Annotated in this window: 45 protein-coding genes; 41 read left to right on the plus strand and 4 right to left on the minus strand. The window is 35.8% G+C overall.

Features of this window, described 5'->3' with window-relative positions:
• Nucleotides 1-423: 423 nt before the first annotated feature.
• Both H7K77_RS12995 and H7K77_RS13000 read left to right on the plus strand, forming a co-directional pair.
• The gene (locus H7K77_RS12995) at nucleotides 424-1,383 is read left to right on the plus strand and encodes an aromatic acid exporter family protein (RefSeq protein WP_186578281.1); all 960 of its coding nucleotides are present in this window, start codon (nucleotides 424-426) and stop codon (nucleotides 1,381-1,383) included.
• Nucleotides 1,384-1,448: 65 nt separating this feature from the next.
• On the plus strand, nucleotides 1,449-1,955 hold the full coding sequence (locus H7K77_RS13000; RefSeq protein WP_186578282.1) for a L,D-transpeptidase: 507 nt from the start codon (nucleotides 1,449-1,451) through the stop codon (nucleotides 1,953-1,955).
• A 93-nt stretch (nucleotides 1,956-2,048) separates the two neighbouring features.
• On the opposite strand, the gene prli42 is transcribed toward H7K77_RS13000, so the two are convergent.
• Nucleotides 2,049-2,189, minus strand: a complete 141-nt coding sequence (gene prli42, locus H7K77_RS13005) for a stressosome-associated protein Prli42 (RefSeq protein WP_186578283.1) — start codon at nucleotides 2,187-2,189, stop codon at nucleotides 2,049-2,051.
• 185 nt (nucleotides 2,190-2,374) lie between these two features.
• Between prli42 and H7K77_RS13010 the strand changes: the two genes are divergently transcribed.
• Together H7K77_RS13010 and H7K77_RS13015 are read left to right on the plus strand one after the other, a co-directional pair.
• Nucleotides 2,375-3,493 carry a M20/M25/M40 family metallo-hydrolase gene (locus H7K77_RS13010; RefSeq protein ID WP_186578284.1) on the plus strand — a complete coding sequence of 373 codons (1,119 nt, stop codon included), beginning with the start codon at nucleotides 2,375-2,377 and terminating at the stop codon, nucleotides 3,491-3,493.
• A 159-nt stretch (nucleotides 3,494-3,652) separates the two neighbouring features.
• Nucleotides 3,653-4,900 (plus strand): DNA polymerase IV, encoded by a 1,248-nt coding sequence (locus H7K77_RS13015; RefSeq protein ID WP_186578285.1) that lies wholly within the window; start codon nucleotides 3,653-3,655, stop codon nucleotides 4,898-4,900.
• A gap of 28 nt (nucleotides 4,901-4,928) precedes the next feature.
• Here H7K77_RS13015 and rnz read toward each other — a convergent pair whose 3' ends face one another.
• Nucleotides 4,929-5,855 (minus strand): ribonuclease Z, encoded by a 927-nt coding sequence (gene rnz / locus H7K77_RS13020; protein WP_186578286.1) that lies wholly within the window; start codon nucleotides 5,853-5,855, stop codon nucleotides 4,929-4,931.
• Between the two features lie 89 nt (nucleotides 5,856-5,944).
• Nucleotides 5,945-6,700 (minus strand): glycerophosphodiester phosphodiesterase, encoded by a 756-nt coding sequence (locus H7K77_RS13025; RefSeq protein ID WP_186578287.1) that lies wholly within the window; start codon nucleotides 6,698-6,700, stop codon nucleotides 5,945-5,947.
• 82 nt (nucleotides 6,701-6,782) lie between these two features.
• Here H7K77_RS13025 and H7K77_RS13030 point away from each other — a divergent pair, with 82 nt between their 5' ends.
• The 4 genes from H7K77_RS13030 to H7K77_RS13045 all read left to right on the plus strand — a co-directional run bounded on the left by H7K77_RS13030 (nucleotide 6,783) and on the right by H7K77_RS13045 (nucleotide 9,859).
• Complete coding sequence (locus H7K77_RS13030) at nucleotides 6,783-8,399, plus strand: M20/M25/M40 family metallo-hydrolase (protein ID WP_186578288.1); 1,617 nt, start codon at nucleotides 6,783-6,785, stop codon at nucleotides 8,397-8,399.
• A gap of 30 nt (nucleotides 8,400-8,429) precedes the next feature.
• Complete coding sequence (locus H7K77_RS13035) at nucleotides 8,430-9,221, plus strand: SDR family NAD(P)-dependent oxidoreductase (RefSeq protein WP_186578289.1); 792 nt, start codon at nucleotides 8,430-8,432, stop codon at nucleotides 9,219-9,221.
• 78 nt (nucleotides 9,222-9,299) lie between these two features.
• A complete protein-coding gene (locus tag H7K77_RS13040) occupies nucleotides 9,300-9,632 on the plus strand; it encodes an iron-sulfur cluster biosynthesis family protein (protein WP_186578290.1) in 333 nt (110 codons plus the stop codon).
• Entirely contained in the window at nucleotides 9,629-9,859 is a 231-nt protein-coding gene (locus tag H7K77_RS13045; protein ID WP_186578291.1) for a YqkE family protein, read from the plus strand. Before H7K77_RS13040 ends, H7K77_RS13045 begins: the two co-directional genes overlap by 4 nt.
• Nucleotides 9,860-9,934: 75 nt before the next feature.
• Here the strand turns inward: H7K77_RS13045 and H7K77_RS13050 are convergent, their stop codons facing one another.
• Nucleotides 9,935-10,855: an aldo/keto reductase gene (locus H7K77_RS13050; protein ID WP_186578292.1), complete on the minus strand. Its 921-nt coding sequence runs from the start codon at nucleotides 10,853-10,855 to the stop codon at nucleotides 9,935-9,937.
• Between the two features lie 141 nt (nucleotides 10,856-10,996).
• On the opposite strand from H7K77_RS13050, the gene H7K77_RS13055 reads away from it, so the two are divergent.
• From H7K77_RS13055 to H7K77_RS13215, 33 genes are all read left to right on the plus strand, one after another.
• The gene (locus H7K77_RS13055) at nucleotides 10,997-11,542 is read left to right on the plus strand and encodes an NUDIX hydrolase (protein WP_186578293.1); all 546 of its coding nucleotides are present in this window, start codon (nucleotides 10,997-10,999) and stop codon (nucleotides 11,540-11,542) included.
• A gap of 2 nt (nucleotides 11,543-11,544) precedes the next feature.
• Nucleotides 11,545-12,714, plus strand: a complete 1,170-nt coding sequence (locus H7K77_RS13060; RefSeq protein ID WP_186578294.1) for an endonuclease Q family protein — start codon at nucleotides 11,545-11,547, stop codon at nucleotides 12,712-12,714.
• 435 nt (nucleotides 12,715-13,149) lie between these two features.
• Entirely contained in the window at nucleotides 13,150-13,788 is a 639-nt protein-coding gene (spoIIM, locus tag H7K77_RS13065; RefSeq protein ID WP_186578295.1) for a stage II sporulation protein M, read from the plus strand.
• A 108-nt stretch (nucleotides 13,789-13,896) separates the two neighbouring features.
• On the plus strand, nucleotides 13,897-14,367 hold the full coding sequence (gene fur, locus H7K77_RS13070) for a ferric iron uptake transcriptional regulator (RefSeq protein WP_186578296.1): 471 nt from the start codon (nucleotides 13,897-13,899) through the stop codon (nucleotides 14,365-14,367).
• A gap of 232 nt (nucleotides 14,368-14,599) precedes the next feature.
• Nucleotides 14,600-14,818 (plus strand): YqzK family protein, encoded by a 219-nt coding sequence (locus tag H7K77_RS13075; RefSeq protein ID WP_186578297.1) that lies wholly within the window; start codon nucleotides 14,600-14,602, stop codon nucleotides 14,816-14,818.
• A gap of 4 nt (nucleotides 14,819-14,822) precedes the next feature.
• Nucleotides 14,823-15,710, plus strand: coding sequence for a site-specific tyrosine recombinase XerD (xerD, locus tag H7K77_RS13080; RefSeq protein ID WP_186578298.1), 888 nt, complete (start codon nucleotides 14,823-14,825; stop codon nucleotides 15,708-15,710).
• 146 nt (nucleotides 15,711-15,856) lie between these two features.
• Entirely contained in the window at nucleotides 15,857-17,032 is a 1,176-nt protein-coding gene (gene deoB, locus H7K77_RS13085) for a phosphopentomutase (RefSeq protein WP_186578299.1), read from the plus strand.
• Between the two features lie 11 nt (nucleotides 17,033-17,043).
• Nucleotides 17,044-17,874 (plus strand): purine-nucleoside phosphorylase, encoded by an 831-nt coding sequence (locus H7K77_RS13090; protein WP_186578300.1) that lies wholly within the window; start codon nucleotides 17,044-17,046, stop codon nucleotides 17,872-17,874.
• A 27-nt stretch (nucleotides 17,875-17,901) separates the two neighbouring features.
• Nucleotides 17,902-19,203 carry a pyrimidine-nucleoside phosphorylase gene (locus tag H7K77_RS13095; protein WP_186578301.1) on the plus strand — a complete coding sequence of 434 codons (1,302 nt, stop codon included), beginning with the start codon at nucleotides 17,902-17,904 and terminating at the stop codon, nucleotides 19,201-19,203.
• Between the two features lie 104 nt (nucleotides 19,204-19,307).
• Nucleotides 19,308-20,519 (plus strand): D-alanyl-D-alanine carboxypeptidase family protein, encoded by a 1,212-nt coding sequence (locus H7K77_RS13100; protein ID WP_186578302.1) that lies wholly within the window; start codon nucleotides 19,308-19,310, stop codon nucleotides 20,517-20,519.
• A gap of 106 nt (nucleotides 20,520-20,625) precedes the next feature.
• Nucleotides 20,626-20,979 (plus strand): anti-sigma F factor antagonist, encoded by a 354-nt coding sequence (gene spoIIAA / locus H7K77_RS13105; protein ID WP_186578303.1) that lies wholly within the window; start codon nucleotides 20,626-20,628, stop codon nucleotides 20,977-20,979.
• Nucleotides 20,976-21,416, plus strand: a complete 441-nt coding sequence (gene spoIIAB / locus H7K77_RS13110) for an anti-sigma F factor (protein WP_186578304.1) — start codon at nucleotides 20,976-20,978, stop codon at nucleotides 21,414-21,416. The genes spoIIAA and spoIIAB overlap by 4 nt, the downstream gene beginning before the upstream one ends.
• Before the next feature lie 10 nt (nucleotides 21,417-21,426).
• A complete protein-coding gene (gene sigF / locus H7K77_RS13115) occupies nucleotides 21,427-22,182 on the plus strand; it encodes an RNA polymerase sporulation sigma factor SigF (protein WP_186578305.1) in 756 nt (251 codons plus the stop codon).
• A gap of 156 nt (nucleotides 22,183-22,338) precedes the next feature.
• On the plus strand, nucleotides 22,339-22,959 hold the full coding sequence (locus H7K77_RS13120; RefSeq protein WP_186578306.1) for a stage V sporulation protein AA: 621 nt from the start codon (nucleotides 22,339-22,341) through the stop codon (nucleotides 22,957-22,959).
• Nucleotides 22,943-23,365 carry a stage V sporulation protein AB gene (locus tag H7K77_RS13125; protein WP_186578307.1) on the plus strand — a complete coding sequence of 141 codons (423 nt, stop codon included), beginning with the start codon at nucleotides 22,943-22,945 and terminating at the stop codon, nucleotides 23,363-23,365. Before H7K77_RS13120 ends, H7K77_RS13125 begins: the two co-directional genes overlap by 17 nt.
• 72 nt (nucleotides 23,366-23,437) lie before the next feature.
• Nucleotides 23,438-24,004, plus strand: a complete 567-nt coding sequence (locus tag H7K77_RS13130) for a stage V sporulation protein AE (RefSeq protein WP_186578308.1) — start codon at nucleotides 23,438-23,440, stop codon at nucleotides 24,002-24,004.
• Nucleotides 24,005-24,060: 56 nt separating this feature from the next.
• On the plus strand, nucleotides 24,061-25,470 hold the full coding sequence (locus tag H7K77_RS13135; protein ID WP_186578323.1) for a spore germination protein: 1,410 nt from the start codon (nucleotides 24,061-24,063) through the stop codon (nucleotides 25,468-25,470).
• Nucleotides 25,471-25,658: 188 nt separating this feature from the next.
• Nucleotides 25,659-26,957 (plus strand): diaminopimelate decarboxylase, encoded by a 1,299-nt coding sequence (gene lysA, locus H7K77_RS13140; RefSeq protein WP_186578309.1) that lies wholly within the window; start codon nucleotides 25,659-25,661, stop codon nucleotides 26,955-26,957.
• A gap of 22 nt (nucleotides 26,958-26,979) precedes the next feature.
• Nucleotides 26,980-27,414, plus strand: a complete 435-nt coding sequence (locus tag H7K77_RS13145; RefSeq protein ID WP_186578310.1) for a peptidylprolyl isomerase — start codon at nucleotides 26,980-26,982, stop codon at nucleotides 27,412-27,414.
• Between the two features lie 92 nt (nucleotides 27,415-27,506).
• Nucleotides 27,507-27,962: a site-2 protease family protein gene (locus H7K77_RS13150; RefSeq protein ID WP_222599361.1), complete on the plus strand. Its 456-nt coding sequence runs from the start codon at nucleotides 27,507-27,509 to the stop codon at nucleotides 27,960-27,962.
• A 308-nt stretch (nucleotides 27,963-28,270) separates the two neighbouring features.
• Nucleotides 28,271-28,618 (plus strand): GNAT family N-acetyltransferase, encoded by a 348-nt coding sequence (locus H7K77_RS13155; RefSeq protein ID WP_186578312.1) that lies wholly within the window; start codon nucleotides 28,271-28,273, stop codon nucleotides 28,616-28,618.
• 292 nt (nucleotides 28,619-28,910) lie between these two features.
• Entirely contained in the window at nucleotides 28,911-29,666 is a 756-nt protein-coding gene (locus H7K77_RS13160; protein WP_186578313.1) for a segregation/condensation protein A, read from the plus strand.
• A gap of 29 nt (nucleotides 29,667-29,695) precedes the next feature.
• Nucleotides 29,696-30,280 (plus strand): SMC-Scp complex subunit ScpB, encoded by a 585-nt coding sequence (scpB, locus tag H7K77_RS13165; protein WP_186578314.1) that lies wholly within the window; start codon nucleotides 29,696-29,698, stop codon nucleotides 30,278-30,280.
• Between the two features lie 104 nt (nucleotides 30,281-30,384).
• A complete protein-coding gene (locus H7K77_RS13170) occupies nucleotides 30,385-31,236 on the plus strand; it encodes a superoxide dismutase (RefSeq protein ID WP_186578315.1) in 852 nt (283 codons plus the stop codon).
• Nucleotides 31,237-31,388: 152 nt separating this feature from the next.
• Complete coding sequence (locus H7K77_RS13175) at nucleotides 31,389-32,486, plus strand: D-alanyl-D-alanine carboxypeptidase family protein (RefSeq protein WP_186578324.1); 1,098 nt, start codon at nucleotides 31,389-31,391, stop codon at nucleotides 32,484-32,486.
• On the plus strand, nucleotides 32,487-33,077 hold the full coding sequence (locus H7K77_RS13180; RefSeq protein WP_186578316.1) for a nucleoside recognition domain-containing protein: 591 nt from the start codon (nucleotides 32,487-32,489) through the stop codon (nucleotides 33,075-33,077). It abuts the gene before it with no gap.
• Nucleotides 33,074-33,607: a spore maturation protein gene (locus H7K77_RS13185; RefSeq protein WP_186578317.1), complete on the plus strand. Its 534-nt coding sequence runs from the start codon at nucleotides 33,074-33,076 to the stop codon at nucleotides 33,605-33,607. Before H7K77_RS13180 ends, H7K77_RS13185 begins: the two co-directional genes overlap by 4 nt.
• A 120-nt stretch (nucleotides 33,608-33,727) precedes the next feature.
• The gene (locus H7K77_RS13190; protein ID WP_186578318.1) at nucleotides 33,728-34,468 is read left to right on the plus strand and encodes a pseudouridine synthase; all 741 of its coding nucleotides are present in this window, start codon (nucleotides 33,728-33,730) and stop codon (nucleotides 34,466-34,468) included.
• A gap of 56 nt (nucleotides 34,469-34,524) precedes the next feature.
• The gene (resA, locus tag H7K77_RS13195; RefSeq protein WP_186578319.1) at nucleotides 34,525-35,094 is read left to right on the plus strand and encodes a thiol-disulfide oxidoreductase ResA; all 570 of its coding nucleotides are present in this window, start codon (nucleotides 34,525-34,527) and stop codon (nucleotides 35,092-35,094) included.
• A 25-nt stretch (nucleotides 35,095-35,119) separates the two neighbouring features.
• Nucleotides 35,120-36,748, plus strand: a complete 1,629-nt coding sequence (resB, locus tag H7K77_RS13200; protein WP_186578320.1) for a cytochrome c biogenesis protein ResB — start codon at nucleotides 35,120-35,122, stop codon at nucleotides 36,746-36,748.
• A gap of 33 nt (nucleotides 36,749-36,781) precedes the next feature.
• Nucleotides 36,782-37,963, plus strand: coding sequence for a c-type cytochrome biogenesis protein CcsB (gene ccsB, locus H7K77_RS13205; RefSeq protein ID WP_186578325.1), 1,182 nt, complete (start codon nucleotides 36,782-36,784; stop codon nucleotides 37,961-37,963).
• 40 nt (nucleotides 37,964-38,003) lie between these two features.
• Nucleotides 38,004-38,720: a response regulator transcription factor gene (locus tag H7K77_RS13210; RefSeq protein ID WP_186578321.1), complete on the plus strand. Its 717-nt coding sequence runs from the start codon at nucleotides 38,004-38,006 to the stop codon at nucleotides 38,718-38,720.
• Nucleotides 38,720-40,489: an ATP-binding protein gene (locus H7K77_RS13215; RefSeq protein ID WP_186578322.1), complete on the plus strand. Its 1,770-nt coding sequence runs from the start codon at nucleotides 38,720-38,722 to the stop codon at nucleotides 40,487-40,489. Before H7K77_RS13210 ends, H7K77_RS13215 begins: the two co-directional genes overlap by 1 nt.
• Nucleotides 40,490-41,071 lie beyond the last annotated feature (582 nt).

Below are 41,071 nucleotides of genomic sequence, written 5' to 3' on the forward strand. Positions count from 1 at the left end.
TTACAGAGCTCCTTACGTCGCGAAATAAGAAAAACTAAAAGAATTCGCTTCGTTAGAGGGCTCCTTACGTCGTGAAAATAGAAAAACCAAAAGAAATCGCTTCGTTAGAGGGTAGCTAACGTCGCGAAATTAGAGGAACTATAAGAATTCGCTTTGTTAGAGGGCTCCTTACGTCGTGAAAATAGAAAAACCAAAAGAATTCGCTTCGTTAGAGGGCTCCTTACGTCGCGAAATAAGAAAAACCAAAAAAATTCACTTCGTTAGAGGGCAGCTAACGTCGCGAAGTTAGAAAAACCAAAAGAATTCGCTTCGTTATATCGCCTATCTTATTTCTAACTGGAGAGTCTATAGGAAATGTGTCAGATACAATAATTGTTATAAAGGAGCTAAATTAATACCACTTGGATGATAGGAGTTCTCTTCATGAAAATAGGGTATCGTACACTTAAAACGGCAATTGGCACACCACTTGCTATTTGGATAGCAGAACTAATGCAGCTAGATAATTATGTCTCAGCGGGCATTATTACACTTCTTTGTATTCAGCCAACAAGAAAGAGTTCTTTTTTGACGTCATGGCATCGATTTGGTGCCTGTGTTTTATCAATGTTGTTTGCATTCATAATTTTTGAATTAATCGGTTACCATCCGTTGGCTATTGGAATCTTGTTACTATTATTTATCCCGACAACAATTCCGTTACAGTTATCACCTGGAATCGTTACAAGCTCTGTCATCCTATTACATTTGTACAGTTCAAAAAACATTACTCTGTCTTTAATATTAAATGAGTTTTTTATAATCACCATAGGAATTGGTGTGGCCTTAGTGTTAAATTTATATATGCCAAGCTTAGATACGAATTTAAAAAGGATGCAAGAGAAGGTAGAAGATAATTTCCGTATCATTCTACAGGAGATTGGTTCATACCTTCGAAATGGCAACCAAGCCTGGAATGGCAAGGAAATTACAGAAACGGAGACTTTGCTTAAAGATGCCGAAAGATTGGTGCTACGAGATATTGAAAATCATCTATTACGGGGAAAACATTCTTTTCGGGATTATTTTGCGATGCGTTCTAGACAATTTGAATTACTAAGAAGAATGATTCCCTTAGCAAGCCAAATGACAGTTCTTTATGAACAGTCCTATCGAATTGCTGATTTCTTAGAAGAATTAGCAGAAGCAGTCCATCCAGGGAATACAGCGATGACTCACCTTCAAACTCTTAGAAAATTAAGGAGAGAATTTGAGCAGAGTGAACTACCTAAAACGAGAATTGAGTTTGAATCTAGGGCAAACTTGTTCAGATTATTACATGAAATTGAACAATATTTAGTGCTAAAAAAGAACAGTACGCCAAGACAGAAATTACGAGCATGATAGGAAAGAATGGGCACTCTTTTATTGGGTACACTACTAGAAAAGGATGAAATGAGGTGTGTTTAATGAAAAGTGCGCTTCTTTCTTTAATGGTGATTTTATCACCTTTATGGCCGTTAGGAGAAAACCCTACACCAAACGCTCCATTTATCATAGTCAATAAACAAGTAAACCAATTAGCTTATGTTGACGATAACCAAATCCAGAAGATATACGATGTTGCTACTGGAGCTACGAATGAATTGACCCCGAACGGTTTGCATACCGTAACTGTTAAGGCAGTTGAACCTTATTATCGTAAGAAAAATATTCCTGGTGGTTCACCAGATAACCCATTAGGTACAAGATGGATAGGTTTTAATGCTGAGAATACAGATGGAAGAATATACGGTTTGCATGGAACAAATAATCCTAGTTCTATCGGAAAGAATGCATCTGCTGGATGTGTAAGAATGGAGAATAAGGATGTGGAAGAACTTTTTTCCAACATTCCTATGGGAACTAAAATATATATAACGGATGAGGATAAAGACTTTCAATCGATTGCAAGTGAATGGAACGCAATTAGATGAGAAAGAGGGACTGCTAATAAGAACGCAGTCCCTCTTTCTCATCACTAATCCCCACCCTGAAGGATCCTGGTGGGGTGAACGGTCAAGTTTCAATTAAATAAAAGCAGCTAGTCCATATGTGAAAGTAGATAAGGCCATTGCAATGATCATAATGTACACTATTATTTTAATTCGTTTTTCTCGTTTTGACTTTTTACGTTTTGGTTGTTGTTGAACGCTAGTTTTCGCAGCCATTATTTTGCCCCCTTTAAGCAAGTTGCTATTATTATTTTACCTTGAAATATTAATTTGGACAAGACATGTTTCCTTTCTATTAATTGGATAATTCATAGCTAGTTCAATTAGAAGTTAAAAGATTGACATTATTAATCGGTTTCGCTAACGTTTAATAGAAAGTGTACATATAGGGAGGACCTAAAATGGTTAATGAAAAAAGGCTTATTGATGAATTTTTAGAATTAGTGCAAATTGATTCAGAAACAAAAGAAGAGGCAGCTATATCTGCAGTGTTGAAGAAAAAGTTTACAGATTTAGGACTTGATGTAGTCGAAGATGATAGTAAAGAAAAGACAGGGCATGGTGCAAGTAATCTAGTTTGTACATTAAAAGGAAACAAAGAAGGTGTAGATCCTATCTATTTCACCTCTCATATGGATACTGTAGTTCCAGGTAAAAATATTAAACCTACTATAAAAGATGGTTATATTGTAACAGATGGTACTACAATTCTTGGTGCAGATGATAAAGCAGGCTTGGCAGGTATGTTCGAAGCGATTAGGGTTATGAAAGAAACAAATGTGGAACATGGGGATATTCAATTCATTATTACTGCAGGGGAAGAGTCTGGTCTTGTAGGAGCAAAAGAGCTAGATATGAGCCTCGTTAAAGCTAAATTTGGATATGCATTGGATAGTGACGGAAGTGTGGGTAATATAATTGTAGCTGCTCCTACTCAAGCAAAAGTCAATGCTATTGTGAAAGGAAAAACCGCTCATGCCGGTGTTGCTCCTGAGAAAGGTGTCTCAGCAATTACGATTGCAGCCAAATCTATTGCTAAAATGCCTCTTGGTAGAATTGATGAGGAAACTACAGCTAATATAGGTCGTTTTCAAGGTGGTCAACAAACTAATATAGTTTGTGATTATGTTGAAATTCTTGCTGAAGCGCGCTCATTAATCCCTGAGAAAATGGAAGCACAAGTGCAAAAAATGAAAGAAGCATTTGAAGATACAGCGAAACAAATGGGTGGCAGTGTAGATGTTGAAATAAAAGTGATGTACCCTGGTTTTAAACACCAAGAAGGGGACCATGTCGTTGAAATTGCCAAAAAAGCTGCTAAGCGAATTGGTAGGGAAAGTGAACTTTTACAAAGCGGTGGTGGTAGCGACGCTAATGTAATTGCTGGACATGGCATACCAACAGTTAATCTTGCTGTAGGTTATGAAGATATCCATACAACTAATGAAAAAATGCCAATAACCGAATTAGTAAAAGTAGCTGAGTTAATAACAGCAATTGCCAAAGAAGTAGCAAGCTAAAAGAGTTAATTAGCCAATCCAGTCAGGGTTGGCTAATTTAACGAGCTGAATTCCTAGTTCGGCTTATAAACTATTCACTTCAGTTTAAACTCTTTGTACATGCCTCCTTCTATGCTATAATTATTTTTCGGAACAGTTGTTCTCTAAAGGGAGATAAATATGTCGAAATGGTATCCGAAACAAGGAAGAGTTATCTTACATGTTGATATGAATAGCTTTTATGCATCTGTTGAAATGGCTTACGATCCTAAACTTAAAGGTAAACCATTAGCTATTGCAGGCAACCCGGAGGAAAGACGAGGAATTATTGTAACAAGTAGTTATGAAGCTAGAGAAAAAGGTGTCAAAACAACTATGCCTTTATGGGAAGCTAGGAAGCTTTGTCCAGACCTTGTCGTAATGAGACCTAATTTTGAACGCTATCGATCAGCATCTAAGTCAATGTTTAAAATATTGTCAGATATAACCCCTTTTGTTCAACCAGTTTCTATTGATGAGGGGTACATGGATATTACAGATTGTGAATCTTTAGGATCCCCAATCTTTATTGCAGAAACTATCCAGAAGAGGATAAAGTCTGAGTTAGATTTACCTTGTAGTATCGGGATTGCACCAAACAAATTCTTAGCTAAAATGGCTTCTGATATGAAAAAGCCAATGGGTATTACTATTTTGCGTAAACGAGACCTGGATGAAAAGTTATGGCCTTTACCAGTAGGAGAAATGTATGGAATCGGTAAAAAAACAGCAGATAAGTTAAACAATTTAAAGATCTTTACCATTAAAGACCTAGTAGAAGCAGATTCGTACCAGTTAAAACGAGTTTTAGGAATTAATGGAGAACGTCTTCAAAATCGTGCCAACGGGATTGATCCAAGTCCGGTTGACCCAGATGCTATATATGATTTTAAAAGTATTGGTAGTTCAGAAACGTTACCTCATGATACAACCGATGAATCAGAAATTAAAAAATTAATGAGGCATTTGGTACGAAATGTAACAAGAAGGTTGAAGAGGAAACAAGCGGTAGGTCGAAATATTCAAGTGATGATCAGATTTCATAACAGAAAGACAATAACTAGGAGTATAAAACTTCCCGATTACATAGAGGAGGAAGAGGATATTTTCTCTGTTAGTTACGACCTATTTAATCAAAACTGGAATGGGGAAGCAATTAGGTTATTGGGGGTTACTGTCCAAGATATCGCAGAAAAGAAGGATGTAGCCCAACAACTTGATTTGTTTACCTACGAAAAAGATGCTAGTAAAGAAAAATTATATGAAGCAATCGATAAGTTGACTGACAAGTACGGAGAGAATCCTTTTAAAACTTTTAAGTATGAAGATGACCAAGAGCAACCTCGAACTAGTTTTCAGAAAGACTTTTTAGATGATTATAAACAATAAGAAAAACTGATTTTAATGATATATAAAATCAGTTTTTTGCTTGGATTTCTATCTCAAAAAAGTCATGAGCAATGCTCGTATTTTCAAACGTTTCTTGTGCTTCTTGTCTTAGATGGTCATTGCTATCGTCCTGATATCTAGAGGAGATATGGGTCAAAATGAGTTTTTTAACTTGCCCATCCTTAGCCAGTAGTGCAGCCTGCTTCGTTGTAGAATGAAAATAGTTATAAGCTAATTCTTCCTGAGACTGTTCAAATGTAGATTCATGAACTAACACATCCGAGTCTCTTACAAATTCGTCTAGAGTAGGAACATATCGCGTATCCCCCAAAATCGTTACAATTCTTCCGGGTTTTTCAGGCCCGATGAAATCTTTTCTATACAAAATTTCCCCGTTTTCTAATTGAACTTGATCCATTTCTTTTATTTGTTTATAAATAGGTCCAGGATGTACCCCAATGTCTTTTAATTTATTAGGTTGTAACTGCCCTGGTAAATCTTTTTCCACAATCCGGTAACCATAACTAATAATCCCATGATCTAATTTAGCACAGGAAACGACAAATTGTTCGTCTTCATAGGTAATTCCATCTGACACTTCTACGAAATTAAGGGGATATGCGAGCCTAGTTCCACTGATTTGCAAGCTAGTTTCTACGAATTCTCTAATCCCTTTAGGGCCATATATAGTTAATGCTGATTCCCCGTTTTGGAATGATCGACTGCTAAGGAAACCAGGGAGACCATAAATGTGATCCCCGTGTAAATGTGTGATGAAAATTTTATCTATTTTTCTTGGTCGTATATTAGTCCGGAGAATTTGGTGTTGGGTCGCTTCCCCGCAATCAAATAGCCAAACAGAACCGTTTTCTTGTTGCATTTCTAACGCGATAGAAGATACGTTTCGTTCTTTACTAGGTACACCTGCCCCAGTCCCTAGGAAAATTAATCTCATTACGTAAACCTCCTGTTACATACCGTGGAGTGTATTGCATTATAATAGTAAATTAATTAATGCAGGACTTCATCCATAAATTATTGGCATTAATTACTATCCTTATTAGCTTTTGTTTCAAATTGTTTTCGTGTATCAATGGCAACATGCGGTACATCAGTGAAAATAGCATGACAACCTAGTTTAAAGCAACGCATAATTTGAGTTGGTCTGTTCACTGTATATGTTGCTACATACATATTGTTACTGTGCGCATTTCTGACTATGGAACGATTTAACAGACGATAGCGGATATGCAGACCAGTAGCCCCTAAATTTTTTGAATAACCAACAAGATCTTTAATTTTACTTGAGGTTAAAAAAGCGGTTGTCAAATCTTTGTCTATACCTTCCAGTCTTTTAACACTTTCCGCATTAAAAGTGGAAATAACTGTTCTTGTAAGAACGTCGTATTTTTTAAGAAGGTCATATACTATTTTTTCTAAGTTTTTATAGTCGATAACATTATTTTTCAATTCAATATTAATTTTAAGATTTTTATCTTTAATCCAACTTAGGAACTGATCAAGTGATATGATAGTAGTACCTGCATAGTGTTCGGAAAACCATGATCCTGCATCTAACTTTTGTAATTCTTCCAATGTATAATCCTGAACAAAGCCTGTTCCGTCTGTAGTTCGTCTTACATTTTCATCATGGATTAAGACAGGAACGTGGTCTTTCGTCAGTTGTACATCTGTCTCAATTCCATCTGCACCCATTTGATAAGCCAAATCGAATGCAGGCATTGTATTTTCTGGAGCTAGTTTACTAGCACCTCGATGCGCGAAAATAATCGTTTTCAAAAGCATCACCTTTTCACTAAGAGTTTTCTTAATGATTGTGGTACATTTTAACAAAAAAGTCAATTTGAAAGGGAGTTTTGATTTGGAACAATGGAAATCTAGACAACAATTGACTGATTTATTATGTTCATTAGTTCGTTACCCTAGTATTACAGGTAGTGAAGCTGAACTTGAGTTCCCTCAGTTTGTTCATTCCCTATTAAGCGATTACCCATATTTTCAAAAGCATTCAGAAAATTTACAATTACACCCCCTGAGTGATGGTAGACAGCTATTAACGGCATTAGTTAAGCAAGAGGATGTTAGTGATACTGTCTTATTACTAAGTCATTTTGATGTCGTAGGAGTAGATGACTATGGGTCACTGAAAAATTTAGCCTTTCACCCAAGAGAATTAACGGAAGAAATGATGAAAAGGAATAAGGATTTACCGTCACTAGTCCAAAAAGATATGGACTCATCTTCTTGGTTATTCGGCCGAGGTGTTATGGACATGAAGGCAGGGTTAGCTATTCATTTATCCATGATAGAAAAAGCAATAAATGGTGAGTTTACGGGTAATCTCCTTTTGGTAACAGTACCAGATGAAGAAGTTAACTCTTTAGGAATGTTAACTGCATTACCGATCATTAAACAGTATAAACAGGAGAAAAACTTAAATTACCTGGTTTGTATCAATGGGGAACCAATGTTTAGTAGGTATCCTGGTGATTCAAATTATTACTTATATTCTGGCTCAATCGGAAAAGTTCTACCGGGTTTCTTCTGTTATGGTAAAGAAACCCATGTTGGAGAACCGTTTGCAGGATTAAATGCAAACATGATGATCAGTTATCTCTCCAGAGAATTAGAATTAAATGAAAACTTTATTGAGGAAAATGGTGATGAAGTGACTCCACCACCAGTAAGTTTAATGCAACGTGATTTAAAGGAAGAATACTCTGTACAAACACCGACAACTGCTGTTGCCATGTATAATGTACTTTATCTAAAGCAATCTATCTCCGAAATAAATGATAAATTAATAAATGCTGCTAATAATGCTCGAAATGCTATCATAGAGCACTTTAATAATAAAGTAGATAACTATTCGAAATATGACCATGATTTTATAAAGCCGACTATTAGTATTAAGGTGTTTCTGTATGAGGAGCTATATGACATAGCAATAAAACGTTACGGGAAAAAGGAAATGGAAAGAAGACAAAATTTATTAATTAGTCAACGTCAGCAAGGTGACCGTGATTTCTCAACACTTCTCGTTCAAGATCTTGCATCTTTATGTAAAGATCTTGGTCCAATGATTGTTATCTTTTATAGTCCGCCTTTTTATCCAGCTGTATCGTCACATGGTAATTCTTTCGTTCGTAGGCTTGTTCATCAGGTTCAGCAACTATCATTAGATAAATTTAAGGTTAAACTAAAAGAATTAGAGTATTTTCCTGGATTATCTGATTTAAGTTTTATAGGACCCTCTAATGCAAAGGGAAATTTAATGCCACTGGTGAACAATTTACCTTTACAACATAATGGTTATCAGATCCCGGAAGAAATACTTGAAGACATTTCGATGCCAATTATTAATATGGGACCTTTGGGGAAAGACCCTCACCAATGGACAGAAAGGTTAGAATTAGAATATAGTTTTGAACAATTACCTTTATTATTAACGGAAACAATAAAAGCAGCATTTAAATAGTAGTATTGGTACTAAAGGACAGGTGAGACTATGACTAAATTACGAAATAAAAACATCATTATTACAGGTGCTTCTTCTGGAATAGGGGAAGAAATCGCGCTACAAGTTGCAGAGCAAGGTGGTAATCCTATATTAGTAGCCCGTTCCGTAGATAAACTGAAACGAATGAAAATGGAGCTGGAATCAACTTATTCGGTTAAATGCTCGTTTTATCAGGCTGATTTGACTGATTTATCTGAGTGGAGAAGAACGTTACATCAAATAATGGAGGATATTGCCCAAGTTGATGCCTTAATTAATAATGCAGGTTTCGGGATATTTAATAAAGTAGGGGAAACAAATTGGGAAGATATAGAGCGAATGTTTCAACTAAATGTGTATGCACTTATAATGGGTACCCATGAAATTCTTCCGTATTTTATTAATAGACGAGAAGGTCACATCATAAATATAGGCTCCCAAGCAGGGAAAATTGCTACCCCTAAATCATCAGTTTATAGTGCAACAAAGCATGCAGTAATCGGTTTTTCAAATGCATTGAGACTAGAAGTAGAAGATCAAGGTGTGTTTGTGACTACTGTTAATCTAGGCCCTGTCCGTACTAATTTTTTTGACATGGCAGACCCTTCTGGTAATTATCAGAAAGCGATTGGACGGTACATGCTTGATCCAGAAAAAGTTGCTCGCAACATAACGAAAGCATTATTTACAAATAAAAGGGAGATTAATATGCCAGGATGGATGGAAATGGGGAGTAAATTTTACAACTTGTTTCCAAAATTAACAGAACGGATGTTAAAGAGCCAGTTTAATAAAAAATGAGTTTCAATCTCTGTACTATTGAAAAGACTTGTGATATTTTTTTAATGAGAATTACTATAAATAAAGGGGGACCTTCTAGTGAACTTACAGGTTACTTCTGCAGCCACTAAGAAAATACAAGAATTAAACCAATCGGGAGCTCGTTTCCTATGGTTATATTATGATACAGTAGATTGCGGGTGTGGAGTAAATGGTTTACCAACCATCCGCCTAGTAAAAGAAACGAATCATACCTTTATGAAAGTGGAAAATGATCCGTTTGAGGTCATTGTTCATAAACAACAAGCAACATTTTTTGCAGAGCAAATGAAGTTGGATTTTAATGGAAACAGTTTTCGATTATCAAGTCCTTCAGGTATTCTAAATCCAATCATACCTGAAGGCGACTTATTAAAAGGTGACGTTGCATGAAAAAAGATAAGCGCAATGAGGGTCTTGGGAATACATTAAAGGATAGACTCAATGGTGATTTGGTTTCAAAACTTGCATCTAAAAAACAAACCTTACAAAAACAACAAGAAGAAGTTGAAGAAAGACAACGGCAGGAAAGAATCGAAGAACGGAGAAGAAAAGAAAAAAATAAAAGCTTTGAAGAGTTACTAGCAGAAAGTAACATGGATTGGAAAAAATTCAAATAAAGTTTTAGGAAATAACCACCAAAAAGAACACCGCACACTAATAACGGTGTTCTTTTTGGTAAGGTAGCATCATCATTATCGATGATTCATGTATTGGAGTGGTTTGGTTATTTGCTGTAACTCTTTAGCTTGGTCAATCGTTAATCTTTCAGCCTGAAGAGAAGTTATGTTATTTTCAAGCTGACTGATACTGCTTGCTCCAAAAACAGCACTTGCTAATGCTGGGTGGTGTAGTACGTACTGTAATGCAATACCAGTAATAGAATGTTTAGTATTCTTAGAGAATGTCTGAAGTTTATTTGTAATCTCTTCTAATTCAGCCTGGGAGTATTCTAAATATCCAGATGCCCCCTTATGTAACACTGCTTCTTTACTATTGTCTGATAACATCCCCTTTGCAACAGGCCCTCTTGCTACAACACTAATTTCGTTTTTTGCTAATAAATCTAGAATCTCTTCCTCGGGTCTACGGTCTAGTAAACTGTATTGCATCATAACACTAACAATATTGGAGCGCTTCACATATTCCTTAATGACATTCGGGCGGATAGAAGAGATACCATAATAACGAATCAAACCCTCTTTCTGTAATTCCTCAAAGGCCTCAATGGTTTCATCAATGGGGTCAACAATTGTACCGCCATGCAATTGATAAAGGTCGATATAATCAGTTTGAAGCCTCTTTAAACTCTCTTTTACCTGTTGTTTAATGTAGCTCTTAGACGGATCCCAAAACCAACTACCATCCTCATTTAAATGGTTTCCAACTTTTGTCGCTAAAATAATTTGATCTCTTTTAGATTTTATTGCCTTTCCTACGATTTCTTCATTTTTACCTTGGTCATAAAGATCAGCGGTATCTAAATAATTTATTCCTCGATCTATAGCTTCATCAACAATGTAAGTAGCTTTCTTTTCATCTGTACCAAGAGACATGCAGCCTAGAGCTAGCTCTGATACAAAAAGATCTGATTTACCTAATTTATTTTGTTTCATAAAAAAACCACCTTTCCATATACTCATGTCCTATTTTAAAATCAATGAATGTCAAATACAACGAAAGTGAATGCTAGGTTATGTTAAAATAATCGTTATACATAAATTCTTTGTCAATAAATCAAAGAGGAGATTAGATAAATGACCAATTTTGAAGAAAAAACAATCCAGTCCAAACAAATCTTTAAGGGAAGGGTAATAAATGTACAAGTTGATGAAGTGACATTGCCTAACGGGAAAACTTCTAACCGTGAATTAGTCAAACACCCCGGTGCAGTTGCGGTTATTGCTGTCACAAAAGAAAACAAAATTATCTTTGTAGAGCAATATAGAAAACCACTAGAAAAGAGTATAGTTGAGATTCCTGCCGGTAAGCTAGAGTTAGGGGAGGAACCTATTGTTACGGCAAAGAGAGAATTAGAGGAAGAGACAGGGTACACGACGAATGAGCTAGAATTAGTTTCGTCATTTTATACTTCGCCAGGCTTTGCTGACGAAATTCTCTATATCTTTTTTACGGATAAATTAGAGTTGTTAACAGAAACGAAGGATCTAGATGAAGATGAATTTGTAGAATTAATGGAGCTTAGTTTAGAAGATGCGCTAGAACTTATTAAACAACAAAAGATACATGACGCAAAAACGATATTTGCTATTCAATATCTTCAATTAAAAGGAATGAAGTAATCGTGACACTAGCACCTTATTATGTTGATTTACACATACACATTGGTCGTGATAAAGACAATAAACCAGTAAAAATTACTGGATCAAAAACATTAACCTTAACAAATGTGTTAAAGGAATCAAGCAGAAATAAAGGTATCGATATGGTAGGAATTATAGATTGCCATGTACCATCTGTTCAGGATGAGATCGAGAATCTAATCTCAAAGGGAGAAGCCGTTCCCTTAGAAGAAGGTGGGATTAAGTTTGAAAAAGTAACCCTATTATTAGGTTGTGAGATTGAAATATATGATGAAAACTGTCATGGGCCCATACATGTACTATGTTTTCTTCCAACATTATCACAAATGAAAGAATTTACTTCCTGGTTATCAGATAGGATGACTAATATAAATTTGAGTTCTCAACGGATTTATGGAACAGCGAAAGAGCTTCAATATAAAGTGAAGCAACTAGAAGGATTATTTATACCAGCACATGTTTTTACGCCGTTTAAAAGTCTCTATGGAAAGGGTGTGAAGCAGTCTTTAACAGAGGTGTTAGACCCAGACTTAATTGATGCGATAGAATTAGGGCTTAGTGCTGATACTAAAATGGCAGATTGTTTATCCGAGTTACACTCTTATACATATGTAACAAATTCAGATGCGCACTCCTTAGCTAAGATTGCTAGAGAGTATCAAAAAATTCAAATGAACACACCTTCTTTTAAAGAATTAGAATGGGCCTTACATGGTATTGAAGGAAGACAAGTATTAGAAAATTTTGGTCTAAATCCACTTCTAGGAAAATATCACGTTACTGTCTGTAAAGAGTGTCTAACTCCCAAAAAAGAAAAAAGGGTATGCGATAATTGTGATTCTAATAAGGTGATTAAAGGTGTTTCTGATCGAATTGCAGAGCTAGCAAATGGTACAAAGACAGCTACAAATAGACCAAGGTATACAAATCAGGTACCGCTTGATTACATTCCTACTTTGGGACCTAAGACATTTGAAAAGTTGTTAAGCAATTTTGGTACGGAAATGAATATTATTCATAATGTTTCTAAAAGTGAATTGAAAAACGTCGTCAGTGAACAAATCGCATCCTCTATTATCGCTATGCGAGAAGGTAGTCTTAACCTCACCCCAGGCGGAGGTGGCAAATACGGGAAAGTAGGAAAAAGTTAACGAAATAATTTCTTGACTTAATTTCAATAGACTTTGCAGTGGTTATTCTCTTATTTACTTATTAGATGAGTGTTATAACTCGGTCAGCAGAGTACTCAGCTTTTCGTGGGAAAGGAACAGTCTGAAGACCCCACAGTGAGTGAGGGAACTACTTGAGTAATCTTTTTTCTCCTTTGCGCCGAGGAAGCTTAAGTGTTCCCCACGGAAAGCGAGTATTTTTCCACAGCGTGGCACTTGCACTTAGTTAAATAAAGAATGCAGTTGCTAGTGGTTTTCTCTCAATTATATGTTTGCATTTAAAGAATGCTCTTAAAAAGAGTCTAGGTGGAAGAAATATATTTAACAAAATACTAGGAAGTTTCTGGTCTATTTTTTACATGGGTCTCATAGATTCTAACTACAAGATAGTTTTAGTAGAAAGAACGGAGGAATTACATGTATAAAAATAAGACCCTTGCATCAGACCATATTAATAATCACGCGGTTATTTACTTTTTTATGCTTGTTTTGTTTCTAATCGGTATTATTTTTGGTGCAATAATTGTTAATAGTATGAACATTATTCAAAAACAAGATTTATTCTTTTACTTAGATCAATTTTTTGGCAAGTTATTAGAGGGACCAATAGTAGAAAAGAATGAAATGCTAAAAGATACGTTTCTGTACCATTTAAATTATTTGTTGTTACTTTTCATCTTGGGACTTTCCATTATTGGGTTACCTATTATATGGATATTACTATTTGTAAAAGGGTTAGTGGTAGGCTTTTCAGTTGGCTTTTTTGTTAATCAAATGGGATGGAAAGGATTATTATTTGCCGCGGCATCGATAGCACCGCAGAATCTGCTAATAATACCTATTTATTTAATTGCAGGTAGTCTAGCTATGATTTTTTCATTAGCTTTATTAAGGAAGTTATTTTCCAGACGACTTCAACAACCGATACTTCAACCATTCACCAGATATGCAACATTATTTATTCTTCTAATAGGAGTTGTTGGGATTGCTTCTGTTATTGAGTCGTTTGTTTCTAATGAAGCAATGGAATTAGTTATTAAATGGATGTATAAATAATAATTATTATAAATTAATATTAATTATTTTTTATTATTGATAATTATTGTAATTGACACGAGTTTCATGTCTGCTTATAATTGGAAATATGTGAGGGAGGTTTCAGACATGGAACATCGTATAGATCGGATTAAAAAGCAGCTGCATGCACAAAGTTATAAACTTACTCCACAACGTGAAGCTACTGTACGTGTACTTTTAGAAAGAGAAGAAGACCATTTAAGTGCAGAGGATGTTTACCTCCTCGTGAAAGAAAAGGCACCAGAAATAGGTTTAGCTACGGTATATCGTACACTTGAATTATTATCTGAATTAAAAATTGTAGATAAAATAAATTTTGGAGATGGCGTCTCTCGATATGACCTACGAAAAGAGGGGGCTGCCCATTTCCATCACCATTTAGTATGCACAGAGTGCGGTTCTGTTGAAGAGATAGTGGAAGATTTACTAGAGGATGTGGAAAAAATCGTAGAAAATGACTGGGGATTTTTGGTGAAAGATCACCGACTCACTTTCCACGGTGTTTGCCGTCAATGTCAAACGAAGTCAGCTGAAGTACAGGAGACTACTACCATATAACTTCCGAAGCCTTTTTAGAATGAAAAAGGCTTCTTTTCGCTTTTATAAAGCTTCGTACCAGTGGTGAAGTGAAAAATGAGATTCAAGTAAAGTAAAAGAATAAAGTAATAGGTAGTTAAATCTATCTCTTTATTTTTGATATAAAATATGAAGAAATCACGTATATTTTAATGGTTTTTTGGCATATCTTTGTATTGTAGACTAATGGCTTTACAATAAGGAGAATCGCTTTATGAGACCTGTATTATCTTTAGTTAAAGATACGCTTAAAATTTTTGTGATATTTACAGCTTGTACGATACTATTTTATTTTGGATTAAAAGCAATGCATGCCGAATATGAAGAGTATCATCGCTATGACCCACCCGAGGGAAAAGCTGTGAAAGTTTTCAATTATGAAGAGAGAGGCATTTTAGATAGATTATCTATATTTTTTCGATTAGGGGAGTAACGTTATGCAAGATGAAATAAACGATTTCTTACACTATTTGCAGGTTGAAAGGGGATTATCTACTAATACATTACAGTCTTATAAACGCGACTTAAAAGGCTATCATAAACATATAAGTAATATCTGTGAGATGGATCAATGGAATTTAGTAGGTAGACCCCAAGTTATGCAATACTTGTATGAGCTTAATGAGCAAGGCAAGTCATCTTCAACCATTGCTAGAACGTTATCTACTTTACGCCTTTTTCATCAGTTTTTAGTAAGAGAATATAATACATCAAATGATCCTACGTTACATATTGAAACACCAAAGAAAGAAAGGAAATTACCCAAAGTATTGTCATCCCAGGAAATAGATGCATTATTAAAAATGGAAGGTGACGACCCATTAACGATTCGAAATCGCGCCATGCTTGAAATTTTATATGCAACAGGTTTACGGGTTTCAGAATTAGTAGCACTAAAAATGAACGATCTCCACCTAACAATGGGGTTTGTAAGATGTTTTGGAAAAGGTTCAAAGGAAAGGATTGTACCTCTTGGCAACATAGCCAAAGAAACGGTAGAATCTTATTTGGCATTAAGTAGAAATAAATTGCTAAAGAATAAGGCAACAGAGGAATTATTTGTTAATCATCAAGGGAATCGATTGACTAGACAAGGATTTTGGAAAATTTTAAAAGCTATTTCGTCTGAAGCCGGTATTACGAAAGAAATTACTCCACATACATTAAGACATTCGTTTGCGACTCACTTGTTGGAAAACGGCGCGGATTTAAGAGCTGTTCAGGAAATGTTGGGGCATGCGGATATTTCTACTACTCAAATCTATACACATGTTACAAAAAGTAGATTAAAGGATATCTATCAGACCTATCACCCACGTGCATAGGTGAAGATAGTCTGTTAGACATCCTTGCAAGAAATTCGAAAACCTACTAGCCCATCTATCTAATATAGTGAAGGGCGCACTTAATCCGACATTTTTTAGCATATTTAATCGTAATCAAGGGAAAGAAAACTGTAGGAGGTTTTTTTATGGAACAATTTAATCGAGTATTTTTAGTTGTAATGGATTCAGTAGGGATTGGTGAAGCACCTGATGCTGAAAAATTCAATGACAAGGGGGCCGATACATTAGGTCACATCGCTGAACACACGAATGGCTTAAAGATGCCAACAATCGGAGAGTTAGGTTTGAGTAATATCAGACCGATTAAAGGAATTAACGTGGCAGAAAATCCTAAAGCACACTATACCAAAATGCAAGAAGCATCTAATGGCAAAGATACAATGACCGGTCATTGGGAAATTATGGGCTTACATATAAAGACACCGTTCCGTACTTTTGCAAAATTTCCGGATGAACTAATAAGTGATTTGGAGACAAAGACAGGACGAAAAATTATAGGAAATAAGCCTGCTTCCGGTACAGAAATTATTAAAGAACTCGGCGAAGAACACATGCAGACGGGTGCTTTAATTGTTTATACATCTGCAGATTCTGTATTACAGATAGCAGCTCATGAAGATATAGTACCCATTGAGGAACAGTACAAAATTTGTGAGATCGCGCGAGAACTGACATTAGATGATAAATATATGATTGGTCGTGTTATAGCTAGACCTTTCGTTGGACAACCTGGAGCATTTGAAAGAACATCTAATCGTCATGATTATGCATTAAAACCATTTGGCAGAACTGTCATGAACGAGCTAAAGGATAGTGGTTTAGACGTGGTTGCACTAGGAAAAATATCAGATATTTATGATGGCGAAGGTGTAACGGAATCTATCCGTACGAAAGACAATGATGATGGTATGGAGAAGTTCATTCAATCAATGGATAAGGATTTTCATGGATTAAATTTTCTAAATCTTGTTGATTTTGATGCCAAATACGGACATAGAAGAGATCCAAAAGGCTATGGTAATGCTTTAGAGACCTTCGATGAACGCCTTCCTGAAGTACTGGCAAAAATGAAAGAAAATGATTTATTAATTATTACAGCTGACCATGGGAATGATCCTATTCATCACGGTACTGATCATACGAGAGAATATGTTCCGCTTATTGCTTATCATAAAGGAATCCAACGTGGTAAAGAATTACCAATTCGAGAGACATTTGCAGACATTGGTGCAACTATTGCAGAAAATTTTGCAGTAAAAATGCCGGAATATGGTAAGAGTTTCTTATCTGAAATTAAATAGGGGGAAAAAAGGTGAATATAGTAGAAGTTAGAGAAGCAGCCGAATTTATAACAAAACAAATAAGTACGCAACCAACAATTGGTTTGATTTTAGGATCTGGCTTAGGTGTATTAGCTGACCAAATTGAAAACCCAACTATTATTGAGTATAAAGGTATCCCACATTTTCCTGTTTCGACTGTAGAGGGGCATAAAGGACAACTTGTCATAGGTGAATTGGAAGGTAAAACAGTGATTGCGATGCAAGGTCGATTTCACTATTATGAAGGATATAGCTTAAACCAAGTTACTTTCCCGGTACAAGTAATGAAGCTGATTGGAATTGATACTTTATTTGTCACCAATGCAGCTGGGGGAATTAATGAAAGCTATAACCCAGGGGATCTAATGCTAATAAAAGATCATATTAACAATATGGGTACAAACCCACTTATCGGACCAAATGATAATGATCTAGGACCGCGTTTCCCAGACATGTCTCAGGCCTATAATCACGCATTAATCTCATTTGCCAAAAAGTGTGCAGATGATTTATCTATTAACGTACAAGAGGGGGTATATGTAGGTAATACTGGCCCTTCTTATGAAACTGGTGCAGAAATTAGAATGCTTCGTACACTAGGCGGTGACGCTGTGGGGATGTCGACTGTCCCAGAAGTGATCGTTGCTAACCATGTTGGTTTACGGGTGTTAGGAATATCTTGTATTTCGAATATGGCAGCAGGTATTTTAGATCAACCGCTATCTCATGATGAAGTAATGGAAACGACGGAAAAGGTTCGAGAAGATTTTCTTCGTTTTGTAAAGCAATTGGTTAGAACGTTGCCGGCGCATAATAACTAAATAGTTAATGATTAAGGGTGAATATAGATGAGAATGGTTGATATAATACACAAAAAACGAGAAGGTATCGAACTTTCGGAACAAGAGATACAATATTTTATTGAAGGTTACACAGAAGGTTCTATTCCTGATTATCAGGTTTCCGCACTTCTGATGGCAGTTTACTATAAAGGAATGTCTGAAACAGAAACTGCTATATTGACAAAAGCTATGGTTGAGTCAGGTGAAACGATTGATCTATCACCAATAAAGGGACATAAAGTTGATAAGCACTCGACTGGTGGAGTTGGAGATAAAACGACTTTTATTGTTGGTCCTTTAGTTGCTTCAGTAGGTGTTCCTGTAGCGAAAATGTCAGGGAGAGGTCTTGGTCATACAGGAGGAACTCTAGATAAACTAGAATCAATCCCGGGATTTTCCATTGAGATTACCAAAGAAAAGTTTATCAAGCAAGTGAATGAGAAAAAACTTGCTGTTGCTGGCCAAACGGGAAATCTTGCACCTGCGGATAAAAAATTGTATGCACTTAGAGATGTAACGGCAACGGTTGATTCTATACCTCTTATTGCTGGTTCTATTATGAGTAAAAAGCTAGCATCGGGTGCTGATAGTATCGTCTTAGATGTAAAGACTGGTACAGGAGCCTTTATGAAAACGATAGAGGATTCTGAATCACTAGCTAGAGAAATGGTTAACATTGGGAATAACCTAGGCCGTCAGACGATCGCTGTGATTAGTGACATGAACCAACCCTTAGGATATGAGGTTGGGAATGCAAATGAAGTACGTGAAGCGGTGGAGGTTCTTCAGGGCAAAAACATTTCCGACTTACGAAATCTTGCTTTAGAACTTGCAGCCCATATGACGATTCTCGCCGAAGTATTTGATTCTTATGAAGAAGCTATCAGTACCCTAGAAAAGAACCTAGATAATGGAAAAGCTTTTGAAGTGTTTAAAACTTTTGTAGAAGCCCAAGGTGGAGATGTCTCCGTTATCGAAGATTTGTCAAAGTTACCAACTTCTCCTTACTACTTTGAGATAAAGGCGGAATCAGAGGGTTATGTTTCAGCCATTGATGCAGAAGCTATTGGAGTAGCAGCAATGTATTTAGGTGCTGGACGAGCAACGAAGGAAGATGTAATAAACCATGGAGTTGGGATTAGCCTAAAGAAAAAAATAGGCGATCCAGTTTCAATAGGTGAGACATTAGTAGTTTTAAACAGTGAAACAGAAGTACCTCAAGATTCTATTAATAAGGTGAAAGAGGCCTATGAAATAACGAATAAGCCAGTAGAAAAGAAAACCTTAATATATAAAGTTATCAAGTGAAAATAGAGGGAAAATAACTCGGAGAAAAATCCGAGTTATTTTTTTGTTATAAAACCTTCAATTTATGGAAAATATATGAATACTAATGATTTGGAGGTATTGACATGAAAAAATATATTTTTCCGCTACTAACTTTGATCCTATTACTAACAACAATTAGTGTAGTTCCTATATATGCGGAAGAGAGCAACAATGATAAGGCATCAGATAAATCAGAAAAAAATGAAACAGCTAATGTAAATCTAGCAGAGAATTCAAAAACTGCTATATTACTGGAACGTGATACTGGAAAAATTTTGTTTGAGAAAAACGCTCATGAACAATTACCCCCAGCAAGTATGACTAAGATCATGACTCTTTTGTTAATAATGGAGGCATTAGAGGACGGCAAAATCAAATTAGATGAAAAAGTAAGAGTGAGTGAATATGCAGCATCAATGGGAGGGTCACAAATCTTTCTGGAAGAAAATGAAGAGATGACTGTTAATGACTTACTAAAAGGGGTAGCCGTCGCATCTGGAAATGATGCCAGCGTTGCACTTGCTGAACGTATTGCCGGCAGTGAAAAGAACTTTGTAAGTATGATGAACGAAAAGGCTAAAGAATTAGGCTTGGAAAATACGAGGTTCCAAAATCCAACTGGGTTACCTGCAAAAAATCACTTTAGTACGGCCTATGATATGGCGATAATGGCAAAAGAGTTATTAAAATATAAGAAAATTACCGATTATACGAGTATCTATGAAGATTATTTAAGAAAAGGTACAGACGATGAGTTTTGGTTAGTCAATACGAATAAGTTAGTAAAATACTACGACGGTGTTGACGGCCTGAAAACAGGTTATACATCTGAAGCAAAATATTGCCTAACGGCTACTGCTAAAAAAGACAATATGAGAACAATTGCTGTTGTCATGGGTGCAGAGACGACAAAAAAGAGGAATAGTGACGTAACAGAGATGCTAGACTACGCTTTTTCACAATATGATACAAAGCAGTTATTTAAGGCAGGTCAACCTGTGTCGAAGCTCAATATGGTAAAAGCGGATAAAGGAGATGTAGACATTGTTACCGGAGAATCCGTATCCGTTGTTTTTGAAAAAGGAGATAAATTGGAAGGCGTAGAAACAAAGGTTTCTGTAAATAACGATATTGATTTACCGTTAACTAAGGGAGATAAAGTCGGTAAATTAGAAGTATCAAAAGATGGAAAAACTCTTTCTGAAACACCATTGGTTGTCAAGGAATCAGTTGGAAAGGCAAATGTATGGCAATTGTTCAAACGATCGTTTCATGAGTTGATTTTGAAGGAGTAAATTGCAAACTTTCTTCGAATTACCACTTCTTTTGTCGAGTTGAAGGAATTTGATAAGTCGATACAGAAAAAGATTTACTACAGAAACATTAAGGAGGAATTCAGTAGTGAGTCTTTCTGTAAAACTTACAACGAAAGAAAATGTATTATTGGTTCGTTTAACTGGCGAGCTAGATCACCATGCAGCTGAGAATCTAAAGAAAGAATGGCAATTGTCTATGAGAGAAAACAATGTACAACATGTCATATTAAATTTAGAAAACCTATCGTTTATGGATAGCTCAGGATTAGGTGTCATATTAGGAAGATACAAGGAAGTAAAACAAGCTGGCGGTGAGATGGTTGTTTGCTCAATATCTCCAGCAGTAAAACGACTTTTTGATATGTCAGGATTATTTAAAATTATCCGACTTGAAGAAAGTGAAGAGTTTGCCCTATTAAGCTTGGGGGTGGCTTCATGAAGAATACGATGAATTTAGAATTTTCAAGTGTTAGTTCCAATGAATCATTTGCCAGAGTTACTGTAGCAGCTTTTGTATCACAGCTTGATCCCACTATGGACGAGTTAACAGAAATTAAAACAGTAGTATCCGAAGCTGTAACAAATTCAATCATTCATGGATATAACAATAGGAAAGATGAAAAGATCTATATTTCCTGTACATTAGACGATGATGTAGTAGAAATGGAAATCCGGGATTATGGAATTGGTATTGAAAATATCGACGAAGCGATCCAACCATTGTACACATCAAAACCTGAACTTGAAAGGTCTGGAATGGGTTTTACCATCATGGAAAACTTTATGGATAAAGTAGAAATTAAATCACATCCCGATGAAGGAACAACGGTTAGATTGATCAAACATTTTAAGAAGAGTAAAACCTTATGCAATTAAGGGGATGCCTATGGAAATTGAATTGAAAAAAAATCAAAAGGATGAACAGCTGACTGATGCTGAAGTAAAGCAGTACATCAAGCAAAGTCAACAAGGAGACCAATCTGCTAGAGACATTTTGGTCGAAAAGAACGTTCGTTTAGTTTGGTCAGTTGTTCAACGCTTTATTAATCGGGGGTATGACCCTGATGATTTATTCCAAATCGGGTGTATTGGTTTATTAAAGTCGATAGATAAGTTTGATCTATCTTATGATGTAAGGTTTTCTACTTATGCTGTTCCAATGATAATTGGGGAAATTCAGCGTTTTATTCGTGATGATGGTAGCGTAAAAGTAAGCAGATCCCTGAAAGAAGTGGGAAACAAAATTAGAAGAAAGAAAGATGAATTGACGAAAGAAATGGGCAGATCTCCAACAGTAAACGAAATTGCCCTAGCACTTGAATTGAGCCCTGAAGACGTTGTTCATGCACAGGAAGCATCTAAATCTCCACATTCCATCCATGAAACAGTATATGAGAATGATGGAGATCCTATTACACTTTTAGATCAGATTGCAGATCAAGATACAAAATGGTTCGATAAAATCGCCTTGCAAGAGGCTATAAGAGTACTTGATGAGAGAGAGCGATTAATCGTTTATCTCAGATATTATAAAGACAAAACACAGTCTGAAGTAGCTGAGCGATTAGGTATTTCTCAAGTTCAGGTTTCGAGACTGGAAAAACGTATATTAGAATTTATCAAAGATCAAATTGCACAATAAAGAAATCCCCCAACACATGCTCGTGTTGGGGGATTTCTTTATTGTAAAACAATTTTGAAAATGAATTAGAGACCATTCTAATGGGCAAGAATGTATGAATAACCTAGCGTTTACGCATACTAACGTACAGTGATTTCCATAAAAGGAGGAAATATAATGGGGGGAATAATTTATCTACGTTTAAAAAAACAACTTTCCGTTCGCCCTAACGCGGAGTTAAAAGTAAAGGATATTGCATATATTTCCGGGCCTGAACCTTTAGTCAATAAGGTGAAAAATACATTTGTCTATCAAATAACAGAATCTGATCAAACAGTATCTGTTATAGATGGATTTGTTGTAGTGGACCAATTAATTAATAAATTCCAAGACTTGGATATACAACACATTGGTCCTAATCAAATAATTGTCCATATAGCAAAACAAAAAAAGCGTCCCTCAGTTATATTAGTTGCCTTTATATGGGTGTTGTTGTTCATTGGATCGGCTATGGCCATCATGAATTTTCATTATGATGTAAGTATGGAGGAAGTTCAAGAAAAACTACATTATATGTTGACAGGTAAAAAGAAATCAAATCCTTTATGGATGCAAATTCCCTATTCCTTTGGGTTAGGTATAGGAATGATTTTATTCTTTAATCACTTATTCAAGAAACGCTTTAATGAGGAGCCTAGTCCTTTAGAGGTTGAAATTTTTAAATACCAACAAGACCTTGATGCTTATGTTACAGACAAAGAAAATATGTTGAATAGTTTACATGATACCAATAAGTAGTTTACTTGAAGCATTAGTGGGATTTGCATCAGGTTTGCTTGTTGGTACCGGTTTTGTAGCATTTCTTACTGTTCTAGGTATTATCCCTAGGCTGATTCAACTTAGTAAGACTATCTCTTATGTTAAACCATACGAAGCGAGTGTGATTATTGGCGTCTTGTTCGGGACATACCTTTCCTTTGCAGATGTTACATTCCACATATCCACTATATTTGTCATAATCTGGGGCTCTTTTCATGGGGTATTTATAGGGATGTTAGCAGCAGCATTAACTGAGGTACTAAATGTATTTCCTCTTCTTACGAAAAGGATAGGAATGGATAACCATATCATTTGGTTGTTAATGGCAATTGTGTTCGGTAAAATTTGTGGTTCATTATTTCAGTGGGTCATTTTTGTCCGCTAATTGTTGTCTATAAGTAATTATGGACTTCATAAGTTTACCAATAAGTTGTATAGATTTGAAAGGGTAGATTTTATGTCAAAGAAAAAAAAGGTCATTGTTATAACAGACGGGGATGAATATGCAAGGAAAACAATTAACTTCTTAGCAGGTGAAATAGGAGGGACATCTTTATCCTTTTTGTCAGATAATCCAACTCATGTATCACCAGAAGAAGTAAAAAAAGCTATCCAGAATGCGACATCAGAACCGGTTTACGTGTTAGTTGATGATGCTGGTACACAGGGGATTGGTTCTGGTGAAAAGATTCTAATATCGTTAGCTGAGGACCCTGAAGTTGAGATTCTAGGTGCTATTGCAGTTGCCGCTCACACAAAGAATTTGGAATGGTCTCGATTTACAGTAGCGATTGACAACCAGGGAGAATTAATTGCCAACGGAGTGGATAAACAAGGTATCCCAATCCCGGAAGTTGGCAGAATTAACGGGGACACCGTGTATGCTTTAGATCAATTAGATTTACCAATTGTGGTTGCGATAGGTGATATCGGCAAAATGTATGGGAGAGATGATATTAAGAAAGGATCTCCTATTACGAGACAAGCAATAGAAATGATTTTAGAGAGAGGTGATCAAGGGTGAAGAAGAAAAAGATAAAACAGCCTATCTCAACGAAAATAAAAGAGAATCAGGAATTTATGAAAACAAAGTTAGGGGTTGGAACCTCATTTGATGTTGGATTTAGAGAGTTAACGATATTGAATAAGGGCGTGCAACTATACTACTTAACTGGTCTTTGTGATACTGCCATAATCGTTCAATTATTAAGGAATATAGTATCGCTAAATGATAAAGAAAAGACATCCTATAAAGTGGCGGAAAAGATAGAAGGTGAACTAATACATCAACAAGTAACAAAAGTGAAAACAATGGATGAAGGTGTAGATCAGCTTTTATCTGGCTTGATCGTTATTTTCATCGAAGGGGAAGAAGAAGCTTTAGTAGTTGACGTTAGGAGTTATCCTGGTCGTAGTCCTAAAGAACCAGACACGGAAAAGGTAGTTCGTGGTTCGCGGGATGGCTATACAGAAAATATTATAGAAAATACAGCGCTAACTAGAAGAAGAGTAAGAGATGAAAGACTTCGTCATGAAATAATTCAAGTAGGGGAAAGATCAAAAACAGATATTTGTATATCCTATTTGCAGGATGTTGCTGACCCGGGTCTTTTGGATGTGATCAAGAATGAGTTAAAGAATATTGAAATTGATGGCATATCCATGGCTGATAAAACGGTTGAAGAATACTTAGTCAAACAAGGGATTAGCCCCTTTCCACTTGTAAGGTATACAGAGCGACCCGATGTTGCATCCAGCCACTTGTTTGAAGGTCATATTTTAGTTATGGTTGATACTTCCCCAAGTATGATCATAATGCCAACGACCTATTTTCATCATGTTCAGCATGCTGAGGAGTATCGGGAATCGCCAACAGTTGGTACGTTCATAAGATGGGTAAGATTTATCGGGATTTTTGCCTCTATTTTTTTATTGCCAATGTGGCTACTAATGGTAATGCAACCTGAATTACTACCAGAAAAGCTGCAGTTTATCGGACCTAATGAGGTTGGAAATATCCCGATAGTGTTCCAATTACTAGCTGCCGATATTGGTATTGAGTTTTTAAGGATGGCTGCAATTCATACGCCTACCCCACTTTCTACAGCGATGGGTTTAATAGCCGCTGTTTTAATTGGCCAAATTGCAATTGACGTTGGATTGTTTAGTGCAGAGGTTATTCTTTATGTGGCGATTAGCGCAATAGGTTCGTTTGCAACGCCTAGTTATGAATTAAGTATTGCAAATAAAATTAGTCGTGTGATACTAATTATTGTTACCTCGTTATTTGGATTGAAAGGTATGGTAATCGGGTTCACGTTGTATGTTTTATTGTTGGTACTAACAAGATCTATGAATACACCTTATTTATGGCCGTTCATTCCTTTTAACGGGAAGGCTATGGTTCAAATATTATTCAGGGTATCCGTTCCGTTAACGAAATCTCGTCCAAGTATCGTTCACCCACGAAATAATAATCGACAGCCATAAACAAAAAGTTGAACAGAATCACTTGTTATGGTAAATTGGTAAAAAAGCCTTATATAAGTGATTTTGGGAAGAATTTTTTATGAAATAATCCCTTGTCCCATCATTCGATTTTGAAAGAAAATCGTTAATGGTGATAAGGGGTTTTTGTTTGTAAAGGCTGTTCAAGGAATAAATGGAGGTGCTAAGAAATGATCCATCCTTTTCAAATCAATACACAAGGGCACATTGCCATAGATGGAATAGATGCAACAACATTAGCAAAAAAATACGGTACACCTCTATTTGTGTACGATGTGAATGCAGTTCGAGCAAATGCACGTGCCTTTGTTGAGACTTTTAACCAATTAGGTGTGAAAGCTCAAGTTGCGTACGCAAGTAAAGCTTTTTCTTCGATTGCTATGCTTCAAGTAGCTAAACAAGAAAAGCTTAGTCTTGATGTGGTATCACAGGGAGAGCTATATACTGCTTTACAAGCTGATTTTCCGGTAGACAAAATTCATATGCATGGAAATAATAAAAGTTACGCTGAACTTGAAATGGCAGTGAAGAATAATATTGGTTGTATTGTTATAGATAACTTTTATGAGATTGAATTGTTGACAGAAATTCTAGCAAACTATAAAAAACAAATGAATGTCCTAATCCGTGTTACCCCTGGAATAGAAGCACATACACATGACTATATTCTGACAGGTAACGAAGATTCGAAATTTGGATTTGATCTTTCCAACGGCCAAGCAGAAGAAGCATTTCAGCTACTTTCTAAAACAGATTGGATAAATGTGAAAGGATTGCATTGCCATATCGGTTCACAAATTTTTGAAACAGACGGCTTTGTGATGGCCGTTAAAAGGTTGTTTGAAACGCTCGGAAAGTGGCAAGCTAGTTATCATTATAAGCCTGAAGTGTTAAACTTGGGTGGAGGCTTTGGTATACGGTATACTGAAGAGGATGATCCGTTACCACTAAGTGGTTACGTAAAGGCCCTTGTCGATGAGATTCAATTACAAATAGATCAATATGGTCTGGATTTTCCCGAGATTTGGATCGAACCAGGAAGATCTATTGTTGGGAATACGGCATTAACTTTATATACCATCGGTTCAAAAAAGGATATTCCTGGAGTAAGAAAATATATTTCCGTTGATGGAGGAATGACTGATAACATTAGACCAGCATTGTATGAAGCGAAATATGATGCAATGATAGCTAATAAAGCAAATATGCCAAAGAGTGAAGAAGTCTCTGTGGCTGGTAAATGTTGTGAGTCAGGTGATATGCTAATATGGGATGTAGAATTACCACAAGTTGATCACGGAGATTTGTTAGCTGTTTTTAGTACAGGTGCTTATGGGTATTCTATGTCTAACCACTACAATCGGTTTCCTAAGGCAGCAGTTGTGTTTGTTGAAAACAACAAGGATAAACTTGTCATTCAAAGAGAAACCTATCAAGATGTTGTGAAAAATGATTTATCATATGAATAAGATATTCTAGGAGGAAAATGAAATGAAACAAGCTACAATTGAATTTGAAAATGGAGAACAAATTATTATTGAAATGTATGAGGAGGCTGCGCCAAATACTGTAGCAAACTTTGAAAAACTAGCTAATAGCGGTTTTTATAATGGCGTTACATTCCACCGTGTAATACCTGGTTTCGTAGCTCAAGGTGGAGATCCGACTGGTACTGGTGCTGGTGGCCCTGGTTATTCCATTAAATGTGAGACAGAAGGGAATCCACATAAACATGTAGCTGGAGCACTATCTATGGCACATGCTGGTAAAGATACTGGTGGAAGTCAGTTTTTCTTAGTACATGAGCCACAGCCGCATTTAGATGGAGTGCATACTGTTTTTGGACAAGTTACTGAGGGATTGGACACAGTACTTCGAATCAAACCAGGTGATGTAATGAAAACTGTAAAAGTAGAGGAAAAGTGAGTCAATGACTCGCTTTTTTTGTTATACTCATTAAAGAATGAGATTTGCCAAACTGAAAAAGTGAGTTGGTTTTTGTGTATGTCATCATATTCTTGTGCTTAGTCTTAGTCATTGGACCACTAGGTACTATCATTCATGAAACAGGGCATTTACTTGGGGCATTGTTGGGAAAAGCAGATAAAGCTTATTTAAGAATAGGAATTGGACAGAGAGTTAGTAAATTTGAAATGAAAAAGGTGACAATCGAGTTCAATCGCTTATTTTTCATTGGTGGTTTAACAAGTAGTGAAAAGGAAAATAGTAGTTTTACCAAAAAGGAAGGTGCCTTCATTATACTTTGTGGACCATTAGCCAATTTAATAGTCGCAACCATCATTCAATCAATATCAATCGAAAATTTATATTTATCGTTATTTATGATGTTCAATTACTGGCTAGCATTTATTAATATAATCCCTTTTAAAACTAGAAATAGGCAATCGGATGGATATCAATTTATTAAATTGGTATTTTGTTGGAAAAACGGTGACATTTTTAATGAAAAGTAGTATTATTTATTAATAAGATAATTTAAGTTTATAAAAATGGATATAGGGAATGTGTATAGGTTGAATCAGCAAAAGAAAAATTGGATATTACTTTTAGCTTTACTTATAGTAGGATTTATTTGGGGGTTTATATACTGGTTTTTCATTATAATTCCTTCGTAACTTATGACAATTTGACAAAAATTAAAAAATCAGTCATAAATAGTGGTATAACATTGCAACTTATAAAAAATTAGTAAACGTGAGATAGGGATATACTAGTAACTGCACTTGCAGATTATAAGTTATTTTCATGATGAGGGGTAAATATGTTAATACGCTACAAAAAAACTTTTGAAAAAATAGCAATGGGTTTATTATCTTTCATGCCCGAGGAAAAAGAAGTGAAAAAATTACAGCAGACAATTAAGGAATATGAGACTAATCCAGAGTGGCACTTATTCTTATGGAAAGAAGAGGACATATTAGGTGCTGTCGGGGTAAGACTTGAAGGTGCAGATAAAGTTGTCGTACAGCATGTAACCGTTAACCCATCCCATCGAAACACGGGGATTGGTAAGAATATGGTGCTAGGTATTAAGGATTTGTATAAAAATTATACGGTTTGTGCAAATGATTTAACTGAAGCTTTTCTCGGAAAATGTGATTCACATTAAATTTTTCCAGCCTATCTAAAGAAGGCTGGTTTTTTGTGTGAAAAAAGCTTTACGAACATGAATGAAATTATAATAAGATGATCAATTGTAGGGATATTTGAATAAAAATGTCGAATTTGCACTTTCTATAAAACGGGACCTTTGCTATTATTAGAATCAAGGTAAGTTACGTTTGTGGGATTATATTGCTGGATTAGTCATCCCTTTTATCCGATTTGAAAAAACTATTGGATTTGTTAAAAGGCAGTTAAATACAATAATCCTCCTATTTTTTGTTGGAAGGAAGATTCTTATGCAACACCAAGCCTATCAAGTAAAGTTGGATTCTTTTGAGGGCCCACTTGATTTACTTCTCCATTTAATTAATCAATATGAAATAGATATTTATGATATACCAGTTTCACAAATAACAGAGCAATATATGGCCTATATTCACACAATGCAACAATTGGAGTTAAATGTAGCAAGTGAGTATTTAGTAATGGCTGCCACACTATTGGCAATTAAAAGTCAACTTCTATTGCCTAATCAAGAGATAGAAGCAGAAGAAGAAGTTTATGAAGAAGACCCACGTGATGAGTTGATGAGAAGATTGATCGAATATCGTAAATTTAAAGAAGCAGCTTCCCACTTACAAGAAAAAGAGCGAGATGCCAATCAGATATATACACGGCCTCCTAAAGATTTTGATGAATTAGTTGGTAAAAAGAAGGAAGTAGTACGTGGAGACATTTCTATTTATGATATGTTAGCAGCTATGTCCAAAATATTTGATCGTAAGAAATGGACTCGACCATTAGAAACTAAAATACAAAGGTCAGAGATCCCTATCAGACAGCGGATGGACGAGGTACTTTTGCATTTAAAGGGCAAAAATTACGGTGTACCATTTCATCAACTGTTTCCTTATGAATCAAGGTCACATATAGTAGTTACATTTATAGCAATATTAGAGTTAATGAAAATACACGAAATTTATTGTGTACAAGAAAATAACTTTGATGAACTAATTGTTTTCTCTTCTACGCAAGAAGAAGGAATGGAATAGAGTTAACACAGTTGTTTGGAGGATAAACATTGGAGATTAATGAATTTAAAGCTATTACAGAAGGGTTGTTATTTGCGGTTGGGGATGAAGGAATCACCAAACATCAACTAGCCAAAATTTTAGAATTGGATGATAAAACAGTTGATCATATTATCAATGAGCTTAAATATGACTATGATCATGTAGAAAGAGGGATTACTATTATGCAATCCCAAGACGTGTTTCATTTGACAACAAAACCGGAGCATAGTCTGTACTTTCAACGGCTCATAGAGTCTCCTCACACCTCCAAATTATCGCAAGCAGCATTGGAAACTCTAGCGATAATAGCCTATCAACAACCAATTACACGTACAGAAATCGAAGAAATTCGTGGGGTTAAAAGTGATCGACCTGTTCAAACCCTTTTATCTAGGTCATTAGTGGAAGAGGTAGGAAGAAAAGAGGGGGTTGGACGTCCGATTATGTTTGGAACATCAAAGGAATTTTTGACATACTTCGGTTTAAAAACAATTGAAGAATTACCACCTTTACCAGATGAAGTAAATGAATCGGATGTCGAGGAAGAAGCAGATTTATTTTTCGAGCGATTTAAGGAATTAGAAAAGGAATAGTTTAACAAACCTAAGGAAACTAGCTTCGCGGTTCCTTAGGTTTTTTTGTGGTTTTAATAGCAGGCACATACTTTTATGCATATCATGGGTCTGAGGTGAGGGAGATGGAGAAAAATTATTTACAAAATTTAATTAATTGGTATGAAGAAGTGGAGAAGCAGTTACAATTTACAAATCATGAACTTGGGGACTATCGGGAACAGAAAGAGAAATTGGAGTATTGGTTAGGGTCTGAGAGGAATTTACAAGAAGAAACTTTACGTGAACTACAGGAAGAAGCAGAATTTATACGTGAACAGGTATTATCCATGCTAAATGAATCAAGACATGTTACTGGAATACCTGTAGGTGCGCATAAGCTACCGCCATTACCATACGCTTATAACGCATTAGAACCTTATATTTCAGAGGAAATTATGAGATTACATCATGATAAGCATCATCGCTCATACGTTGAAGGTTTAAATCGTGCAGAGAAAGAGTTGTATGTAAACAAGCTTGATGACAAACTGATAAAACACTGGATGAGGGAACAGGCATTTAACGGCTCTGGTCATTATTTGCATACTATATTTTGGAGCAATATGACTCCGACTAGTAAAAAAAAGCCAGGTGGCCAACTAGCAGAACAAATTAAAAGAGATTTCGGCTCATTTCAAAAGTTTAAGAGACTTTTTACGAAGGCGGCAGAGTCTGTAGAAGGTGTTGGATGGGCAATAGTAGTGTGGGAACCACGAGCAGGTAGACTAGGAATTCAAACTGTTGAAAAACATCAAAATTTTAGTTTATGGGATACGATTCCGCTACTAGTTATTGACGTATGGGAGCATGCTTATTACCTTCAATATCAAAACAACCGAACTAACTATATTGAAAATTGGTGGAATGTTGTTAACTGGGATAATGTAGAAAAGAGATTTGATACCGCGAAACAAGTCATGTGGAAATTATCATAGCAAAATTATCTTTCTTAGTACCTTACTCGATGTAGGGTATTTTTTTTATAGGAAATTTTATATTTTACTAGGTTTTATTCATAAGCATGTCCTTTGTGCATAAAATTGTACAGACATGGAAGCGGGGAGGTCCTAAATTGAAGCGAATAGTAATGATAATCTGTTGTATAAGTTTATTCTTGTTAATGAATCCGATACAAGCGTTTGCTAAACCAAGTGTATCAGCACAAAATGCCGTTTTAATGGAGCAGTCAACAGGTAGGGTATTATACGAAAAGTCTGCTAATGACCCTCATTTAATAGCAAGTATTACGAAAATAATGACTGCTATTATCGCAATTGAATCAGGAAAAATGGATGAAATGGCAACTGCTAGCCACCGTGCAGTCTATACGGAAGGGTCTTCCATTTACTTAGAAGAAGGCGAGAAGATGAAACTGAGTGATCTCGTATATGGGTTAATGTTGAGGTCAGGTAATGATTCAGCAGTAGCTATCGCAGAGCATGTAGGTGGTAGTGTAGAAGGGTTTGTACACTTAATGAATGAGAAGGCTGCATGGATCGGGATGAACAATTCTCATTTTGATAATCCACATGGGTTAGATTCTGACAAGCATTATTCAACTGCATATGACATGGCTCTACTTATGCGTTATGCCATGGACAATGATGTATTTAAAGATGTGACAGGATCAACATCCTATAAAGCAGAAACAAGAGAGTATGCATGGGGAAACAAAAACAAATTGCTTACAAGGTATTATGAATATTCCACAGGTGGTAAAACAGGTTACACAAGAGCTGCGGGTAGAACGTTGGTTTCGACAGCAGAAAAAGATGGAATGGAGTTAATTGTTGTGACGCTAAATGGACCGGATGATTGGAAGGACCACATGCGGTTGTTTAATTGGGGTTTTAAGAACTATCAAATGACAAAGCTTCAAAATAAGGGTCAAGAAATTTTCTATATGAAAAACTCAGAAGAGAAAGAAACGGCTTATTTTAGAGATGAGGTGTATGTCCCTTTAACTGACCAAGAGAAAGAACAAGTAGAATCAGCAACTTTTTTTGAAAAAGCTCGGGATGAGGATGTAACGGACCTTATTGGTAAAAAAGTCTTTACACTTGAAGGAAACAATATAGCAGAAGCATCTATATTTCGTGATAACATTGCCAATGAATCTGAGGAATCAGCCGGTTTCCTAGAGTCCATCTTAGATATGTTTAACAAAATGTTAGGTGTAATTTAAATGGTTAATCTGATATGGGCTGGTATGGCTATCATTGGGATTGTTTACGCTATGTTTAATGGAACAATGGAGAATGTTAATCAAGCCTTGTTTGAAAGTGCGGATGATGCTGTAACAATTTCGATTGGATTAATAAGTGTTTTAGTGTTTTGGTTGGGATTAATGCGAGTAGCGGAAAAAGCTGGTATGTTGAGGGTATTAACAAACTTTTTTAAACCGATGGTGACAAGGCTTTTTCCTGAAATCCCAAAAGACCACCCGGCAATGGGGTATATTTTGTCTAACTTCACAGCAAACTTGTTTGGTTTAGGGAATGCTGCTACACCGATGGGGATAAAAGCAATGGAAGAAATGAAAAAAATAAGTGGATCTGATAAAGCTAGCAGATCCATGATAACTTTTCTAGTAATAAATACCTCAAGTCTTACCCTGATACCAACTACTGTCATAGCGATTCGTATGCAATATGATTCGCAAGCACCTACAGAAATTGTAGGAACGACAATTTTGGCAACCCTAGTCACGTCAATTACAGCTATTATTGTAGACCGACTATTTTATTTGCGAAGGGTGCGTAAGAATAGACAATGAGTATAATAACTACAGTAAGTACTTGGATTATACCATGTATTATTTTACTGGTTCTATTAGTGGCAACATGGAAAAAATTGCCTACCTATGAGATATTTGTTGAGGGGGGTAAAGAAGGAGTCAAAATGGCTATCTCACTCCTTCCTTTTTTGTTAGGAATGATGGTCGCTATTGCGATTTTACGTGGTTCAGGAGCAATGGAAGCTTTTATTGCTTTTATTTCCCCGGTTCTGACAATATTCGGTATTCCTTCAGATATTGTTCCATTAGCGATGATACGTCCTATTTCAGGAACAGCTGCATTAAGTATGACTACTGATTTGATTAAGGCTCATGGACCAGATTCTTTCATAGGTAGACTAGCCTCTACAATGCAAGGAAGTACAGATACAACACTTTATATTTTAACCGTTTATTTTGGCGCCGTTGGAATAAGAAGAATGGGTGACGCTTTAAAAGTTGGACTGATAGCAGATTTTATTGGTATAATAGCATCAATCGTGATTGTTTCGATTGTCTTTATGAATTAAGCGTTAACGTTTATGTTAACGCTCTTGTTATGTCTTTAGTTAGTGATTAAAATGTAGATAGTTGAGAAATGCTGAAGATAAATGACGAAACAATAAAATATAATGATAATGGTGGTAAATATGTCAAAAAAAGAAGAACGTTTACAAAAAGTAATTGCACAAAGTGGTGTCACATCAAGAAGAAAAGCAGAACTTCTCATCGAAGAGGGAAAAGTGAAGGTCAACGATAAAGTCGTGACAACTCTCGGTACTAAAGTTACGTCAGATGACAAAATTGAAGTCGAAGGGGTTCCTCTAGAGAAGGAACAGCCCGTTTATTTTCTGTTTTATAAGCCAAGGGGTGTCATTTCAAGTGTCAAAGATGATAAGAATAGAAAAGTAGTATTAGACTACTTTCTAGAGGTACAAGAAAGGATATTTCCAATTGGCCGATTGGATTATGATACATCTGGCTTAATCCTACTGACTAATGATGGTGAGTTTGCTAACTTACTTATGCATCCAAAACATCAAATAGAGAAAACGTATGTAGCTAAAACCAAAGGCATTCCGACACGTGATGATATAAAGTTACTTAAAAAAGGAATAAAAGTGGATGGTGATCTTTTAAAGGCAGAGCATGTTAAGGTGCTGTCCTCTGATAACAAAAAAAATATGGCTATCGTTCAGATTATTTTGCACCAAGGAAAAAATAGACAAGTAAGAAGAATGTTTGAAGCGATCAATTATCCAGTTGATAAACTAAAACGTGAACAATATGGTTTTCTAACCTTACATGGCTTAAATCCAGGCGAAAGCCGTGAATTAACTCCCCATGAAGTTAAGCAATTAAGAGCAGAAGCAACTAAAATTGTTAAATAATATTCATAATTACTACTTGATTTAAATGATACAATGGGCAAGGGGAGTGGGATCTGATGAGTAAGATAGAGGATGCAAATATTAGGAAGAGGAATAAGAAACGAAATAGACTAATATTTCGAACGATCATATTATTAGTATTGTTAGCTGCATTAGTATTTGCCCTTGTTTCAAATTTAACAAAAGAGAAATCGATGATAGAAAAAGGTGATCAAGCTATACCATTTGTTTTAAAGCAATTAAATGGTTCCAACGATACACTTAATTTATCAGATTTAGAGGGTAAAGGGATAATGTTGAATTTCTGGGCAACTTACTGCAAACCGTGTGAACAAGAGATGCCTTATATGGAGTCTTTATATCCGGTATATAAGGAAAAAGGTGTAGAAATAGTAGCTGTCAGTGTCGATGCTACAGAATTAGTAATTAATCGATTTGTTGAAAAATACCAATTGTCATTTCCGATTGTACATGATCGAGATGGACAAGTTATGGACGCTTACAATATTGGGCCTTTACCGACAACTTTATTTATTAATCCGGACGGGGAAGTAGTAGAGATTGTAAAAGGACCATTAACATTAAGTAGGTTAGAAGGTTACCTACAACAAATTCAACCTAAATAAAAGTATTTTGTGATGAGGGGTAATCATGAGAAAACTTACATGTGATGCTTGCGGACATGTAAATCCGCAAGGAACATCAATCTGTTCGGAATGTGGAAAACCATTACAAATAGATTCAAACGATATAGAAAGCAATAAATCCTTATTAAATATGCGTTATGACGGTAGTGCCGTTAGGTCTAAAACACATAACAAATCCATTGTAGATAAAATTTGGAATTTCTTTTCATCTGTTAAAATCGGTGTCACGTTAATTGTCATTACGTTAATTGCATCTGCTGTAGGGACAATCCTTCCACAAGAGATGTATATTCCGCCAAATGTTCAGCCAGCAGATCATTATAAAGATGAATATGGGATCTTTGGACAAATTTATTACCAATTGGGATTTCATAACTTATACAGTTCTTGGTGGTATATGATTTTAATAGCACTTATTGGGATTTCTATCTTTATTGTAAGTATTGACCGGGGTGTTCCTCTTTATCGAGCATTGACGAATCAGAAACCAACTAGGCATGAATCCTTTTTAAAACGACAGAAGCTATTTAGTGAAACCGATTTTGTATCACAAGATGATCAAGAAAACATAATTTTTAGCTTGAAAAAACATCGTTATAAGGTTAGAGAAGAAAATGGCCACATACTGGCAGAAAAAGGTCGTTTTTCTCGATGGGGCCCGTATGTTAATCATTTAGGGTTGATTATTTTCTTGTTTGGATCTCTATTACGCTTTATTCCTTTTATGCATATAGATGACTTTGTGTGGATAAGGGAAGGGGATACAGTCGTTATTCCTAAAACAGATGGAGAATATTATGTTAAGAACGAAAACTTTATACTAGAAACTTATGATGAAGAAGATGAACGTTTTTCTGAAGCTATTAAAAATAAAGGAATGGTAGCGAGTAACTATCAAACCGATGTAGTAATTTATAAGAGTACAGGGACACAACTGATTGGTCAAGATCCGGATCTTGCCGAGATCAAGCAGGGCAGTATCCGAGTAAATCACCCTATTAAATTTGATGGGTATGCTCTTTATCAATCGAGTTATCAACAAAATGAGTTTTCTTCCATATCATTTAAAATACATAAAGCTGAAGATAAAGATGAGAAGGCACTAGCTAACTTTACTGTTGATTTAACGAAACCTCAAAGTTTGTATGAACTAGAAAATGGTTACCGAGTTGAGATTGATCAGTATTTTCCTGAGTACTTTTTAGATGAGGGAGTACCGAGATCCAAATCTAAATATCCACGAAACCCTGCCTTTGTATTTTTCGTCTACCCACCGAATCAAGGAGAGCCAGAAATTAGCTTTGCTGGTATTGGTAGAAATGTTTCAAGTGGCGAAGGAAATGAATATAAAGTAGGTCTAACAGGTTTCGAAATGCGTGATGTTACCGGGTTAAGCGTTAAACGGGATTATACGTTACCAATTCTTGGCCTTGGGGCTGCGATATTCATGATTGGAGTTATTCAAGGTATGTATTGGCAGCACAGAAGAATATGGCTTCATCCTAAAGGGAATGGTCTGATGATAGCTGCCCATACTAATAAAAATTGGTATGGTCTGAAGAATGAGTTCGCCAAGATTATAGCAGATACAGAGATTAATATGGTAATAGATCAAGAACAAGAAGATGATTAGGGGATTTATTAGAGGAGGAAGAAGATGGGAGACATGGTTTCATTAAGTGGGAATTTTTTATATTTGGCTTTTGTTCTATATTTAGTTGCAACGTTTTTCTTTGGGGGTACGATTAAAGATAAACGTTCACAGGGTACAAAAAGTCTTGCCAGTAGAATTGCAATTTCACTAACTATCTTAGGTTTTTTATCACAAGTGGGTTATTTTATCACGAGATGGATAGCAAGTGCACATGCACCTGTAAGTAATCTGTTTGAATTTATGACGTTTTTCGGTATGATGCTAGTTTTAGCGTTTATTATTATATATTTTATTTATCGCTTAAATATGTTAGGTCTTTTTACCTTACCAGTAGCCCTATTGGTTATAGCATATGCTAGTGTGTTTCCAACTGAAATATCACCGTTAGTTCCGTCTTTAAAGAGTCATTGGCTATACATACATGTCACGACGGTATCATTGGGAGAGGCTATCTTAGCTATCAGTTTTGCAGCGGGATTGATCTACTTAATTAAACAAGTTGATCAGTCAAAGAAATCAAAACGTACTACGTGGCTTGAAATAGTTATTTACGGACTTATTTCCACTTTGGGATTCGTTCTTATCTCCTCTATATTTAGTTCTTTAGATTATAAGGCAACATTTGAGTTTCCTTTTGATGAACAAATAACGGAAGTGGAATATAACCTGCCTGCTATTGCAGGTCCTCATGAAGGGGAATTATTAACAGAAGATCGGATGTCATCAGTTTTTGAGGTGCCGAGTTGGATGAAGGGTGTTAACGCCGCTAAAAAATTCAACACACTTTTGTGGTCACTCGTTACTGGATTAGCTATGTATTTAATTCTTAGACTGCTATTAAGAAAACGGATAGCTGCTGCAATCCAGCCTCTGTTACAAAAAGCAAACTCAGAATTATTAGATGAGATTTCTTATCGAGCAGTTGCCATTGGCTTTCCTGTATTTACATTAGGTGGTTTAATATTTGCCGCAATTTGGGCACAGGAGGCTTGGGACCGGTATTGGGGATGGGATCCTAAAGAAGTATGGGCACTTATTACATGGTTCTTTTATGCTGTATTTTTACACTTACGTTTATCGAAAGGATGGCATGGCGAAAAATCTGCCTGGCTTGCAGTTATAGGTTTTGCTATAATTATGTTTAATTTGATTGCTGTAAATTTAGTAATTGCTGGCTTACATTCGTACGCTTAAGTGTATGTGATGACATAGCTTATAAAGAGGGGGTAATTGGGTGGAAAACAATCCTAGAATTCTTGTAGTTGATGATGAAGATAGAATTAGGCGTCTAGTTCGTATGTATTTAGAGAGAGAAGAATATTTCGTTGATGAAGCGGAAGATGGAGAACAGGGCTTGAAGCTAGCGTTAGAAAATAATTATGATGTTATCCTATTAGACTTAATGATGCCAGGAAAAGATGGTTTGGAAGTTTGTAAGGAAATTCGGGAACAAAAAGCTACACCTGTCATTATGCTTACTGCAAAAGGTGAAGAGGCTAACAGGATTCAAGGTTTTGAAGTTGGTACAGATGATTATATTGTAAAACCTTTTAGTCCGAGAGAAGTGGTTTTAAGAGTAAAAGCTCTCTTAAGGCGCTCGTCCTCTGCTACATTTGTAAATACAAATAATAGTTCTAAAGATATGCTAGAGTTTACTCACTTATTAATTGATAATGACGCACATCGCGTTTTAGCAGATGGAACGGAAGTGGGATTGACACCTAAAGAATATGAACTATTGTATTTCTTGGCAAAGGCACCAGATAAGGTGTTTGATCGTGAGCAGTTACTAAAAGAAGTATGGAAGTATGAATTCTTCGGTGATTTACGAACAGTAGATACACATGTGAAACGATTGAGAGAAAAATTAAACAAAGTTTCAAAAGAGGCAGCGAAAATGATCGTGACAGTTTGGGGTGTCGGCTACAAATTCGAAGTAGCTAATGACTAATGTTTTGGCGTAGTGTTGTAGGTAAACTTTGGTTTACCTTTTTATTATTGGTGTCAGTTGTATTAACGATGTTGTCTTTTTTGTTATTACAGTTTTTTGAGAACTTTCATGTTGTAGAAGCAGAAAATGATTTAATGCAAACTGCGACAAAAGTGTCCGCATTAGTTGAACAATATGATGATAGAGATTTAATTCATGAAATGTCAGAAAGAATCAAAGACCCAACAAGTAGAATTGTGATCCTGTTTAAAGAACAAGATTTCTGGGTATCTGAAAGTGATGATAAGCAGTTATTAGAACTATCAGCAGAAGAAATATTAGCTGAAGAAGATCTTTTAGAAGTTATGAACAGTAAAATAGAGGTCAAAAAACAACAACAGTTAATGAGTAACGAAGATGCAATTATGATTGTTGGTAAGCCGCTTAATAAGGAAAAAGGTGCGGTATATGTTTACCAATCTTTAGATATCGTTAAAAAAACAACGCAGCATACTACACGTATTATCTTAATAGCTGCCGGGATAGCTATCATTTTAACGACAATTTTTGCCTTTTTCTTATCGACTAGAATAACAGCCCCTCTTATAAAAATGAGGGAAGGGGCGATTGAACTTGCTAAGGGTGAGTTTAATACGAAGGTGCCAATCCTAACCCACGATGAAATCGGGGAGCTAGCGATGGCTTTTAACAGGATGGGAAGGCAACTGAAGTTCCATATAAATGCTTTAAGGCAAGAAAAGGAGCAGCTTTATAGTATTTTAAGTTCAATGGTCGATGGTGTCTTAACATTAAATAGAAAAGCTCAGATCGTTGTATCAAATCCTCCTGCTCAAAAATTTTTGCAAGATTGGTATTATGAACATAATATTGAATCTTCTAAGGAACAGGTGCTCCCGGATGAATTAAGTGAACTTCTTAAAGCGGTTATTTCTTCAGAATCAGAAATGTCTAGAGAGGTATATATTCAAGGGAGGAATTGGGTTATTATCATGTCGCCTCTATATGACCAATCTTATGTTAGAGGTGTAGTTGCTGTTATAAGAGACATGACAGAGGAACGTCAGATGGATAAGCTGAGGGAAGACTTTATTGCCAACGTTTCTCATGAACTTAGAACACCTATATCTTTACTACAAGGGTATAGTGAGGCGATTGTTGATGATATTGCAGAATCGAAAGAAGAAAAGAATGAGCTAGCTCAAATTATAAATGATGAGTCACTAAGAATTGGTCGTTTAGTCAATGAATTATTAGATTTAGCAAGGATGAAAGCAGGACACATTCAGCTAAATAAAGAAAAAATAGAAATTGAGCCTTTTCTTGAACGGATAGTTAAAAAATTTAATGGTCCTGCTTCTGAAAAAGATATCCATTTAGATCTTAAAATGAACGATCCAAATACTTATTTTATTGCGGACCCAGATCGAATTGAACAAGTCTTAACTAATCTAATTGATAACGCCCTCAATCATACTCAAAGTAATGGGACTGTTATGATTAATCAGGAATCCTTCGATACCTATGTTCAAATATATATTACTGATAACGGTTCAGGTATTTCTCAAGAAGATTTGGCATTTGTATTTGAACGTTTTTACAAGGCAGATAAATCTAGGAAAAGAACAAAAGGGAAAAAAGGTACAGGACTTGGTCTTGCTATTGCAAAAAATATTGTCGAAGCCCATGATGGCGTAATATCTGTGCAAAGTAAGCTCGGAGAGGGAACTTCCTTTACTTTTCAAATACCAATCAATAGCGAAAATAAATAGATAATGTTGAAAGATCTTGTTCCTTATGAAACAAGATCTTTTTATTTGTCTCTTTACGCACTACAGCTGGAGCTTTTGTCACAATATATATAGAATCACCAGTAAGAAGTTGGATAGGCAATATAATGAAGCGAAATCTTATGGTTTTTCTAATTTTGCGACGTTAGCTGCCCTCTAACAAAGCGAAATCTTATGGTTTTTCTAATTTCGCGACGTTAGCTGCCCTCTAACAAAGCGAAATCTTATGGTTTTTCTAATTTCGCGACGTTAGCTGCCCTCTAACAAAGCGAAATCTTATGGTTTCTCTAATTTCGCAACGTTAGCTGCCCTCTAACAAAGCGAAATCTTATGGTTTTTCTAATTTCGCGACGTTAGCTGCCCTTTAACAAAGCGAAATCTTATGGTTTTTCTAATTTCGCGACGTTAGCTGCCCTCTAACAAAACGAAATCTTATGGTTTCTCTAATTTCGCAACGTTAGCTACCCTTTAACAAAGCGAAATCTTATGGTTTTTCTAATTTCGCGACGTTAGCTGCCCTTTAACAAAGCGAAATCTTATGGTTTTTCTAATTTCGCGACGTTA

The sequence above is a fragment of the Aquibacillus kalidii genome (genome assembly GCF_014280935.1).
GTDB lineage: Bacteria > Bacillota > Bacilli > Bacillales > Amphibacillaceae > Aquibacillus_D > Aquibacillus_D kalidii.

What these genes read in the sequence shown, in the direction of transcription:
- H7K77_RS12995 (WP_186578281.1), top strand. Translation starts at nt 424, where the DNA reads ATGAAAATAGGGTATCGTACACTTAAAACGGCAATTGGCACACCACTT.
- H7K77_RS13000 (WP_186578282.1), top strand. Translation starts at nt 1,449, where the DNA reads ATGAAAAGTGCGCTTCTTTCTTTAATGGTGATTTTATCACCTTTATGG.
- prli42 (WP_186578283.1), bottom strand. Translation starts at nt 2,189, where the DNA reads ATGGCTGCGAAAACTAGCGTTCAACAACAACCAAAACGTAAAAAGTCA.
- H7K77_RS13010 (WP_186578284.1), top strand. Translation starts at nt 2,375, where the DNA reads ATGGTTAATGAAAAAAGGCTTATTGATGAATTTTTAGAATTAGTGCAA.
- H7K77_RS13015 (WP_186578285.1), top strand. Translation starts at nt 3,653, where the DNA reads ATGTCGAAATGGTATCCGAAACAAGGAAGAGTTATCTTACATGTTGAT.
- rnz (WP_186578286.1), bottom strand. Translation starts at nt 5,855, where the DNA reads ATGAGATTAATTTTCCTAGGGACTGGGGCAGGTGTACCTAGTAAAGAA.
- H7K77_RS13035 (WP_186578289.1), top strand. Translation starts at nt 8,430, where the DNA reads ATGACTAAATTACGAAATAAAAACATCATTATTACAGGTGCTTCTTCT.
- H7K77_RS13045 (WP_186578291.1), top strand. Translation starts at nt 9,629, where the DNA reads ATGAAAAAAGATAAGCGCAATGAGGGTCTTGGGAATACATTAAAGGAT.
- H7K77_RS13050 (WP_186578292.1), bottom strand. Translation starts at nt 10,855, where the DNA reads ATGAAACAAAATAAATTAGGTAAATCAGATCTTTTTGTATCAGAGCTA.
- H7K77_RS13055 (WP_186578293.1), top strand. Translation starts at nt 10,997, where the DNA reads ATGACCAATTTTGAAGAAAAAACAATCCAGTCCAAACAAATCTTTAAG.
- spoIIM (WP_186578295.1), top strand. Translation starts at nt 13,150, where the DNA reads ATGTATAAAAATAAGACCCTTGCATCAGACCATATTAATAATCACGCG.
- fur (WP_186578296.1), top strand. Translation starts at nt 13,897, where the DNA reads ATGGAACATCGTATAGATCGGATTAAAAAGCAGCTGCATGCACAAAGT.
- H7K77_RS13075 (WP_186578297.1), top strand. Translation starts at nt 14,600, where the DNA reads ATGAGACCTGTATTATCTTTAGTTAAAGATACGCTTAAAATTTTTGTG.
- xerD (WP_186578298.1), top strand. Translation starts at nt 14,823, where the DNA reads ATGCAAGATGAAATAAACGATTTCTTACACTATTTGCAGGTTGAAAGG.
- deoB (WP_186578299.1), top strand. Translation starts at nt 15,857, where the DNA reads ATGGAACAATTTAATCGAGTATTTTTAGTTGTAATGGATTCAGTAGGG.
- H7K77_RS13095 (WP_186578301.1), top strand. Translation starts at nt 17,902, where the DNA reads ATGAGAATGGTTGATATAATACACAAAAAACGAGAAGGTATCGAACTT.
- H7K77_RS13100 (WP_186578302.1), top strand. Translation starts at nt 19,308, where the DNA reads ATGAAAAAATATATTTTTCCGCTACTAACTTTGATCCTATTACTAACA.
- spoIIAB (WP_186578304.1), top strand. Translation starts at nt 20,976, where the DNA reads ATGAAGAATACGATGAATTTAGAATTTTCAAGTGTTAGTTCCAATGAA.
- sigF (WP_186578305.1), top strand. Translation starts at nt 21,427, where the DNA reads ATGGAAATTGAATTGAAAAAAAATCAAAAGGATGAACAGCTGACTGAT.
- H7K77_RS13120 (WP_186578306.1), top strand. Translation starts at nt 22,339, where the DNA reads ATGGGGGGAATAATTTATCTACGTTTAAAAAAACAACTTTCCGTTCGC.
- H7K77_RS13125 (WP_186578307.1), top strand. Translation starts at nt 22,943, where the DNA reads ATGATACCAATAAGTAGTTTACTTGAAGCATTAGTGGGATTTGCATCA.
- H7K77_RS13130 (WP_186578308.1), top strand. Translation starts at nt 23,438, where the DNA reads ATGTCAAAGAAAAAAAAGGTCATTGTTATAACAGACGGGGATGAATAT.
- H7K77_RS13135 (WP_186578323.1), top strand. Translation starts at nt 24,061, where the DNA reads ATGAAAACAAAGTTAGGGGTTGGAACCTCATTTGATGTTGGATTTAGA.
- lysA (WP_186578309.1), top strand. Translation starts at nt 25,659, where the DNA reads ATGATCCATCCTTTTCAAATCAATACACAAGGGCACATTGCCATAGAT.
- H7K77_RS13145 (WP_186578310.1), top strand. Translation starts at nt 26,980, where the DNA reads ATGAAACAAGCTACAATTGAATTTGAAAATGGAGAACAAATTATTATT.
- H7K77_RS13155 (WP_186578312.1), top strand. Translation starts at nt 28,271, where the DNA reads ATGTTAATACGCTACAAAAAAACTTTTGAAAAAATAGCAATGGGTTTA.
- H7K77_RS13160 (WP_186578313.1), top strand. Translation starts at nt 28,911, where the DNA reads ATGCAACACCAAGCCTATCAAGTAAAGTTGGATTCTTTTGAGGGCCCA.
- H7K77_RS13170 (WP_186578315.1), top strand. Translation starts at nt 30,385, where the DNA reads ATGGAGAAAAATTATTTACAAAATTTAATTAATTGGTATGAAGAAGTG.
- H7K77_RS13175 (WP_186578324.1), top strand. Translation starts at nt 31,389, where the DNA reads ATGATAATCTGTTGTATAAGTTTATTCTTGTTAATGAATCCGATACAA.
- H7K77_RS13180 (WP_186578316.1), top strand. Translation starts at nt 32,487, where the DNA reads ATGGTTAATCTGATATGGGCTGGTATGGCTATCATTGGGATTGTTTAC.
- H7K77_RS13185 (WP_186578317.1), top strand. Translation starts at nt 33,074, where the DNA reads ATGAGTATAATAACTACAGTAAGTACTTGGATTATACCATGTATTATT.
- H7K77_RS13190 (WP_186578318.1), top strand. Translation starts at nt 33,728, where the DNA reads ATGTCAAAAAAAGAAGAACGTTTACAAAAAGTAATTGCACAAAGTGGT.
- resA (WP_186578319.1), top strand. Translation starts at nt 34,525, where the DNA reads ATGAGTAAGATAGAGGATGCAAATATTAGGAAGAGGAATAAGAAACGA.
- resB (WP_186578320.1), top strand. Translation starts at nt 35,120, where the DNA reads ATGAGAAAACTTACATGTGATGCTTGCGGACATGTAAATCCGCAAGGA.
- ccsB (WP_186578325.1), top strand. Translation starts at nt 36,782, where the DNA reads ATGGTTTCATTAAGTGGGAATTTTTTATATTTGGCTTTTGTTCTATAT.
- H7K77_RS13215 (WP_186578322.1), top strand. Translation starts at nt 38,720, where the DNA reads ATGTTTTGGCGTAGTGTTGTAGGTAAACTTTGGTTTACCTTTTTATTA.